Origin of the sequence: Escherichia sp. MOD1-EC7011 (assembly GCF_002965005.1) — a bacterium.
In the GTDB taxonomy this organism is placed as follows: Bacteria; Pseudomonadota; Gammaproteobacteria; order Enterobacterales; family Enterobacteriaceae; genus Escherichia; species Escherichia ruysiae.
Genome location: NZ_PTRD01000022.1, coordinates 1 through 57671 on the forward strand (window position 1 = coordinate 1; position 57671 = coordinate 57671).

A 57671-nucleotide genomic window follows, 5' to 3' on the forward strand; every position below is an offset into this window, starting at 1 on the left:
AAAAAAAACTAAAAAAAAATGCATACACAAAGAATAAAAACAAAGTTTCAGAAACTGAAGTTTTATGCTGGCATTAGTGGCTTCAGGTCATAAAAAATCCAAAATGAGCTCAACCCGCTACTAAAGCCGGATTGTCTACGCTTTACGGCGTTAACACCCCTTAACCGCCCCACCAGCACAGTTCACAATGACCACGTAATAATATGATTTTAAATAAAATTATTCATAAAGGCATTTAAAAATCCATAATGTATAAAAAATACGCCATTGCGGAACATTTTATCTACAAAAACAAAATAAATAAAAATTTTTCACTAATTGATTACTAACAACCAGCAATATACGCTATGCAAAAATGAAACAGGCAGTCTAAAGCACTGCTTCCATTTCCATTCATACCCGATTTCGCTTTTATTAAGGAGCATTAGCATGTTCTCACCGCAGTCACGCTTGCGTCATGCAGTTGCAGACACGTTCGCGATGGTTGTTTACTGTACTGTCGTGAACATGTGTATTGAAGTTTTCCTCTCCGGGATGAGCTTCGAACAGTCTTTTTATTCCAGGCTGGTGGCCGTCCCGGTGAATATCTTAATTGCATGGCCATATGGCATGTACCGCGATCTGTTTATGCGCGCGGCACGCAAAGTTAGCCACTCTGGTTGGACAAAAAATCTGGCTGATATTTTGGCTTATGTGACGTTCCAGTCACCAGTGTATATGGCGATCTTATTAGTGGTAGGCGCAGACTGGCACCAGATTATGGCAGCGGTCAGTTCAAACATCGTTGTTTCGATGCTGATGGGGGCGGTCTATGGCTACTTCCTTGATTACTGTCGCCGCTTGTTCAAAGTGAGCCGCTACCAGCAGGTAAAAGCCTGACCCTTCTTTTCGCGACTGGCATCGCCAGTCGCGTCTTTAACTGGCTTCGCCAAATAAGCCATGCAAATAACGTTCAAGCGCAACACGCGAACTAAAGCCATGCGGGATACCGTAATGCTCATGACGTTCACCCGCTAAATAGAGCGGAAATTGCTGGTAATGATCGCAAGTTTTAATATCGGAAGCAGGTTCAGCCAGTGTGGAACTACGTTCTTTTAATGTTGGATGAATTATCAGTGCGGTACGTCCCATTCTCGCTTCGCGGTTAACATAGACATAATGTTCCCCACGACGGTAACCGTATGCTTTCTGGGTTACTACATCGACAGTAAAACCGACTTTCTCAAGTACGCGCGCCACCTCGTCTGGTCGTAAATACATATTTTATCCTCGTTAATATCTACTGCGCGCCTACCTTACCTGATTGCGCATTCACAACGCTTTCAGAAAAGTCCATAAAGCCGCGATGAATCTCTGTTAAGAAAATTATGGTCTACACTGAAAATTACATCGAATTCTAATGGGGGATCATATGTTTAACAGACCGAACCGCAACGACGTCGATGATGGCGTGCAGGATATTCAGAATGACGTCAATCAATTAGCCGACAGTCTCGAATCTGTATTGAAGTCCTGGGGCAGCGACGCCAAAGGTGAAGCCGAAGCCGCACGCAGTAAAGCTCAGGCTCTACTGAAAGAAACCAGAGCGCGGATGCATGGTCGTACTCGCGTCCAGCAAGCCGCGCGCGATGCAGTTGGCTGCGCAGATTCTTTTGTTCGTGAAAGACCCTGGTGTAGCGTGGGTACAGCAGCTGCGGTAGGTATTTTTATCGGCGCGCTGTTAAGCATACGCAAATCGTAGTGAAACAATGATAATAAATACGCGTCTTTGACCCCGAAGCCTGACTTCGGGGTTTTTAACTTAAGGCTCTGCGTAATTGTTGTGCCACCTGCTGCGCCATACTCTCACTGATAATATTGGTAAACGAGAGAAGCAATCCTCCTTTCCCACTTGATCGGATACGCCAGTCGCTAAGTGCCTGCACCGCAAGGCCAGCAGTATTGGCTTTACGCGCGTGGAAAATATCGTCGCCCACCATGCTGATAACCATCTGGATGCCGCCTTTTTGTGGCATAACCAGGAATCCCTGTTGCGTAAGCGCCTGTTCAATCCACTGCCTACGCTGCGCATAGTGCTGACGCATTTTCTTCAGATGCCGCCAGAAATGCCCCTCGCGAAGAAAGTCAGCCAGTGTGTTCTGCCATAGAACTGGCACTGCACATGGCTTCAGTGACGCCTGTTGGCGGAATTGCGTAATCTGCTCCACCGGCACCACCAGCCACGCACAGCGCAATGCAGGAAATAGCGATTTGCTGAATGTTCCGGCATAAATCACCCGCTGTGGTGCGTCGAGGCTTTTCAGCGCCGGTAATGGCTTACCGTGATAACGGAATTCACTGTCGTAATCGTCTTCAATAATCCACGCCTGCGCACGCTCTGCCCACGCCAGCACCTGATGCCTGCGCGCCAGTGAGAGCGCAACACCGAGCGGGCTTTGGTGTGCCGGAGTTATCAGGGCAAAATGCGCATCAGGATAATTTTGCATTCCACTTGCGACATCCAGTCCGTTGTCATCAACAGGCACAGGTAAAATTTCCACACCGTGGCGAGTAACAATCGGGCGAATCAGCGGAAAGCCAGGATCTTCCATCCACATCCCGTCTCCCGGTTTCGCCAGCGCGTGCAGAATTAAGGCCATTGAGGCTGCATAACCGTGAGTGATAAAGACCTGTTCTGGCTGGCATTCAATCCCGCGTGAGACGCGTAAATAATCAACAATTGCCTCACGCAACGCCACCTCACCACAGACATCGCCTAACGCCAAATCAAAGCGCGTCTGGGTACGCAGACGGCGCCCCATCACCCGCGCCCACAGCTCTCGCGGAAAGAGATCGAGTGCGGGTAATCCCATCTGGAATGGTAGCGGTTGCTAGCTTTCACCGGCAAAGGCAAGCACATCCACAGCGGATTGTTGGGGATGTATTTGCTCGCTGACAAAGGTGCCCGCCTGCCCCCGCCGTACCAGCCATCCTTGTGCCACCAGCTCAGCATAAGCATTTTCGACGGTGGATCGAGACACACCCAGCTCCTGCGACCAGGTACGACTGGAAGGTAGCCTTGCGCCGGGTTTCAGTTCCCCTTGCTCAATAGCCGTTTTTAACTGACGGGCGATATCCTGATAGCGCGGCATATGGTCTGCTTTTTTAGGTAATTTATGGCTCTCTTTAGCAGTCCATTATAGTGCTACATTGCGGGCGTTAATAAGAGGAGAAACTGTATGACTACATTACGTCAGCCTTACTACGAACTTAGCCCGGCGGTGTATAACGCGCTGGTGCAGGCCAAAACGGCGCTGGAAAATAGTGCGCTGGATACCACACTGATGGAGTTAGTTTATTTGCGCGTCTCGCAAATAAACGGCTGCGCATTTTGTCTGGAGATGCACAGTAAAGCATTACGCAAATCCGGTGTGCCGCAGCACAAGCTGGACGCTCTGGCAGGCTGGCGGGTGAGCCATCATTTTGATGATCGCGAGCGGGCGGCGCTGGCCTGGGCGGAATCGGTGACCGATATTGCCCGAAGCCATGCAGAAGACGACGTTTATCAACCTTTGCTTGAATATTTCAGCGCAGCAGAGATCAGCGACCTGACTTTTGCCATCGGACTGATGAATTGCTTTAACCGCCTGGCCGTTTCCATGCGGATGTAATTTCCTGATGCCGGGTAATCACCCGGCTATAGAACACAAAACCCCCTACCCCGCTGAGCTGCTCGGCGGCGGTTAGATTTATCGAAATTTCCCATATCTTGTATGGTTGAATCTTTTTTCAACTACATCTAGTATCCCTGTATCAACAGAGAGACAACCCGACGCGTATCATCGCGCCGTATCTTCATTTTAAACGGAAATACGAATCATGCGCATTATTATTTACACTCGTAACGATTGCGTTCAGTGCCACGCCACCAAACGGGCGATGGAAAACCGGGGCTTTGATTTTGAAATGATTAATGTCGATCGCGTTCCTGAAGCGGCGGAAGCGTTGCGTGCTCAGGGCTTTCGTCAGTTGCCGGTAGTGATTGCAGGCGATCTTAGCTGGTCTGGTTTTCGTCCGGATATGATCAACCGTCTGCATCCAGCGCCACACGCGGCCAGTGCATGAGCCAGCTCGTCTACTTCTCCAGCAGCTCCGAAAATACGCAGCGTTTTATCGAACGTTTAGGGCTGCCCGCCGTGCGCATTCCACTCAATGAGCGGGAACGGATTCAGGTAGACGAGCCTTACATCCTGATCGTGCCCTCTTACGGCGGTGGCGGTACGGCTGGCGCTGTGCCACGACAGGTGATTCGCTTTTTAAACGACGAACATAACCGGGCGTTGCTTCGCGGCGTTATTGCTTCGGGTAATCGCAACTTTGGTGAGGCGTATGGTCGCGCCGGAGATGTGATTGCCCGGAAATGCGGCGTGCCGTGGCTGTACCGCTTTGAACTCATGGGTACGCAAAGCGATATCGAAAATGTTCGTAAAGGAGTAACCGAATTTTGGCAACGACAACCGCAGACCGCCTGACGCAGGAAACAATGGATTACCACGCCCTGAATGCGATGCTTAACCTTTACGATAGCGCAGGTCGCATTCAGTTCGATAAAGACAGCCAGGCCGTAGACGCCTTTATGGCGACGCATGTACGCCCGAACAGTGTGACCTTCAGTAGCCAGCAGCAGCGCCTGAACTGGCTGGTCAACGAAGGTTACTATGATGAAAGCGTTCTCAGCCGCTACTCTCGCGACTTTGTCATTACGCTATTTGCCCGCGCGCACGCCAGCGGTTTTCGTTTCCAGACGTTCCTCGGTGCATGGAAGTTTTACACCAGCTATACGTTGAAGACATTCGACGGTAAGCGTTATCTGGAGGATTTTGCCGATCGAGTCACTATGGTGGCGCTGACGCTGGCACAAGGCGATGAAACGCTGGCGTTGCAACTGACCGATGAAATGCTGTCAGGACGCTTTCAGCCTGCCACGCCAACATTCCTCAACTGTGGTAAACAGCAGCGCGGCGAACTGGTTTCCTGTTTTCTGCTGCGTATTGAAGACAATATGGAGTCGATTGGCCGGGCGGTAAATTCCGCACTGCAACTGTCGAAACGCGGCGGCGGCGTGGCATTTTTGCTGTCGAATCTGCGGGAAGCGGGCGCGCCAATTAAACGTATTGAAAATCAATCTTCTGGCGTAATTCCGGTGATGAAAATGCTGGAAGACGCATTTTCCTATGCCAATCAGCTTGGCGCTCGTCAGGGGGCGGGTGCAGTCTATTTACATGCCCATCATCCCGATATTCTGCGTTTTCTCGACACAAAGCGGGAAAATGCCGACGAGAAAATCCGCATTAAAACGCTGTCGTGGGCGTGGTGATCCCGGATATCACCTTCCATCTGGCGAAAAAGAATGCGCAGATGGCACTGTTTTCGCCCTATGACGTTGAGCGGGTTTACGGCAAGCCGTTTGCCGATATCGCCATCAGCGAACACTATGACGAACTGGTTGCCGATAAACGCATCCGCAAAAAATACATCAACGCGCGTGATTTCTTCCAGCGGCTGGCGGAGATCCAGTTTGAGTCCGGCTATCCGTACATCATGTATGAAGACACGGTAAACCGTGCTAACCCTATCGCCGGGCGCATAAATATGAGCAATCTTTGCTCAGAGATTTTGCAGGTAAACAGCGCCTCAGAGTATGACGAGAATCTCAACTATGCTCGCACAGGCCATGATATTTCCTGCAATTTAGGTTCGTTGAATATTGCCCACACCATGGATTCCCCCGACTTTGCTCGCACGGTAGAAACAGCCGTGCGCGGTCTGACGGCGGTGTCGGATATGAGTCATATCCGCAGCGTGCCCTCCATCGAGACCGGAAATACCGCCTCACACGCCATCGGGCTGGGGCAGATGAATTTACACGGTTATCTGGCGCGGGAAGGCATCGCCTATGGTTCGCCGGAGGCTCTGGATTTCACCAATCTCTATTTCTATACCATCACCTGGCACGCGCTGCGCACCTCGATGTTGCTGGCGCGCGAACGCGGTGAAACCTTCGCCGGGTTCAAACAGTCGCGCTATGCCAGCGGTGAATATTTTAGCCAATATCTGCAAGGTAACTGGCAGCCGAAAACGGCGAAAGTTGGCGAACTGTTTGCCCGTAGCGGTATTACGCTACCTACCCGTGAGATGTGGGCGCAGCTGCGCGACGACGTGATGTGCTACGGCATTTACAACCAGAATCTTCAGGCGGTGCCGCCAACCGGTTCTATCTCTTATATCAACCATGCTACGTCGAGTATTCATCCGATTGTGGCGAAAGTAGAGATCCGCAAAGAGGGTAAAACCGGGCGCGTTTACTACCCTGCCCCGTTTATGACTAATGAGAATCTGGCGCTGTATCAGGACGCTTACGAAATTGGCGCGGAAAAGATTATCGACACCTACGCCGAAGCCACACGCCATGTCGATCAGGGGCTGTCGCTGACGCTGTTTTTCCCAGATACCGCCACCACCCGCGATATCAACAAAGCGCAGATTTACGCCTGGCGTAAGGGTATCAAAACGCTCTATTACATTCGCCTGCGTCAGATGGCGCTGGAAGGTACTGAAATTGAAGGCTGCGTCTCCTGCGCACTTTAAGGAATATCTATGAAACTCTCACGTATCAGCGCCATCAACTGGAACAAGATTACTGACGATAAAGATCTGGAGGTGTGGAATCGCCTGACCAGTAATTTCTGGCTACCGGAAAAAGTGCCACTGTCGAACGATATCCCCGCCTGGCAGACATTAAGCGCCGTAGAGCAACAACTGACGATGCGTGTTTTTACTGGCCTGACGCTACTCGACACGCTACAAAATGTTATCGGCGCACCTTCGCTGATGCCCGATGCGATCACGCCCCATGAAGAGGCGGTATTATCAAATATCAGCTTTATGGAAGCGGTTCATGCCCGCTCTTACAGTTCGATTTTCTCGACGCTGTGCCAGACAAAAGATGTCGATGCCGCCTACGCCTGGAGTGAAGAAAACGCGCCGTTGCAGCGAAAAGCACAGATTATTCAGCAACATTATCGCGGCGATAATCCGCTGAAAAAGAAAATCGCCAGTGTCTTTCTGGAATCATTTTTGTTCTACTCTGGCTTCTGGCTGCCGATGTATTTTTCCAGTCGCGGTAAGCTGACTAATACCGCCGACCTGATCCGTCTGATTATCCGCGATGAAGCAGTGCACGGTTATTACATCGGTTATAAATATCAGAAAAACCTGGAAAAAATCTCCCAGGCACAACGCGAAGAGTTAAAGAATTTTGCCTTCGATTTGTTGCTGGAACTCTACGACAACGAACTGCAATACACCGATGAGCTGTACGCCGAAACCTCGTGGGCTGACGATGTAAAAGCGTTTCTCTGCTACAACGCCAATAAAGCGTTGATGAATCTGGGGTACGAACCGCTTTTCCCGGCAGAAATGGCGGAAGTGAATCCGGCAATCCTCGCCGCGCTTTCGCCGGATGCCGATGAAAATCACGATTTCTTTTCCGGTTCTGGCTCCTCTTATGTGATGGGAAAAGCGGTCGAAACAGAAGACGAAGACTGGAATTTCTGACACGGTTATTTAAAAAATATCACCAACCGCAGCAGGGAAATAATTTTCATTAAATGGCTTTTTATCACACAGATATTTTGTGGTGATCTACACTGATACTCTGTTGCATTATTCGCCTGAAACTACAATATTCAGGCGTTTTTTCCGCTATCTATAACAAAAAATATCAACTTTTCTCGATTTGCTCTCAGCCCTTATATCACGGGAAATTCCGGCAATTTGCTCACATCAATATTCATGCCACATTTGCCATCAGGGGTTGCCTCAGATTCTCAGTATGTTAGGGTAGAAAAAAGTGACTATTTCCATCGGGTAATATATCGACATAAACAAATAACAGGAATCTTTCTATTGCATGGCAATTAAATTAGAAATTAAAAATCTCTATAAAATATTTGGCGAGCATCCACAACGGGCTTTCAAATATATCGAAAAAGGACTTTCAAAAGAACAAATTCTGGAAAAAACAGGTCTATCGCTTGGCGTAAAAGACGCCAGTCTGGCCATTGAAGAAGGCGAGATATTTGTCATCATGGGATTATCCGGTTCGGGTAAATCCACAATGGTACGCCTTCTCAATCGCCTGATTGAACCCACCCGTGGACAAGTACTGATTGACGGTGTGGATATTGCCAAAATATCCGATGCCGAACTCCGTGAGGTGCGCAGAAAAAAGATTGCGATGGTCTTCCAGTCCTTTGCCTTAATGCCACATATGACCGTGCTGGACAATACTGCGTTTGGTATGGAATTGGCCGGAATTAATGCCGAAGAACGCCGGGAAAAAGCCATTGATGCACTGCGTCAGGTCGGGCTGGAAAATTATGCCCACAGTTATCCGGACGAACTTTCTGGCGGGATGCGCCAACGTGTCGGATTGGCTCGCGCATTAGCCATCAATCCGGATATTTTATTAATGGATGAAGCCTTCTCGGCGCTCGACCCACTAATTCGCACCGAGATGCAGGATGAGCTGGTAAAATTACAGGCGAAACATCAGCGCACCATTGTATTTATTTCCCACGATCTCGATGAAGCTATGCGTATTGGCGACAGAATTGCCATTATGCAAAATGGTGAAGTCGTTCAGGTCGGTACACCGGATGAAATTCTCAATAATCCGGCGAATGATTATGTCCGTACCTTCTTCCGTGGCGTCGATATTAGCCAGGTGTTCAGCGCAAAAGATATTGCCCGCCGCAGCCCTAATGGCTTAATTCGTAAAACACCCGGCTTCGGCCCGCGTTCGGCGCTGAAATTATTGCAGGATGAAGACCGCGAATATGGTTACGTCATCGAACGCGGTAATAAATTTGTCGGCGCAGTGTCTATCGATTCGTTAAAAGCAGCATTAACGCAGCAGCAAGGTCTTGATGCGGCGCTGATTGATGCGCCGTTAGCGGTCGATGCACAAACGCCTCTTAGCGAGTTGCTCTCTCATGTCGGACAGGCGCCCTGTGCGGTGCCGGTGGTCGACGAGGACCAACAGTATGTCGGCATCATTTCGAAAGGAATGCTGCTGCGCGCTTTAGATCGTGAGGGGGTAAACAATGGCTGATCAAAATAATCCGTGGGATACCACACCAGCGGCAGACAGCGCCGCACAATCCGCAGACGCCTGGGGTACACCGGCTGCTGCACCGACTGACGGCGGTGGCGCTGACTGGCTGTCCAGTACGCCTGCGCCAAACGTCGAGCATTTTAATATTCTCGATCCATTCCACAAGACGCTGATCCCACTCGACAGTTGGGTAACTGAAGGGATCGACTGGGTCGTTACCCATTTCCGTCCCGTCTTTCAGGGTGTGCGCGTTCCGGTGGATTATATTCTCAACGGTTTCCAGCAATTGCTGCTGGGTATGCCTGCACCTGTGGCGATTATCGTTTTCGCTCTCATCGCCTGGCAGATTTCCGGCGTCGGTATGGGCGTTGCGACATTGGTTTCACTGATTGCTATCGGCGCGATTGGCGCATGGTCGCAAGCAATGGTCACCCTGGCGCTGGTATTAACCGCCCTGCTGTTCTGTATCGTCATCGGTTTGCCGTTGGGGATCTGGCTGGCGAGAAGTCCGCGAGCGGCGAAAATTATTCGTCCACTGCTTGATGCCATGCAGACCACGCCAGCGTTTGTTTATCTGGTGCCAATCGTCATGCTGTTTGGTATCGGTAACGTGCCGGGCGTGGTGGTGACTATCATCTTTGCTCTGCCGCCGATTATCCGTCTGACCATTCTGGGGATTAACCAGGTTCCGGCGGATCTGATTGAAGCCTCGCGCTCATTCGGTGCCAGCCCGCGCCAGATGCTGTTCAAAGTTCAGTTACCGCTGGCGATGCCGACCATTATGGCGGGCGTTAACCAGACGCTGATGCTGGCCCTTTCTATGGTGGTCATTGCCTCGATGATTGCCGTCGGCGGGCTGGGTCAGATGGTACTTCGCGGTATCGGTCGTCTGGATATGGGGCTTGCCACCGTTGGCGGCGTCGGGATTGTGATCCTCGCCATTATCCTCGATCGCCTGACGCAGGCCGTTGGGCGCGACTCACGCAGTCGCGGCAACCGTCGCTGGTACACCACTGGCCCTGTTGGTCTGCTGACCCGCCCATTCATTAAGTAACTCTGCACTTGCCCGGTGACGCCGGGCATTATCACCCTGCCAAAAAAAGGAATAACAATGCGACATAGCGTACTTTTTGCGACAGCGTTTGCCACGCTTATCTCTACACAAACTTTTGCTGCCGATCTGCCGGGCAAAGGCATTACTGTTAATCCAGTTCAGAGCACCATCACTGAAGAAACCTTCCAGACGCTGCTGGTCAGTCGTGCGCTGGAGAAATTAGGTTATACCGTCAATAAACCCAGCGAAGTGGATTACAACGTTGGCTACACCTCGCTTGCTTCTGGCGATGCAACCTTCACCGCTGTGAACTGGACGCCGCTGCATGACAACATGTACGAAGCAGCCGGTGGCGATAAGAAATTTTATCGTGAAGGGGTATTCGTTAATGGCGCGGCGCAGGGTTACCTGATCGATAAGAAAACCGCCGACCAGTACAAAATCACCAACATCGCGCAACTGAAAGATCCGAAGATCGCCAAACTGTTTGATACCAACGGCGATGGCAAAGCGGATTTAACCGGCTGTAACCCCGGCTGGGGCTGCGAAGGTGCCATTAATCACCAGCTTGCTGCGTATGAACTGACCAACACCGTGACGCATAATCAGGGTAACTATGCGGCGATGATGGCCGACACCATCAGTCGTTACAAAGAGGGCAAGCCGGTGTTTTACTACACCTGGACGCCGTACTGGGTGAGTAACGAACTGAAGCCGGGCAAAGATGTCGTCTGGTTGCAGGTGCCGTTCTCCGCACTGCCGGGTGATAAAAACGCCGATACCAAACTACCGAATGGCGCAAATTACGGCTTCCCGGTCAGCACCATGCATATCGTTGCCAACAAAGCCTGGGCTGAGAAAAACCCGGCGGCAGCGAAACTGTTTGCCATTATGCAGTTGCCGGTGGCAGACATTAACGCCCAGAACGCCATTATGCATGACGGCAAAGCCTCAGAAGGCGATATTCAGGGTCACGTTGATGGCTGGATCAAAGCCCACCAGCAACAGTTCGATGGCTGGGTAAATGAGGCGCTGGCAGCGCAGAAGTAATTTTTATTCGGGCGGATAAGGCGTTTTTGCCGCATCCGCCATTCTGTACACAATGCCTGATGCGACGCTGACGCGTCTTATCATGCCTACACACCACACCGCACATTTCAACAATCTATCTTTCATCCCATATTCATCAACATCCGCTATTATTGATTTCCATCTTAATCATCACCTGATGAACAAAAATAATGACTAAACCTAATCATGAGCTTAGCCCGGCGCTGATCGTGCTAATGTCGATCGCCACCGGTCTGGCGGTTGCCAGCAACTATTACGCTCAGCCATTGCTCGACACTATTGCGCGTAACTTTTCCCTTTCTGCCAGTTCAGCGGGCTTTATTGTCACTGCCGCGCAGCTAGGTTATGCCGCCGGTCTGCTATTTCTTGTTCCCCTCGGTGATATGTTTGAACGCCGCCGCCTGATTGTCTCGATGACCTTACTGGCAGCGGGCGGTATGTTGATTACCGCCAGCAGTCAGTCACTGGCGATGATGATCCTCGGTACGGCATTAACGGGTTTATTCTCGGTCGTGGCACAAATTCTGGTTCCGCTGGCGGCAACACTGGCCTCGCCGGAAAAACGCGGCAAGGTGGTTGGCACAATTATGAGCGGCCTGCTACTGGGCATTTTGCTGGCGCGTACCGTTGCCGGGTTGCTGGCAAATCTCGGCGGATGGCGCACCGTTTTCTGGGTCGCAGCGGTATTAATGGCGCTAATGGCGCTGGCGTTGTGGCGTGGCCTGCCGCAGATGAAATCGGAGACGCACCTCAACTACCCACAGTTGTTAGGTTCCGTTTTCAGCATGTTTATCAGCGATAAGATCCTGCGCACCCGCGCGGTACTGGGCTGTCTGACCTTTGCCAACTTCAGCATTCTCTGGACCTCAATGGCCTTTTTGCTTTCAGCACCGCCTTTTAACTACAGCGATGGAACGATTGGTCTGTTTGGCCTTGCAGGAGCCGCTGGGGCGCTGGGCGCACGTCCGGCAGGTGGTTTTGCCGATAAGGGTCAATCGCACCTGACAACAACTTTCGGCCTACTGCTGCTGTTGCTTTCATGGCTGGCGATCTGGTTTGGTCACACTTCCGTGCTGGCGCTGATTATTGGCATCCTGGTGCTGGATCTCACCGTACAGGGCGTGCATATCACCAATCAAACCGTGATTTATCGTATTTATCCTGATGCACGTAATCGTCTGACCGCAGGCTATATGACCAGTTACTTTATTGGCGGTGCCGCCGGTTCACTGATTTCGGCCTCTGCCTGGCAACATGCCGGTTGGGCTGGCGTTTGTCTGGCTGGTGCGACGATTGCCCTGGTTAATCTGTTGGTCTGGTGGCGAGGTTTTCATCGTCAGGAAGCCGCTATTTAGACAATCAGCAACCGTTTTCGTGGCTTTACACTTATAAGGGTGTTAAGAAGCCCATCAGTCTGATAAGGTTAAGATATTCATTCAGTCCATTTATAATTTTAACAGTCGTTAAGCGTACACTCTATGGTAAGCCCTACTCCTCTGCCTGCTTCAGGTTCGGCGACCTTCATGGAAGGATGCAAAGACAGTTTACCGATTGTTATTAGTTATATTCCGGTGGCCTTTGCTTTCGGTCTGAATGCGACCCGTCTGGGATTTTCTCCTCTCGAAAGCGTTTTTTTCTCCTGCATCATTTATGCAGGCGCGAGTCAGTTCGTCATTACCACGATGCTGGCAGCCGGGAGTAGTTTGTGGGTCGCTGCGCTGACCGTCATGGCAATGGATGTTCGCCATATCCTGTATGGCCCATCGTTGCGTAGCCGCATTGTTCAGCGTTTGCAAAAATCGAAAACTGCATTATGGGCGTTTGGCCTGACGGATGAAGTTTTTGCCGCAGCAACGGCAAAGCTGGTACGCAATAATCGCCGCTGGAGCGAGAACTGGATGATTGGCATTGCCTTCAGTTCATGGTCATCGTGGGTATTTGGTACGGTTATAGGGGCATTCTCTGGCAGCGGATTGCTGCAAGGTTATCCAGCCGTTGAAGCAGCATTAGGCTTTATGCTACCGGCGCTCTTTATGAGTTTTCTGCTCGCCTCTTTCCAGCGCAAACAATCCCTTTGCGTTACCGCAGCGTTAATCGGCGCCCTTGCGGGCGTAACGCTATTTTCTATTCCCGTCGCCATTCTGGCAGGCATTGTCTGTGGCTGCCTCACTGCGCTAATTCAGGCATTCTGGCAAGGAGCGCCCGATGAGCTATGAGGTTCTGCTGCTTGGGTTGCTGGTTGGCGCGGTTAATTACTGCTTTCGCTATTTGCCGCTGCGCCTGCGTGTGGGTAATGCCCGCCCGACCAAACGTGGTGCGGTGGGTATTTTGCTCGACACCATTGGCATAGCCTCGATTTGTGCTCTGCTGGTTGTCTCTACCGCACCAGAAGTGATGCACGATACACGCCGTTTCGTGCCCACACTGGTTGGCTTCGCGGTACTGGGTGCCAGTTTCTATAAAACACGCAGCATTATCGTCCCTACACTGCTAAGTGCGCTGGCCTACGGGCTCGCCTGGAAAGTGATGGCGATTATATAACCCACAAGAATCAATTTTCTAAAACAATACATTTACTTTATTTGTCACTGTCGTTACTATATCGGCTGAAATTAATGAGGTCATACCCAAATGGATAGTTCGTTTACGCCCATTGAACAAATGCTAAAATTTCGCGCCAGCCGCCACGAAGATTTTCCTTACCAGGAAATCCTTCTGACCCGTCTTTGTATGCATATGCAGAGCAAGCTGCTGGAGAACCGCAATAAAATGCTGAAGGCTCAGGGGATTAACGAGACGTTGTTTATGGCGTTGATTACGCTGGAGTCTCAGGAAAACCACAGTATTCAGCCTTCTGAATTAAGTTGTGCTCTTGGATCATCCCGTACCAATGCGACGCGTATTGCCGATGAACTGGAAAAACGCGGTTGGATCGAGCGTCGTGAAAGCGACAACGATCGCCGCTGCCTGCATCTGCAATTAACGGAAAAAGGTCACGAGTTTTTGCGCGAGGTTTTACCGCCGCAGCATAACTGCCTGCATCAACTCTGGTCCGCACTCAGCACTAGCGAAAAAGATCAGCTTGAGCAAATCACCCGCAAGTTGCTCTCCCGTCTCGACCAGATGGAACAAGACGGCATGGTCCTCGAAGCGATGAGCTAACGCGTCATCTCGCTCAAAAATCCAGATTTATAAAAGAAAAACTGACCGGCCAGCATCGCAACGTGCTGGCCTTTTTGGCAAGCAGGTCGGCTCAGCCGATGAGTTAAGAAGATCGTGGAGAACAATATGAGCGCAAATGCGGAGACTCAAAACCCGCAGCAACCGGTAAAGAAGAGCGGCAAACGTAAGAGTCTGCTCCTCCTTCTCACCTTGCTCTTTATCATTATTGCCGTAGCGATAGGAATTTATTGGTTTTTGGTACTGCGTCATTTTGAAGAGACCGATGACGCATACGTGGCAGGGAATCAGATTCAAATTATGTCTCAGGTGTCTGGCAGCGTGACGAAAGTCTGGGCCGATAACACCGATTTTGTAAAAGAAGGCGATGTGCTGGTCACTCTCGACCCGACAGATGCTCGCCAGGCGTTTGAAAAAGCCAAAACTGCACTGGCTTCCAGCGTTCGCCAAACCCACCAGCTGATGATTAACAGCAAGCAGTTGCAGGCGAATATTGAGGTGCAAAAAATCGCCCTCGCTAAAGCACAGAGCGACTACAACCGCCGTGTGCCGCTGGGCAATGCCAACCTGATTGGTCGCGAAGAACTGCAACACGCCCGCGACGCCGTCACCAGCGCCCAGGCGCAACTGGATGTCGCCATTCAACAATACAATGCCAATCAGGCGATGATTCTGGGAACTAAACTGGAAGATCAGCCTGCCGTGCAACAGGCCGCTACTGAAGTACGTAACGCCTGGCTGGCGCTGGAACGTACCCGTATTGTCAGCCCAATGACCGGCTATGTCTCCCGCCGAGCCGTTCAGCCTGGTGCGCAAATTAGCCCAACGACGCCGCTGATGGCGGTCGTTCCGGCTACCAATATGTGGGTGGATGCCAACTTTAAAGAGACGCAGATTGCCAATATGCGTATCGGTCAGCCGGTCACCATCACCACTGATATTTACGGCGATGATGTGAAATACACCGGTAAAGTGGTCGGTCTGGATATGGGTACAGGTAGCGCGTTCTCGCTGCTTCCGGCGCAAAATGCCACCGGTAACTGGATCAAAGTCGTTCAGCGTCTGCCTGTTCGTATTGAACTGGACCAAAAACAGCTTGAGCAATACCCACTGCGTATCGGCTTGTCCACGCTGGTGAGCGTCAATACCACTAACCGTGACGGTCAGGTACTGGCAAACAAAGTACGTTCTACGCCGGTAGCGGTAAGCACCGCGCGTGAAATCAGCCTGGCACCTGTCAATAAACTGATCGACGACATCGTAAAAGCTAACGCTGGCTAATCCAGAGGTGCGTGTGATGCAACAGCAAAAACCGCTGGAAGGCGCGCAACTGGTCATTATGACGATTGCGCTGTCACTGGCGACATTCATGCAGGTGCTGGACTCCACCATTGCTAACGTGGCGATCCCCACTATCGCCGGGAATCTGGGCTCATCACTCAGCCAGGGAACGTGGGTGATCACCTCCTTCGGGGTGGCAAACGCCATCTCGATCCCCCTTACCGGCTGGCTGGCAAAACGCGTCGGGGAAGTGAAGCTGTTCCTCTGGTCAACCATTGCCTTCGCCATTGCGTCGTGGGCGTGTGGTGTTTCCAGTAGTCTGAATATGCTGATCTTCTTCCGCGTGATTCAGGGGATTGTCGCCGGGCCGTTGATCCCACTTTCGCAAAGTCTGTTACTGAATAACTACCCGCCAGCTAAACGCTCGATCGCGCTGGCGTTGTGGTCGATGACGGTGATTGTCGCGCCAATTTGCGGCCCAATCCTCGGCGGTTATATCAGTGATAATTACCACTGGGGCTGGATATTCTTCATCAACGTGCCAATTGGCGTGGCGGTGGTGTTGATGACACTGCAAACCCTGCGCGGACGCGAAACCCGTACAGAAAGGCGGCGGATTGATGCTGTGGGGCTGGCGCTGCTGGTGATTGGTATCGGTAGCCTGCAAATTATGCTCGACCGGGGTAAAGAGCTGGACTGGTTCTCATCGCAAGAAATTATCATCCTCACCGTGGTGGCGGTGGTGGCTATCAGCTTCCTGATTGTCTGGGAGTTGACCGACGATAACCCGATAGTCGACCTGTCACTGTTTAAATCGCGCAACTTCACAATTGGCTGCTTGTGTATCAGCCTCGCCTACATGCTCTACTTCGGCGCAATTGTTCTGTTGCCGCAATTATTGCAGGAAGTCTACGGCTACACGGCAACCTGGGCAGGGCTGGCATCTGCGCCGGTAGGGATTATTCCGGTGATCCTGTCGCCAATTATCGGCCGTTTTGCGCATAAACTGGATATGCGTCGGCTGGTAACCTTCAGCTTTATTATGTATGCCGTTTGCTTTTACTGGCGTGCTTATACCTTTGAACCAGGTATGGATTTTGGTGCATCGGCCTGGCCGCAGTTTATCCAGGGCTTCGCGGTGGCCTGCTTCTTTATGCCGCTGACCACCATTACGCTCTCTGGTTTGCCGCCGGAACGACTGGCGGCGGCGTCGAGTCTCTCCAACTTTACGCGAACGCTGGCGGGGTCTATAGGGACATCAATCACTACGACTATGTGGACTAACCGCGAGTCGCTGCACCATGCGCAGTTGACCGAATCAGTGAATCCGTATAACCCGAACGCCCAGGCGATGTACCATCAACTGGAAGGGCTGGGAATGACGCAACAGCAAGCTTCCGGCTGGATTGCCCAGCAGATCACTAATCAGGGGTTGATTATTTCCGCCAATGAGATCTTCTGGATGTCAGCCGGAATATTCCTCGTCCTGCTGGGGCTGGTGTGGTTTGCCAGGCCGCCATTTGGCGCAGGTGGCGGCGGAGGCGGTGCGCACTGATGTTGTCAAAGGGAGCTGCGGCTCCCTTTTTATTTGCTCATTCTGCAAACGGTTGTTTTATCCACTCAATCGGTGTATCTTCTCGCCGCCTCACACTCTTCCATTCACCATTAACCGGTTCTGAACATTCGTTCAGGTTGTTAATTCTCTTTTCCCTTCGCCCTCGCTTTCGCGGGTGATACTTACATTTTTCTTTTAACCCCAAAACTCGCACCCTCGCGGGCGTACATTTATTACACACCAAATAATGGATTATTATGAATACCCAACGTAAATACGGGAGAACCTGGCACTACCCTTTCTCCCCTGGCACCACCAGCGATGACCGCATTAACGCCAGTTACTGGCAAGATATGCAGGCAATTTCGCAACTGGTACATACTGAAAAACTCGACGGCGAAAATAACTGTCTTAATCGCTTCGGCGTGTTTGCCCGTTCCCATGCAGCCCCTACGGAATCGGCATGGAGCTATAAGATTCGCCAACGCTGGCAACTACTGAAAAACGATCTCGGCGATCTGGAGTTGTTTGGCGAAAATCTTTATGCCGTTCACTCCATTGAATACCGGGCACTGGAGCAGGATTTTTATCTGTTTGCCGTTCGCTGTCAGGACATGTGGTTAAGCTGGGAAGAAGTTCAGTTTTACGCCGCCTTGTTTGATTTTCCCTGCGTCCCGGAAATTTCCGGCCCGCAGCCGGGAAAAGATGAAAAAAGCTGGCAACATGATTTTCTGGCGCTGACCTGTGAGCGCGGCGCGTTCGATCCCTGGGATACGCAAACCGGGCAACCCTGTACGCTGGAAGGCATTGTCAGCCGAAATCGCGACGCATTTTCCGTTGCCGATTTTCCCCATAATGTATTCAAGTACGTGCGCAAAAATCATGTCAAAACCAGCGAACACTGGAAGCGCCACTGGCGTCGGGCGCGGATGGCACATGAGTTCGCTTATGGAGAACAGTCATGATTTGGCGACTTACCGACGATAAACGCTGGTCGACACTTCGCCAGCGTTTTAGCTGGGTTGAGGAGATGCATCACACGCCACAAGACCCGGAGCATCATGGCGAAGGTGACGTTGGCGTGCATACCGAAATGGTGCTTAACGCCCTCGTTACTCTGCCAGAATTCCAGCAACTCCCCGCTCAACAGCAGGAAGTTTTATGGGCGGCGGCGTTATTGCATGATGTTGAAAAGCGCAGCACTACCGTTCAGGAAAACGGACGTATTCAGTCGCCTGGTCATGCTCGTCGGGGCGAACTGACGGCCCGACAAATTTTATGGCGCGATATCCCCACACCATTTGTGCTGCGCGAGCAAATCGTTGCACTGGTGCGTCTGCATGGGTTACCGCTATGGTTACTGGAACGTCCGGAACCGGAGCGTTTACTGCTCACTGCTGCGATGCGCGTCGACACGCGTCTGCTCGCCCTGCTTGCCCGTGCCGATCTGCTTGGTCGTCATTGCCCTGATAAGCAGTCAATGCTGGAACGCATCGATCTGTTCGTGCTGTTTTGCCAGGAGCAACAATGCTGGGGAAAAGTGCGCCCATTCGTTTCTGATTCCGCACGCTGGCATTACCTGACCCATGAACAAAGTTCTCCCGATTTTGTTCCCTGGGAGGCTGAACATTTTGAAGTTACTTTGCTGTGTGGCTTACCGGGAATGGGCAAAGATCGCTATATCAGTGAACAGTGCCAGGGAATGGATGTTATCAGCCTTGATGACATGCGGCGGCGAATCAATGCCAGCCCTGACGATAAAACCGCGACTGGTCGTATTGTACAGCAGGCAAAAGAAGAAGCTCGCGTGCGACTTCGGCAAAAGAAGTCGTTTGTCTGGAATGCAACGAACATTACCCGCCAGCTGCGTAGCCAGCTTATCAGTCTGTTTACGGCTTACGGCGCACGAGTAAAAATCGTTTATCTGGAAGTGCCATGGGCGCAATGGAAGCAGCAAAATGCCAGACGCGAGTATGTCGTTCCTGAAGCGGTGGTGATGCGGATGGCCTCAAGGCTGGAAGTTCCACAACCTGATGAAGCGCATAGCGTGGAATGTCGGGTGACTGACAGGTAGAAAGCCGGAGAATTAAACACCTGCCCGATACGTTTATCGTATCGGGCAGATTTACATTGCCTGAGAAGAGAATACTTTTGCACTTTTCTTAATGAGGAAATATTTAATCTTATTATTTACGTGCATATAACCCATGTCTGGAAACCAGACTTACATTATTTTTTGATAATAATCCTGGTGTTTTTTATATCTAAAAAGATGTGCAAACAATAAACATGCAATTAATCAGTTACTGTTACTAACCCCGCAAAATTCCGAAAAAACATCTTATTGATTTCCTTTGCTTTTTCTTTGCTCATTTTTTATGCCTTAAGACATTTAAAAATTTCCGCTAAGTAAAATTATGCACCTTATTTTCACCCTAATGCCTAAACCATCAAAACAAATTAATATCAAATTAATCACAAATTAAACTGATTTATAATTATTGGCCTCACACACTACCCTTCATTTACAGAACAGCAACCTGATTCAGCGGCCTTAAAATCTAATTTTTTACGTAGTTACTGTGGATTCGCTATTTATCTTAAAATAAATCATAAGGATGAAAATTAACTTTATGAATATCAGACAGCATCCCTTGTCCACGCTGGCAATAGCTATTTCAACTGTGCTATCAATACCAATTTCTCAGGCATGGACACCACCAGCCACTATCAACAGCGATGTGACAATCAATAATAATGATGTCGTAACCTTATCTTCATCAGAAAATAACTCACCAGTATGGGACCAGTTTCGGTATCTTAATGTTGGAGCAACAAGTGCAGGAACGTTGAATATAGACGGGCGGGATCTGACTACTGCTAAAATCGTAATCGGTAATGCGACGTCAGGGACAATAAAATTAGAAAATAACACTCATCTGACGCTTAGTCATGCATCGCCTAATGAACGCGATATTTACCTGGGAACTAATGGCGGTTCAGGAACTTTAATGGTGCTTAGCGGCAGTACTATCACCGATTTAAATGAATTCAGAATTGGTGAATTTAATTACCAGGCACAGGGGCAAGTCGTTATTGACGGTGAGGGATCATCCGTTGCCGCACGGTATGTGATGGTAGGCGATCAGGGGACAGGTAAACTCGAAATCACTCATGGCGGTCGTCTTACAGCGTCAAAAGATATGATCATTGGCTTTAATGGAAATATGGAGAATTTTCAGGGAACGGGATACGGTGAAACGCTGGTTGATGGTGACAATTCTTCATTAGCCGTGAATGAGTTTATCTCCCTTGGGGGATTGGGCTCATTACTGAACGAGGCAAAGGGTATTCTTACCGTGAGTAATAATGCCACGGTCAGCGCGAATCAATTTATCTGGCTTGGAATGGACGAAACCAGCACCGGTATTCTAAACATTGGAGGAGCGCAGGGAGAAGCCGAGCAAAAAGCGGGGGCAATTAAGACGCCGATTATCCATATGGGAAGCGAGGTCGGGGACAGTACTGCCCAGATCAATTTCAACCATTCCAGCGAAGATTTTATCCTGGCAGCAGATATCGTTGGCAGAGGCGAGGTTAACCAGGTAGGTTCCGGAGTCACGACGTTGGCTGGCGCAAATACCTATTCTGGCCAAACGAATATTAGTAAAGGCACCCTGCGCGCCGGTATCAACGATACCTTTAGTCCAAACTCCAGTTATGTCGTCTCCAGTGGAGGGAATATTGATTTAGCTGGTTTTTCACAAACCTTAAATGCGCTGGATTTGGCGGGTACGGCAACACTGTCGTCCTCAAAAAATGGCGACAAATTCACGCCTGCCACACTCACCATCAATGGCAATTACACCGCTAATAACGGTTTGTTAGTTATGCGTACCGAACTCGGCGATGATAATTCCGCGACCGATAAATTAATTGTAAAAGGCAACACGTCTGGTCATACCCGTGTGAGTGTTCACAATGCCGGTGGTCAGGGTGCCGATACGCTTGAAGGTATCCGCATTGTTGAAATAACGGGGGCATCAGAGGGTACGTTTAGTAAAGAAGGCCGTATTGTTGCCGGAGCCTATGATTATAACGTGACGAAAAGTGACGATCAGAACTGGTACTTAACCAGTGAAACCCCACTTATACCACCTGTTGACCCTGTAATACCTGATTCACCAGAGCCACCTGATACACCGACACCGGCTTCTCCTTATACCCCCGTTTCACCAGAACCACTGCCAGAAAGAAAGCATCAGTATCGCCCGGAGATTAGTAGCTATCTGGCCAATATTCAGGCTGCAAATACGCTGTTTAATACCCGACTGCATGACCGTCTGGGGGAAACACAGTACACCGACCTGCTAACCGGCGAGCAGAAAGTGACCAGCTTGTGGATGCGTAACATTGGTGGACATAATCGTTTTAAAGATCGCTCGGATGAACTGAGCACTCAGAGCAACCGTTATGTTCTGCAACTTGGCGGCGATCTTGCGCAATGGAGCAGTAACGCACTCGATCGCTGGCATCTCGGCCTGATGGCTGGCTATGCCAACAGCAAGAGCCACACACATTCCAGCCTGACCGGCTACAACTCACGCGGGCAAATCGACGGCTACAGTGTGGGCATGTATGGCACCTGGTACGCTAACAAAGCAGATAAAACAGGAACTTATGTTGATAGCTGGTTGCTCTATAACTGGTTTGATAACACCGTCTCCGGCGAGTATCTGCCCAGTGAAAAATATCACTCTGACGGTATCACCGCCGCCATTGAAGCGGGTTATACCTTCCGTCTTGGTGAAAGCGCAAATGCCCGCACCAGCTACTGGTTGCAGCCTAAAATGCAACTGACGTGGATGGATGTGAAGGCAGATAATCATACTGAAGACAATGGCACTCTGGTTGAGGACAGCACCGAAGGCAACCTGCAAACGCGTCTGGGGGTGAAAGCGTACCTGCAGGGTCACAATGCTATTGATGATCATAAAGCGCGTTCCTTCCAGCCTTTCGTGGAAACCAACTGGATTTATAACTCCCGCAATTACAGCGTGAAGATGGATGGCATCAGCGATGAAATCATCGGCACGCGTAACATCGGCGAGCTAAAAGTTGGGGTGGAAGGTCAGCTTAATCCACGTCTGCAACTGTGGGGCAACGTCGCCCAGCAGTTGGGTGACAACGGTTACAGCGATACCCAGGGAATGCTGGGCATGAAATATCTCTTTTAATGCCACTTTGCCGCCCGTCACGTGCGGGTGGCGCGCTCCCCGCATCAACCTGATAAGCGTAGCACATCAGGCAAGCCGGACAGTGATATCACCGCCCGGCTTCTTCTTAAACGGACTAGATGTGCAGTTCCTGCAACTTCTCTTTCGGCAGCGCCAGTTCCTCATTGCTGTTGATACGCACGTCGCGCTCCAGAATGCTACGTGCAATATCCTGTGCTTCCTGCAACGAGTGCATCTGGAAAGTACCGCACTGGTAGACATTCAGTTCAGGGATCTGATTCTGATCCTTCACTTTCAGCACATCTTCCATTGCCGCCTTCCAGGCATCAGCAACACGCTGCTCATCTGGCGTACCAATCAGACTCATATAGAAACCGGTGCGGCAACCCATTGGCGAGATATCAATAATCTCAACGCCGTTACCGTTAAGATGGTTGCGCATAAAACCAGCAAACAGATGCTCCAGGGTATGGATACCTTTTTCTGGCATTACTTCTTTGTTCGGCACGCAGAAACGCAGATCGAACACGGTGATTGCGTCGCCATGCGGGGTGTTCATTGTTTTCGCCACCCGAACTGCAGGCGCTTCCATCCGGGTATGATCGACTGTGAAGCTATCTAACAACGGCATTTAGCCACCTCCGGTAATTTTTTTTAAAATATTCTGAACTCTTTCTTCCCAGGCGAGTCTGAGTATATGAAAGACGCGCATTTGTTATCATCATCCCTGAATTCAGAGATGAAATTTTGGCCACTCACGAGTGGCCTTTTTCTTTTCTATCAGCTGTGTTTTTCCAGCCACACCTTGAACGATTCGGTGTCTGCGGCTTCCATTTCCTGCTGACGGCGTTTAGACGCTTCGCGCTCGGCAATAAAATCGTCTTCACGCAGAATTTCCAGCGGCTCTTCACGCAACAAATTGCGATAAGCCTCACCAAACGCTTTCCCGGTTCCGCCAATACCAGTATCAATCATAGACCGTAAGATGCGGGCGGAGAAAGTCAGATCGGGATTATCAAAGCAGGCCACCAGTTCATCACACACTTTCTGGTATGCTTCGCCGCCGTTAATGCTGTCCAGCGTTTGCGCGACGCGTTTCAGATCCCGGAACAGATCTTTGCCCACCTGCGGCAACGGGAATTGCGCAGTTTCACAGCCAATTCCCAGTGTCAGCCCCGGCTTACGTCCTTCGAGAATCACCCGGTTCCAGTTGACGCGTGTACAGGCAAGTTCACTACTGCTCATTTCCGGTGCATCAGCCAGCGCACACCAGACCATAAACAGGTCGAGGAATCGCACCTGCTGCTCATCAACACCAATCGGCGAGAATGGGTTGATATCCAGCGAACGCACTTCGATATATTCAATGCCGCCGCGTAACAGCGCATCTGAAGGCGACTCGCCGCTGCGAGTAACGCGTTTCGGACGAATCGGCGCATACAGCTCGTTTTCAATCTGCAGCACGTTGCTGTTGATTTGCAGCCGCTTGCCGTCTTTCTCAAGACCAATCGTCGCGTACTCTTCCGACGGCGTTTTAATTGCCCGCTTCAGACCCGCTACATACTCGTAGAGATCATTAAAGGTAATACCAAGATTACTTTGCGATTTATTGGTATAGCCCAGATCGCTCAAACGTAGCGATGTTGCATACGGCAGGTAATACATGCCGCACTCGGTTTTCTCAAACGGCAGCGACGTCGGTTTACCTTGCAGGAAAGAAGAACAAATTGCCGGAGATGCGCCAAACAGGTACGGGATCACCCAACCGAAGCGATAGTAGTTACGAATAGCGCGGAAGTAGCCCGCAGAGATTTTCTCTTTGGCGTCAACGCCCGAGATATCACCACACTTCGCTTGCCAGAATGCCATTGGTAAAGAGAAGTTGTAGTGTACGCCGGAGATGGTTTGCATCAGCGCGCCATAGCGATTTTTCAGCCCTTCACGGTACAGCGTTTTAAAGCGCCCTGTATTGGACGTTCCATACTGCGCCAGTTCGATATCCTGACCTTCCGCGATGTAACATGGCATACTTAACGGCCACATCCGCTCATCGCCAATATTACGCGCGGTATAGCGATGCAAATCGCGCATAAAGGTCAACATATGCTCAATATCGCCATCGACCGGCGTAATGAACTCCAGCAACGCTTCGGCAAAATCGGTGGTGATCCATTTATGCGTCAGTGCGGAACCTAATGCTTCAGGATGACCGGTTGTTGCCAGAGTGCCATCTGGGTTAACACGCAAAGTTTCGCGCTCAAGACCACGCTGTATCCCCTTTAATGCCTGAGGATGTTTTTCCAGCCAGGCCAGCGCCTGTGATACGTCCGGGATCAAATTGACCTCCCGCCTGTCAAAATCGTTTTAATTAGCATAACTGTAATGGTGGCCATGTGTGCAGGCCTACAATTAGTGCCACCACATCATGCCCTGAACGGTGGCTGCTGCAACCGCAACATAGCGCAACGCTTTACCAAGGCACAAAAAAAAGATTACTGGTCCCCACGAGATGCGCATCCATCCCGCTAACAGACACAGTAAGTCGCCAATCACTGGCATCCAGCTTAATAAGAGTGTGACTGCGCCATAGCGTTTCAGCCAGCCAATGGCTTTTTCTTGCCAGCGCGATGTTTTGCGCAATGGAAAGAAACGCCCAAGGATAACGTTAGTTAACCCTCCAAGGCTATTACCCATTGTTGCTGTTAATACTAAAACCCAGGGATGACTCACCCCAGAAAGTAACATTGCGACCAGCACAACTTCCGAATTGCCGGGTAGTAGTGTAGCGCTGAGAAAACTACTGGCAAACAACGAGAAGAGCGACAGCGACTCACTCACAGCAAGCGAACATCCACGGCGTCCATGCCTGCGGCGCGAGCGGCCTGTATGCCAAAATCGGCATCTTCAAAGACAACGCACTGTGTTGGTTGCACGCCCATACGCTGCGCACACAGCAAAAACGTGTCTGGTGCAGGTTTATGGTGTTTGACGTGATCGGCAGCGACGACCGCGTCAAAATAACGACGTAATCCCAGATGCGTTAGCAGCGCCTCAGCGATGGCGCTTTCACTCCCCGTACCGACAGCCATTGGGCGACGACCGTGCCAGCTTTTCACCACTTCAACAAGAGGAAGCGGTTCGACGCTATCGAGCAACATGCTTCTTACGGCATCGGTTTTCTCGCGGGCTAATGCATGGGGATCGAGATCGACCTGATTCAGCTCAATAATCGCCTGGGCTATACGCCAGGTGGGCGAGCCATTAAGCGCAATCATGGCCTGTACATCGTACTGAAGACCGTAGCGTCCTAATACTTCACGCCACGCTTTACGGTGCGTGGGTTCTGTATCCAGGATTGTGCCATCCATATCAAAAATTAAACCTGCATAACGCTCGTACATTGTCTTCTCGCAAGTCGAAAAATATGACGCTACTTTAGCGTAATTGCTTGATTTTGTCGCCGATGCGAAGGGGAAGATTATTCAGGATATGGATAAAATAGTTATTTAGAAATGAGATGTTTTTGGAGGAAATTGTTGGAGAAGATGGTGCATCCGGGAGGATGACTCACTGGCGTTCGCCCTTCGGGCCGTTGCTGGCGCAACGTTATCCTCCCTGGTGCATACATCAATATTGCAGACCATGAGGATCATCAATCGCGGATAATACGGAGAAGATGGTGCATCCGGGAGGATTCGAACCTCCGACCGCTCGGTTCGTAGCCGAGTACTCTATCCAGCTGAGCTACGGATGCATCGGGAAAATTTATTTTACTGCTGATATTGATATCGCTACGAAAGCCATATCAAGTAATGATGGTGCATCCGGGAGGATTCGAACCTCCGACCGCTCGGTTCGTAGCCGAGTACTCTATCCAGCTGAGCTACGGATGCATCGGGAAAATTATTTTACTGCTGATATTGATACCGCTACGAAAGCTATATCAAGTAAGAGATGGTGCATCCGGGAGGATTCGAACCTCCGACCGCTCGGTTCGTAGCCGAGTACTCTATCCAGCTGAGCTACGGATGCATCGGAAAACTTACTTTACTGCAGATTTTTTGATACCGCTACTAAAGCCATATCAAGCAAGAGATGGTGCATCCGGGAGGATTCGAACCTCCGACCGCTCGGTTCGTAGCCGAGTACTCTATCCAGCTGAGCTACGGATGCAAATGGCGGTGAGGCGGGGATTCGAACCCCGGATGCAGCTTTTGACCGCATACTCCCTTAGCAGGGGAGCGCCTTCAGCCTCTCGGCCACCTCACCACACGCCTCTTACGAGTGCTTCGAAGAACTTGTTTATCGCTCATCGTCGCTGCGTGGCGCACATATTACTTTCTGAGACTTATAAGTCAAACAATTTTTCCCACACTTTTATCGTTTGCACACTTCACGCTCAATTAGACTGTAAAAACGTCAAAAAGAGTGTTTTATCAACAGAAAAAATGGCCTATGACAGGCAGGAATGATGTTGAAAAATGGATGTTAACGTTGAATGAACGGGAGTAACGCGAAAAGAAATTGAAGTGAAGGAGAGATTTTGAGGGTGCGTCTCACCGTTAAAGATGAGACGCGGAAAGATTAGTAACTGGACTGCTGGGATTTTTCAGCCTGGATACGCTGGTAGATCTCTTCACGGTGAACAGAAACTTCCTTCGGGGCATTTACGCCAATACGTACCTGGTTGCCCTTTACCCCTAAAACTGTCACGGTGACCTCATCCCCAATCATGAGGGTCTCACCAACTCGACGAGTCAGAATCAGCATTCTTTGCTCCTTGAAAGATTAAAAGAGTCGGGTCTCTCTGTATCCCGGCATTATCCATCATATAACGCCAAAAAGTAAGCAATGACAAACACATTACATGTAAGCAGTCATGGCATTACATTCTGTTAAACCTAAGTTTAGCCGATATACACAACTTCAACCTGACTTTATCGTTGTCGATAGCGTTGATGCGAATGCCGTGGAGCAAGTCCACGGCATTGCCTGACGCTAATATTATTGCAATTTCGCGCTGACCCAGCCTTTCACACTGGCTAACGCTGCAGGTAAGGCCGCAGCATCCGTACCACCGGCTTGCGCCATGTCAGGACGTCCACCACCCTTGCCGCCCACCTGCTGAGCGACCATACCAATCAGTTCCCCTGCTTTCACACGATCTGTGACGTCCTTAGATACGCCTGCAATCAGAGAAACCTTACCTTCGGCTACCGTTGCCAGCACGATAATTGTCGACCCCAGCTGATTTTTTAAATCGTCAACCATGGTACGCAACATCTTCGGCTCAACACCGTTAAGCTCGCTAACCAACAGCTTAACACCATTAACATCAATTGCCTTACTGGAAAGATTTGCACTCTCCTGCGCGGCAGCCTGTTCTTTAAGCTGTTGTAGCTCTTTTTCCAACTGACGCGTACGTTCCAGTACTGAACGAACTTTATCAGCCAGATTATTGCTATCGCCTTTCAGCAGATGCGCAACTTCGCTTAAACGATCGCTGTCTGCATGAACGGTGGCAATAGCACCTTCTCCGGTTACAGCTTCGATACGACGAACGCCCGCAGCAGTACCCGATTCAGAGATAATACGGAACAGACCGATATCACCGGTGCGGCTGGCGTGAGTACCGCCACACAGCTCTGTGGAGAAATCGCCCATGCTCAGTACACGTACACGTTCATCATACTTCTCGCCAAATAGCGCCATCGCGCCTTTCGCTTTCGCAGCCTCGAGATCCATGATGTTGGTTTCGATCGGCAAGTTACGACGAATCTGTGCGTTAACCAGATCCTCTACGGCACGAATTTCCTCTGGCTTCATCGCTTCATTATGTGAGAAGTCGAAACGCAGCACTTTGTCGTTAACCAGAGAACCTTTCTGCGATACATGAGTCCCCAGAATCTGGCGCAGCGCGGCGTGCATCAAGTGCGTTGCGGAGTGATTCAGACGAATACGAGCGCGACGAGCCTCATCAACATCAGCCTGCACCGCGTCGCCCACTGTCAGAGAACCCGCAGCAAGTTTACCGATGTGGCCAATCGCCTGGCCGTATTTCTGAGTATCTTCTACCGCAAAGGAGAAGTTTGCGCCTTTCAGTTCGCCTTTATCGCCAACCTGACCGCCAGATTCTGCATAGAATGGCGTTTGATCCAGCACAACTACCGCTTCCTGGCCTGCATTGATGGCATCAACCGCTTTACCATCAACAAACAGCGCGGTCACTTTACCGTTCAGTTCCAGATGGTCATAGCCTTTAAATTCAGATGCACTGTCAACACGGATCATTGCGTTGTAATCGGCACCAAAGCCGCTGGCTTCGCGCGCACGACGACGCTGCTCTTCCATTGCTGCTTCAAAACCAGCTTCGTCAACTTTGATGTTGCGCTCACGACAAACGTCAGCCGTCAGGTCAACCGGGAAGCCGTAGGTGTCGTACAGGCGGAAAGCTGTTTCACCATCCAGCGTATCACCAGAAAGTTTTGCCAGTTCTTCATCCAGCAACGCCAGACCGCGCTCCAGAGTACGGGCAAACTGCTCTTCTTCAGTCTTCAGCACCTGCTCAACCTGCGCCTGCTGGCGTTTCAGGTCTTCACCCGCAGAGCCCATAACGTCGATCAGCGGACCAACCAGTTTGTAGAAGAAGGTTTCTTTCGCGCCGAGCATATTGCCGTGACGCACTGCGCGACGAATGATACGACGCAGTACATAACCACGGTTTTCGTTGGACGGCATTACGCCGTCCGCGATCAGGAACGCACAAGAACGAATGTGGTCAGCGATTACGCGCAGCGATTTATTGCTCAGATCGGTCGCGCCAGTGACTTTCGCTACCGCCTGGATCAACGTGCGGAACAGGTCGATGTCATAGTTAGAGTTAACGTGTTGCAGCACCGCAGCAATACGCTCCAGACCCATACCGGTATCTACAGACGGCTTCGGCAGCGGTTCCATCGTGCCATCGGCCTGGCGGTTGAACTGCATGAAGACGATGTTCCAGATCTCAATGTAGCGGTCGCCGTCTTCTTCCGGGCTTCCCGGAGGGCCACCCCAAATGTGGTCGCCGTGATCGTAGAAGATTTCGGTGCACGGGCCGCACGGACCAGTGTCACCCATCTGCCAGAAGTTGTCAGATGCGTATGGCGCACCTTTGTTATCGCCGATGCGAATAATACGTTCGCGTGGGATCCCTACTTCTTTTTCCCAGATTTCGTAGGCTTCGTCGTCGCTTTCATAGACGGTAACCCACAGACGCTCTTTCGGCAGGGCAAACCATTTTTCGCTGGTCAGCAGTTCCCATGCAAACTGAATAGCATCGTGTTTGAAATAGTCGCCGAAGCTGAAGTTGCCCAGCATCTCGAAGAAGGTATGGTGACGCGCGGTGTAACCGACGTTTTCCAGGTCGTTGTGTTTACCACCCGCACGCACGCAGCGTTGGGAGGTGGTAGCGCGGGAATAATTACGCTTGTCGAGCCCAAGGAACACATCCTTGAACTGGTTCATCCCGGCGTTGGTAAACAACAAAGTTGGGTCGTTATGAGGGACCAGGGAACTGCTGGCAACTACCTGATGTCCCTTACTATGGAAAAAGTCGAGAAACGCCTGACGGATCTCAGCGGTGCTCTTGCTCATAATTATCCTGAAATCAAGCTAACGAAATATCGCCACCAGCAGCAGCAAGTTAATAACCGCTGGGCTGGTAACTGAAAAGTGGGAATAAGATAAGTTTTCTTGACTGGGAAGTAAAATACCGTATGCGTTCAGTCGGCAAAATTTCGCCAAATCTCCTGGATATCTTCCATCAGATAGCCACGATAGAGCAGAAAACGCTGGATCTTAACTTTTTCTGAAAAGACTGTTGGCAGCGGTTCGCCATATTTTCGCGTCGCCTGATCGCGCGCCAGTTCGCACCAGTCGATATCACATTCACGCATCGCTTTTTCTGTGGCCTCTCGGGAGATACCTTTCTGGTTCAGTTCCTGACGAATACGCGCTGGTCCATAACCTTTACGGCTACGGCTGGCGATAAAGCGCGCAACAAATCGGCTGTCATCGAGATAGCCATGTTCATGGCACCAGGCAATAACACGCTCGTAATCTTCCGCCGTGGCATCAATCTCTTCCGGGCCATTTTTGCCCATAATCGGTGCTGCGAGTTTACGTCGCAATTCTTGCTCACTGTGATCGCGCACCGCCAGAATGCGTACTGCACGATCCAACAGGCGAGCATATGCCGGGCGACGGGATGTTGATTCTGTCATGGCATATCCTTAAAACTTAAAAAGCAAAAGGGCCGCAGATGCGACCCAGAGATTGCTAACAAATTAGCTCACTTATAAATGTAGACACGATCTTCCTCCTCGCCCTTCCAGTTAGCGGGCCAGAGTGAGAATCACTCTTCACGCCAGTGCTGGCCTGTTCCCCTCACCCTCTCCCCAAAGGAGCGAGGGGACCGTCCGTGTTCACATTATCTTTTATCATCAATAACTAACGATTAAAAATCTTCGTTAGTTTCTGCTACGCCTTCGCTGTCATCTACAGAGAAATCCGGCGTTGAGTTCGGGTTGCTCAGCAGCAGCTCACGTACTTTCTTCTCGATCTCTTTCGCGGTTTCCGGGTTGTCTTTCAGCCAGGCAGTCGCATTCGCTTTACCCTGACCGATCTTCTCACCTTTGTAGCTGTACCACGCGCCTGCCTTCTCGATCAGCTTCTCTTTCACACCCAGGTCAACCAGCTCGCCGTAGAAGTTAATACCTTCGCCGTAGAGGATCTGGAATTCAGCCTGTTTAAACGGCGCAGCGATTTTGTTCTTCACCACTTTCACGCGGGTTTCACTACCCACCACGTTTTCGCCCTCTTTCACCGCGCCGATACGACGGATATCGAGACGAACAGAAGCGTAGAATTTCAGCGCATTACCACCGGTTGTGGTTTCCGGGTTACCGAACATCACACCAATTTTCATACGGATCTGGTTAATGAAGATCAGCAGCGTGTTGGACTGTTTCAGGTTACCCGCCAGCTTACGCATCGCCTGGCTCATCATACGTGCCGCAAGCCCCATATGAGAGTCGCCGATTTCGCCTTCGATTTCCGCTTTCGGCGTCAGTGCCGCAACGGAGTCAACAACGATAACGTCTACGGCGCCAGAACGTGCCAGCGCGTCACAGATTTCCAGTGCCTGCTCGCCGGTGTCCGGCTGAGAGCACAGCAGGTTATCGATATCGACACCCAGTTTACGTGCGTAGACCGGATCCAGCGCGTGTTCAGCATCGATAAACGCACAGGTTTTACCTTCGCGCTGCGCAGCGGCAATAACCTGCAACGTCAGCGTGGTTTTACCGGAAGATTCCGGTCCGTAGATTTCGACGATACGCCCCATCGGCAGACCACCTGCCCCAAGCGCGATATCCAGTGAAAGCGAACCGGTAGAGATGGTTTCCACATCCATAGAACGGTCTTCACCCAGGCGCATGATGGAGCCTTTACCAAATTGTTTCTCAATCTGGCCCAGTGCTGCCGCCAACGCTTTCTGTTTGTTTTCGTCGATAGCCATTTTTACTCCTGTCATGCCGGGTATTACCGGATAGTCAATATATTCTGTTGAAGCAATTATACTGTATGCTCATACAGTATCAAGTATTTTGTAGAAATTGTTGCCACAGCGTCTGCAAGGCATACGCCGTCGCCTGACGACGCACGGCTTCGCGGTCGCCACTGAAGCATTCCCGGCGGGTAATACCTTCGCCGCTGGCTGAGGCAAAAGCAAACCAGACGGTGCCAACAGGTTTCTCTTCGCTGCCGCCGTCTGGCCCAGCGATACCACTAATAGAAACGGCATAATCAGCACGAGCCGCTTTCAGGGCGCCAATTGCCATTTCCACCACGACGGGTTCACTCACCGCGCCATGCTGAGCCAGCGTCTCTTCTCGCACGCCGATCATTTGCGCTTTGGCTTCGTTACTGTAGGTGACAAATCCGCGTTCAAACCAGGCGGAACTACCGGCAATATCGGTAATCACTTTCGCTACCCAGCCGCCGGTACAAGACTCAGCGGTTGTTACGATTGCGCCACGGGCTTTCAGCGCCTGCCCTACCTGCTCGCTTAATTGCATCAGTTCACTGTCAGTCATCACAACCTCTGTCTGTCAGATATTTATGCCGGACAAGATAGCACTTTCCCGTAAAAGATGGGGACGAGCGATTCATTTTACGAGTCGCATTCCGAAATAAGACTGTTACGACCAACCAGTAAAGAAAAAAGCTACCATGCCGCGTTCGCATTGATATGTATTCACAGGGAGAGAAAGTAATGGCAACAAAGAAAACGGATAACACCCCACAAAACGTACTCAAACAGACCACGCAAATGCGTATGTGGGTCACCATTGGCGGCGTCAGCGCCCTGGTTGCAGTGGTATGTAAGATTTTATCTTCTGGCTATCTTGAACCTTTCGATTTTGGTCAGGCTGCGTTAGGCGTTGTCTGCCTGGGATATACAGTGTCGCTGTCTAAGAAAATCAAACAATTACGTCAGCAATCTCTTTCAAATAAACAGTAAGATGGCAGAGGGAGGTTTAACCCCCCTCTTGCAAAGAGTTACTGTACGCGCGCCAGCGCCACGGCCTGTCCTAACTGCCAGACCGCCATTGCGTAATGGGTGCTGTGGTTGTAACGGGTGATGGTGTAGAAGTTCGGCAAACCGTACCAGTACTGATACCCCGTCCCGACATCCAGACGCAGCAAGCTGGCCTGCTGATGATTGCCCAGTGGCTGCTGTGGCGTCAGCCCTGCCGCTGCAAGTTGTGAAATGCTGTACTTGGTTTTGAAGCCATTTGGCAAGCCCGGAGCCTGACCATTTGCCATTACAGCGACCTGATCGCCTTTCACCCAGCCATGCGCTTTGAAATAGTTCGCCACGCTGCCAATGGCATCAACCGGATCCCACAGGTTGATATGTCCGTCGCCGCTGAAATCCACGGCGTATTGTTTGTAAGACGACGGCATAAACTGACCGTAGCCCATTGCCCCGGCAAAGGAACCTTTCAGATTGAGCGGATCGTCCTGCTCATCGCGCGCCATCAGCAGGAAAGTTTCCAGCTCGCCAGAGAAATACTCCGCGCGGCGTGGGTAGTTAAATGACAGCGTCGCCAACGCATCGAGGATGCGGGTTTTACCCATCACGCGTCCCCAGCGGGTTTCGACGCCGATAATCCCGACAATAATTTCCGGCGGTACGCCATACACCTGCCACGCGCGATTCAGCGCCTCTTCATACTGGTTCCAGAAAACCACGCCGTTCTGCACGTTATCCGGCGTAATAAATTTTTTGCGATAACGCAACCATGCGCCATTCGGGCCTGATGGCGGCTTCACTGATGTGGTTGGTGCCTGGTTATCCATCAGCCGCAGTACCGAATCCAGACGTTTCGCCTGAGAGAGGATTTCCTGCAACTGCTGACGATTGAAGCCGTGTTTGTTCACCATTTTGTCGATGAACTGCTGCGCATTCGGGTTGTTAGCGAAGTCACCGCCCATCTGCATCACATTGTGCTGCGGCTCAAGCAGGAAGCCGCCGGACGGCGTTCCGGTGGTCGTTTCAGTCTCAGTAGGTTTTGGCTTGCTGCTACAGGCGGCAAGCAACACAAAAAGGGGAAGTAATGTTACATAACGACGCTTGACCATGAGGAGTCCATTTAACAGATTCAACCAGGGGCAAGTATGGTAAAGCATCCCGCCCCGCACAAGGAAGCGGTAGTCACTGCCCAATACGGACTTTACATAACACAAATCACCTTCATCGCCATTCTCTTAATTAAACTTTCAAATTAAAATATTTATCTTTCATTTTGCGATCAAAATAACACTTTTAAATCTTTCAATCTGATTAGATTGTGTTGCCATTTGGTAATAAAACAATAAATTTCAAAGGAGAGAACAATGATAGAAACCATTACTCATGGCGCAGAGTGGTTCATCGGGCTGTTCCAGAAAGGTGGAGAGGTGTTTACCGGGATGGTGACCGGCATTCTTCCGCTGTTGATAAGCCTGCTGGTAATCATGAACGCGCTGATTAATTTTATCGGGCAGCACCGCATTGAACGATTTGCTCAACGTTGCGCCGGCAATCCTGTTTCTCGTTACCTGCTATTACCGTGCATTGGCACGTTTGTCTTTTGTAACCCGATGACCTTAAGTCTGGGTCGTTTTATGCCGGAAAAGTTCAAACCCAGCTATTACGCGGCGGCCTCTTATAGCTGCCACTCAATGAACGGTCTCTTCCCTCATATCAACCCCGGCGAACTGTTTGTTTATCTGGGAATTGCCAGCGGTCTGACGACGCTGAATCTGCCACTTGGCCCACTGGCAGTGAGCTACCTGCTGGTTGGTCTGGTCACCAACTTCTTCCGTGGCTGGGTGACCGACCTGACCACCGCCATTTTTGAGAAAAAGATGGGCATTCAACTTGAACAGAAAGTTCACCTGGCAGGAGCGACATCATGACGCGTATTCGGATCGAAAAAGGCAATGGTGGCTGGGGTGGCCCGCTTGAACTGGAAGCCACGCCAGGTAAAAAAATCGTCTATATCACCGCCGGAACCCGGCCTGCAATTGTCGACAAACTGGCACAGCTTACTGGCTGGCAGGCTATCGACGGCTTTAAAGAAGGTGAACCTGCGGAAGCGGAAATCGGCGTTGCGGTAATCGACTGCGGCGGCACACTGCGCTGCGGCATCTATCCAAAACGGCATATTCCCACCATTAATATCCACTCGACGGGCAAGTCCGGTCCGCTGGCGCAGTACATAGTGGAAGATATTTATGTCTCTGGCGTGAAAGAAGAAAACATCACTGTAGTGGGTGATGCAACACCACAACCCTCTTCCGTGGGCCGTGACTATGATGCCAGCAAGAAAATCACCGAACAAAGCGATGGTTTACTGGCGAAGGTGGGAATGGGCATGGGGTCTGCCGTTGCCGTGTTGTTCCAGTCCGGGCGCGACACTATCGATACCGTATTAAAAACCATTCTGCCGTTTATGGCGTTCGTCTCGGCGCTCATCGGCATCATTATGGCTTCCGGCCTTGGTGACTGGATTGCTCACGGTCTTGCTCCGCTGGCGAGCCATCCACTGGGGCTGGTTATGCTGGCGCTCATCTGCTCCTTCCCGCTGCTTTCGCCTTTCCTTGGGCCTGGCGCCGTTATCGCGCAGGTTATCGGCGTATTGATTGGTGTGCAGATTGGTCTCGGCAATATTCCGCCGCATCTGGCTTTACCGGCGCTGTTTGCCATCAACGCGCAGGCGGCCTGCGACTTTATCCCGGTCGGTTTATCGCTGGCGGAAGCCCGTCAGGACACGGTTCGCGTCGGGGTTCCTTCTGTACTGGTGAGCCGCTTTTTGACCGGCGCACCGACTGTACTGATCGCCTGGTTTGTCTCCGGTTTTATCTATCAATAGAGGCTGAAACATGACCGTTATTTATCAGACCACCATCACCCGTATCGGCGCGAGCGCCACTGACGCCTTCAGCGACCAGATGCTCATCACCTTTCGTGAAGGCGCACCTGCGGATCTCGAAGAGTATTGCTTCATCCATTGCCACGGCGAATTGAAAGGTGAACTCCATCCCGGTTTGCAATTTTCTCTCGGCCAGCATCGTTATCCGGTGACCGCCGTTGGCAGCGTGGCGGAAGACAATCTTCGCGAACTGGGTCATGTCACCCTGCGCTTCGATGGTTTAAGCGAAGCGGAATTTCCGGGCACTGTACATGTGGCAGGCTCTGTACCCGACGATATCGTACCGGGATCGGTTTTGAAGTTTGAATCTGTTAAGGAGTAAAAAATGAATCAGGTTGCCGTTGTCATCGGTGGTGGGCAAACCCTGGGCGCGTTCCTGTGCCACGGTCTGGCTGGCGAAGGGTATCGCGTCGCGGTTGTCGATATTCAGAGCGACAAAGCCGCAAATGTGGCGCAAGAAATTAACGCCGAATATGGTGAAGGAACGGCGTATGGTTTTGGTGCTGACGCTACCAGCGAGCAGAGCGTTCTGGCGCTCTCTCATGGGGTAGATGAAATCTTTGGTCGCGTGGATTTGCTGGTCTACAGCGCCGGAATAGCAAAAGCAGCCTTTATCAGCGACTTCCAGCTCGGCGATTTTGACCGTTCGCTACAGGTGAATCTGGTGGGTTATTTCCTGTGCGCGCGTGAATTTTCGCGTTTGATGATCCGCGACGGGATTCAGGGACGCATTATTCAGATCAACTCGAAATCCGGCAAAGTGGGCAGCAAACACAACTCTGGCTATAGTGCAGCGAAATTTGGTGGCGTCGGGCTGACTCAATCACTGGCACTGGATCTGGCAGAGTACGGCATTACAGTGCATTCACTGATGCTCGGTAACCTGCTGAAATCGCCGATGTTCCAGTCACTGTTGCCACAATACGCGACCAAGCTGGGTATCAAACCGGATCAAGTCGAGCAGTATTACATCGATAAAGTACCGCTCAAACGCGGCTGCGATTATCAGGATGTGCTGAATATGCTGCTGTTCTACGCCAGTCCAAAGGCGTCGTACTGCACCGGACAGTCGATCAATGTCACCGGTGGTCAGGTGATGTTCTGATCAACAGCGGAGATCCCTTAAGGATCTCCGCGAGACTAATAGAATGCCTGATGCGCTACGCTTCTCAGGCCTACAGGACTTCCGCCACTACATTAAGGAGAAGTTATGGTATCAGCTCTCATCACCGTCGCCGTTATCGCCTGGTGTGCGCAACTGGCCTTAGGCGGCTGGCAAATTTCTCGTTTTAATCGAGCCTTCGACGCGCTCTGCCAGCAAGGGCGCGTCGGTGTAGGCCGTTCCAGTGGGCGCTTTAAGCCACGGGTCGTGGTCGCCATCGCCCTGGACGATCAGCAGCGCGTCACCGACACCTTGTTTATGAAAGGACTGACCGTTTTCGCCCGACCACAAAAAATTCCCGCAATTAAGGGTATGTATTCTGGTGATTTGAGGCCCGATGTGATCTTTCCCCGTGATCCACTATCACAGAATGCTCTATCATTGGCGCTTAAACTGAAACGTGGATAATTTCGTTGTGAATGTTACTTGCTTGCGAAGTTATCATTTTGAAACCTAAATCAGGTAATCACGCCCATGAAACCTCGTCAGCGTCAGGCCGCCATTCTGGAGTACCTGCAAAAGCAGGGGAAATGCTCGGTTGAAGAATTGGCGCAATACTTTGACACCACAGGCACCACCATTCGCAAAGATCTGGTTATTCTGGAACATGCAGGAACCGTCATCCGTACCTATGGCGGCGTGGTGTTAAATAAAGAGGAATCCGATCCGCCTATCGATCATAAAACGCTCATCAACACCCACAAGAAAGAGCTGATTGCGGAAGCCGCCGTCAGTTTTATTCATGATGGCGATTCGATCATTCTTGATGCTGGCAGTACCGTGTTGCAGATGGTCCCCATGCTCTCGCGCTTTAATAACATCACGGTGATGACCAACAGCCTGCATATCGTCAACGCGCTATCCGAACTGGATAATGAACAAACCATCCTGATGCCAGGCGGAACATTTCGCAAAAAATCGGCCTCATTTCACGGGCAACTGGCAGAGAATGCCTTCGAGCATTTCACCTTCGATAAATTATTTATGGGCACCGACGGCATCGATCTCAATGCGGGCGTAACCACGTTCAACGAGGTCTATACCGTCAGTAAGGCAATGTGCAATGCCGCGCGCGAAGTGATTTTGATGGCTGACTCATCGAAGTTTGGCCGTAAAAGCCCCAACGTAGTTTGCAGTCTTGAAAGCGTCGATAAGCTGATTACCGACGCAGGTATCGATCCGGCGTTTCGTCAGGCGCTGGAAGAGAAAGGGATCGACGTGATCATTACCGGAGAGAGCAATGAGTGAAGCACTACTAAACGCAGGGCGTCAGACGTTAACCATGGAGTTGCAGGAAGCAAGCCGTTTACCGGAACGTCTGGGCGATGATTTTGTTCGCGCCGCCAATATCATCCTGCACTGCGAAGGCAAAGTGGTGGTTTCGGGAATTGGCAAATCGGGTCACATTGGCAAAAAGATCGCCGCAACGCTTGCCAGTACCGGCACACCGGCTTTTTTTGTCCATCCGGCAGAAGCACTGCACGGCGATCTGGGAATGATTGAAAGCCGCGATGTGATGCTGTTTATCTCTTACTCCGGTGGCGCGAAGGAACTGGATCTGATCATTCCGCGTCTGGAAGATAAATCCATCGCGCTGCTGGCGATGACCGGCAAACCGACATCACCGCTGGGTCTGGCGGCGAAAGCAGTGCTGGATATTTCCGTCGAACGCGAAGCCTGCCCGATGCACCTTGCGCCGACCTCCAGCACTGTGAATACCCTGATGATGGGTGACGCACTGGCGATGGCAGTCATGCAGGCGCGCGGTTTTAATGAAGAAGATTTTGCCCGCTCCCACCCTGCCGGCGCACTGGGCGCTCGCTTGCTGAATAAAGTGCATCATCTGATGCGCCGTGATGACGCTATCCCACAGGTAGCATTAACCGCTAGCGTGATGGACGCGATGCTGGAACTCAGCCGCACCGGTTTAGGTCTGGTGGCAGTGTGCGATGATCAACGACTGGTGAAAGGCGTCTTTACTGACGGCGATTTACGTCGCTGGCTGGTTGGCGGCGGCGCACTCACCACGCCAGTTAATGAAGCGATGACGACAGGCGGCACCACACTACAGGCGCAAAGTCGCGCCATCGACGCTAAAGAGATCCTGATGAAGCGCAAAATCACTGCCGCACCGGTGGTGGATGAAAACGGCAAACTCACCGGCGCAATTAACCTGCAGGATTTCTATCAGGCCGGGATTATTTAATCCTTGAATCCCAGACGTTTCGCCAGCCGATGCAGGTTGGCGACGTCGGTTTCCAGCATCCGCGCGCAGGCGGCCCAGTTGTTATGATTTTGTGCCAGTGCCTGGCGAATAGTTTCACGCTGGAACGCTTCTGTCGCTTCACGCAGATTTTGCTTAATAACGGGCACCGCCGCCGCTTCTGGCGTCGGCAACGTCACCTCAGGAAAAGCAAAATGTTGCGCCTCAAGAATCACTTCATCGCCGCTGCGGGTGGCTCTCGACAGTACTACCGCCCGATGAATAGCATGTTCCAGTTCACGCACGTTTCCCGGAAAACTGTAGTGTTGCAGTAAATTTCGCGCACTGGCGCTTAATACCACGCGGGAAAGCCCCAGCCGCAGGCGGCACTGCTCGCAGAAATACCCCGCCAGCAGAATGACGTCATCGCCCCGCTCACGCAGCGGCGGCACCGAAAGTGGAAACACGCTCAGGCGATGAAACAAGTCGGCGCGGAATCGCCCTGCCAGCACCTCTTCACGCAAGTCGCGGTTAGTCGCCGCCAGCACGCGCACATCGACCCGCAAACTGCGGTCATCGCCAACGCGCTGAATATCGCCATACTGCAACACCCGCAGCAGCTTGGCCTGCAATGCCAACGACAACTCGCCGATCTCATCGAGAAACAGCGTGCCGTTATCCGCCATTTCAAACTTCCCGCTGCGGTTACTGATAGCGCCAGTAAACGCTCCTTTCACATGCCCGAACAATTCACTTTCCGCCACACTTTCCGGCAGTGCGGCACAGTTGAGATAGACCAGCGGATTCACCGCCCGTGGCGAGGCTTCATGAATCGCTTTCGCCACCAGCTCCTTACCGGTTCCCGTCTCACCGCTGATTAAGACGTTGAGATCGGACGCCGCCACAATCTCAATCTCTTTTTTTAATTGCGTCATACCTGGCGACAGACCGATCATCTGCGTCTGTTTCACCGCTTCAAACGGCGCGGCATCGCCCGGCAGCATATTCTGGCTTTCCAGTTGCTCAATCAGCAACGCATTGCTTAACGCTCCCGCCGCCAGCGCAGCAATCAGCCGTAACTCTTCGTCGCTGAAAACATCGAACTGATCGGGCTGCATCCCGTCGAGCGTCAATGCGCCGATCAGGTTTTGCCCGGCAAACAACGGCAGACCAACGCAGGCGTGAACCTTCAGACTCTCCTGCCCGGGAATCAAACCGTCATAGGGATCGGGCAATTCGCTGTCTGCGGGAAAGCGCACCACGTCCCCAGCGCGGGCAATCGCTTCCAGCCGAGGATGCCCTTCCAGCGCAAAGCGTCTACCGAGTACATCCTTCGCCAGCCCGTCGATGGCAAGCGGAATAAACTGCCGCGAGTCGTAACGTAGCAACGCAGACGCATCGCACTCCAGCACCTGACGCAGCGTGGTGATCAGGCGCTGAAAACGATCCTGATGGCCAATCCCACGCTGCAATTCGATGGCGATATTCGCCAGCACATCAACGGAAAAACTCATCTTTGCCTCACTGTCATTTTGACTATTGATATTGTCATATTGACCATTTTATTGATAGTCGTTTTGACTACTCACTAATGAGCATAAATTAATTTATACATTAAAAACAATCAGATAAAAAACTGGCACGCAATCTGCAATTAACAAGACATCTTTTTAGAACACGCTGAATAAATTGAGGTTGCTATGTCTATTGTGGTGAAAAATAACATTCATTGGGTGGGTCAACGTGACTGGGAAGTACGTGATTTTCACGGCACGGAATATAAAACGCTGCGCGGCAGCAGCTACAACAGCTACCTCATTCGCGAAGAAAAAAACGTGCTAATCGACACCGTCGACCATAAATTCAGCCGCGAATTTGTGCAGAACCTGCGTAATGAAATCGATCTGGCGGATATCGATTACATCGTGATTAACCATGCAGAAGAGGACCACGCCGGGGCGCTGACTGAACTGATGGCGCAAATTCCCGATACGCCGATCTACTGTACAGCCAACGCTATCGACTCGATAAATGGTCATCACCATCATCCGGAGTGGAATTTTAATGTGGTGAAAACTGGCGACACGCTGGATATCGGCAACGGCAAACAGCTCATTTTTGTCGAAACGCCAATGCTGCACTGGCCGGACAGCATGATGACTTACCTGACAGGCGACGCGGTGCTGTTCAGTAACGATGCTTTCGGTCAGCACTACTGCGACGAGCATCTGTTCAACGATGAAGTGGATCAGACCGAGCTTTTCGAGCAGTGCCAGCGTTACTACGCCAATATCCTGACGCCGTTCAGCCGCCTGGTAACGCCGAAAATTACCGAGATCCTGGGCTTTAACTTGCCAGTCGATATGATAGCGACCTCTCACGGCGTGGTATGGCGCGATAACCCGACGCAAATTGTCGAGCTGTACCTGAAATTGGCGGCGGATTATCAGGAAGACAGAATCACCATTTTCTACGACACCATGTCGAATAACACCCGCATGATGGCTGACGCTATCGCCCAGGGGATTGCGGAAACCGACCCGCGCGTAGCGGTGAAAATTTTCAACGTCGCCCGAAGCGATAAAAACGAAATCCTGACCAATGTCTTCCGCTCAAAAGGCGTGCTGGTCGGCACTTCTACGATGAATAATGTGATGATGCCGAAAATCGCCGGGCTGGTGGAGGAGATGACCGGATTGCGCTTTCGTAATAAACGCGCCAGTGCTTTCGGCTCTCACGGCTGGAGCGGCGGTGCGGTGGATCGTCTTTCCACTCGCCTGCAGGATGCAGGTTTCGAAATGTCGCTTAGCCTGAAAGCCAAATGGCGACCGGATCAGGACGCTCTGGAGTTATGCCGTGAACACGGTCGCGAAATCGCCCGTCAGTGGGCGCTTTCGCCGCTGCCGCAGAGCACGGTGAATACGGTGGTTAAAGAAGAAACCTGTGCCACCACGACGGCTGACCTCGGCCCACGGATGCAATGCAGCGTCTGCCAATGGATTTACGATCCGGCAAAAGGCGAGCCAATGCAGGACGTTGCGCCAGGAACGCCGTGGAGTGAAGTCCCGGATAACTTCCTGTGCCCGGAATGTTCACTCGGCAAAGACGTCTTTGACGAACTGGCATCGGAGGCAAAATGAGCAACGGCATTGTGATCATTGGTTCGGGCTTCGCCGCCCGCCAACTGGTGAAAAATATTCGCAAACAGGACGCCAGTACTCCGTTAACCCTGATTGCCGCCGACAGCATGGATGAGTACAACAAACCTGACCTCAGCCATGTTATCAGTCAGGGGCAACGTGCCGACGACCTTACCCGCCAGACGGCAGGTAAATTTGCCGAGCAGTTTAATCTGCGCCTGTTTCCGCACACCTGGGTGACGGATATCGATGCCGAAGCCCATGTGGTGAAAAGTCAGAATAATCAGTGGCAATACGACAAGTTAGTGCTGGCAACCGGTGCCAGCGCCTTTGTCCCGCCAGTGCCCGGGCGTGAGTTAATGCTGACGTTAAATAGTCAGCAAGAGTATCGCGCCTGTGAAACGCAACTGCGGGATGCCCGACGCGTGTTGATTGTCGGCGGTGGTTTGATTGGTAGCGAACTGGCGATGGATTTTTGTCGTGCAGGCAAAGCGGTCACGCTAATCGACAACGCTGCCAGTATTCTGGCATCGTTAATGCCACCGGAAGTAAGCAGCCGCTTGCAGCATCGGTTGACGGAGATGGGCGTTCATCTGCTGTTGAAATCTCAGTTGCAGGGGCTGGAAAAAACGGATTCTGGCATTCGGGCAACGCTGGATCGCCAACGCAGCATCGAAGTAGATGCAGTAATTGCCGCCACCGGACTGCGCCCGGAAACCGCCCTGGCACGACGCGCCGGACTGACGATTAATCGCGGCGTTTGCGTCGATAGTTATCTGCAAACCAGTAATGCCGATATTTATGCGCTGGGCGATTGCGCAGAAATTAACGGTCAGGTACTGCCGTTCCTCCAGCCGATTCAACTTAGCGCGATGGTGCTGGCAAAAAATCTTCTCGGCAATAACACGCCGCTGAAACTACCGGCGATGCTGGTGAAAATCAAAACGCCGGAATTACCGCTGCATCTGGCAGGGGAAACCCAGCGTCAGGATTTACGCTGGCAGATTAATACCGAACGCCAGGGAATGGTGGCGCGCGGCGTTGACGATGCCGACCAGCTTCGCGCCTTTGTGGTCAGTGAGGATCGGATGAAAGAGGCATTTGGATTGTTGAAAACGTTGCCGGTGTAGGGATAATTTTCTCCCTCGCCCAAAGGGGCGAGGGGACTGTTCGTGCTCCTTTTAAGGTTCAGTTACGCCACATCCGCCACTATGCAGCATGCATGATGCGAGCCGCAGCAATAACCCCCTGCCCCAGAGACAAACCGCCATCACCTGCCGGTAAACTCTGTGGAAAGAGCAATGTGAAATCAGCGAGATAATGCGCCAGGCGTGCGCGCAGCAAACGGTTATGAATAACGCCACCACTAAATACCAGCGTAGTGATACCCCGCATCGTAGCCTGCTCACGCATCAACGATGCAAAACCCTGCGCCAGCGCATCATGAAACGCCCACGCACGTTCATTAACCGGTGCCTGCCAGTTCAGCCACTGCTGCCAGAAGGTGGCGAGATCCAGTTGATTGTCCACCAGCGGCATCGTTACCTGATGCTTCACGCCGTGGCACGAAGCCGCCAGCGCCTCCAGCGCACAAGCCGCTTCGCCTTCATAACTTAATGTGGCTGGCGCACAGTCCAGCGCCGCCGCTACTGCATCGAACAAACGCCCACACGATGACGCCAGCGGCGCGTTAATTCCACGCTCAATGGCCCGCGCCAGCACGCTCCAGTTTTGCTGTTGCACACTTGCCGTTTCAGGGTAATTCTGCCACTGCGGCACAAAGCGCAGGCACTGCGCCAGCAGGTTACGCCACGGCTGCTTTGCAGCCAAATCGCCCCCCGGAAGCGCCACCGCAGGCAAGCCGCCCAGGTGCTCACATTCGCGATAGTTCACCCGCAGGCACTCGCCGCCCCACAAAGCGCCGTTCTCCCCCATACCGATACCGTCGAGCGTCAACGCAATGACATCACCGCCATCCAGCGGCCAGTGATGTTCTGCCAGACACGCCGCTGCGTGGGCATGATGATGAAGCACCGTTTGCGTCGGCAGATTCATTTCGCTCGCCCACTGGCTGGAGACATAGCCCGGATGCACGTCATGCACAACGTATTGCGGGGTAAAATCGTAGATGTTTTGCATCAGGCGTAACGCTTCGCGCCACTGCATCTGGATGCCATCGTCACTTAAATCGCCCAGATGCTGACTCAACACCGCTTGCTCACCGCGCACCAGGCAGAAGGTATTTTTCAGATCAGCGCCGAGACACAGCACAGGCGGAACATTTTTAAAGCCCGGAGGCAAAGCCAGCGCATCCGGCACATACCCCCGCGAACGGCGCAGCATTTCGCCGCTTTCGCGCACCACCGAATCATCCATCCGCTGCACGATGTCGCGGTTATGTATCAGGAATCCGTCGGCAATGCCCTGCAAATCCGTCAGCGCCTGTTCGTTGCTGATAGCCGGTGGTTTACCGCTCAGGTTGCCGGAGGTCATCACCAGCGGGCATTGCAGTTCCTGTAACAGCAAATGCTGGAGCGGGTTCGCAGGCAACATCACCCCAACTTCGTTAAGGCCAGGGGCGATATCATCACAAAGATCAGGAACATATTTTTTATCCACCAGCACAATCGGCGCGGCGGGTGTGGTAAGCAACTGACGGGCAGCGTCTGGTAAATCTTCTGCCACTGGCAACATAACCGCCAGCGGTTTCGCCGGGCGATGTTTGCGTGCCCGTAGTGTCGCCACCGCGTTACTGTTACGCGCATCGCAGGCGAGATGAAATCCGCCAATCCCTTTGATGGCGACAATGTTACCCGCTTTTAGCTGTGCGATAGCTGCCTGTAATGCCGCCTCTTGCTCGGCACGTTCGCCATGACTTACCCATTCAAGATGCGGGCCACACTCCGGGCAGGCCACCGGCTGGGCGTGGAAGCGACGATCGAGCGGATCGCGATATTCTTTGTCACAGGCCGGACACAGCGGAAACGCCGCCATCACGGTAAACGGGCGGTCGTAAGGCATCGCGCGAATAATGGTGAAACGCGGGCCACAGTGAGTACAGTTGATAAACGGATAACGATAACGCCGCTCGCCTGGGGTATTCATTTCGGCAAGACAGGCAGGGCAAGTAGCGGCATCGGGAACAATTTGCGTATTCATGGTGCCGCCTGTGCTCTGGCGGATGGTGAACTCGGTGGGCGGCTGTGGCCAGATAAACGGCTCACGCTCGACGCTATCAATACGCGCCAGCGGTGGGCAGTGCTGATGCAATTGAACAAGAAACGTTTCCGGGTCTTCCAGCAACCGGACTTCCACGCCATCGCCGTCATTACAGACATCGCCGTGAAGATTTAATTGCTGTGCCAGCTGCCAGACAAACGGACGAAAACCGACGCCCTGCACTTTGCCACGAATACGCAGTTGGACACCGCAAGATGTGTTTTTTGCCATTGAGTTATTCCCGCCATCATGAATTGCGTAACCCGCCCAGCCGGACACGAGCGCGTCGCATCCGGCAGTCACAGGTCAGCGAAACCGCCCGCTCCGTATTCTACGAATATTTCCGGGAATTCCTTTGATGCCAGAACAGTTCTGTAAGATTTTTAGAACATCAGCGCCGTGCGGCGACGTTTTTCTGCGCTCAGTTGTTCAAGTTTATTACGATCGACACAAATCAGCGCATGGGTCGGGCAAGCCGCCATACACGCCGGGCCGTCTTCACGATGGTTACACAGGTCGCATTTATTGGCTTCGGCTTTGTCAGCCCGTACATTCAGCCCTGCGCCGCTGTTGCGAATCACCGGACGCACCACCACTTCCATCGCACCATACGGGCAAGCCACAACGCAGGTTTTGCAACCAATACAACGTTCCTGCATGACATGAACAAACCCTTTATCACGGCTGATAGCACCATTCGGGCAGACGTTAGCGCACGGTGCATCTTCACACTGACGGCAGACTGTCGCCGTGGAAATGTTCACACCTTTAATGACATGGATACGCGGTAAAAATGTTTCCGGGGTCAGCGATGCACAGTCCTGATTCTCCTGATGAGAAACCACGCACGCCACTTCACAGGTACGGCAACCAATACATTTACTCGCGTCAGCAATGATGAAACGGTTCATCAAATTCTCCAGCAATGACAGTTAATGCGCCGATACATTCACAAATCATGCCAGTTTTTAATTTACTGTTATTTAAGGAAATTAAATTCTGTAATGCAGAAAAAACGATGTCATCGACACAAGTGACGATGACATGTGATGACAATGTTTATCGCGAAAGAGCAATGAGGGAGTCGCGGCGGATCAGTTTTCCGCTGAAGGTTTTCGGCGGTGAGAAATCCCCGCCATCGAGCATAAAAATCAGCCGTCCAATAACTTCCTGAATCATCTCAGTCACCGGAATTTTTACGCTGGAGAGCGCCGGGATCGTGTACGGCGCCATGGCGATATCATCAAATCCAATCACCGACACCTGCTCCGGCACCGCTACGCCGCGCTCGTGCAACGCTTTCATCGCCCCTATCGCCATATCGTCATTACTGGCAACCAACGCGCTAAATTTAGCCCCTCGTTCGAGCAACGTTTCTACTCCTTCGGCTCCGCTGGCGGGCGTCCATTTACCGTTAGCGATAAGTTTTTCATTGAGCGCAATACCATACTGCGCCAGCGCGTCTTTATACCCGGCAAGACGTTCAACGCTGGTGGGGGAATCCATCGAGCCGGTAAGGAAAGCAATCTCCTGATGTCCGGCGTTTATCAACTCTGCCACGGCGTTAAAGCTGGTCTGTTTATGATCGCACCAGACGCTATGACTGCTGTGTTTGCGCAGGCGGCGATTAAGCACCATTATCGGCTGACTGTGCGCGTCAATAATGTCATCGATCTCATCCACGCTTAAAAAACGCGGGTAAATCATAATGGCGTCGCAGCGCAGATCCAGCAGATACTGAATCGCCTGGCGCTCTTCTTCGGCGCTATGTTTACCATCAGCCAGCAACAGTTGGCGCCCTTTCTCTTCCGCCATTCGCGCGGCATGAAACAGTAATTCACTAAAATAAATGCCGTGGTAAAGCGTGTTGGTCACTACCAGCCCCAGCGTCTGAGTACTCTTCGCCGACAGATTGCGCGCCAGCAAATTTGGGCGGTAACCGCTCTCTTCTACCGCCTGAAACACGCGATCTTTCGTCTCCTGGCTGACGTAGCCATTACCTGAAAGCACGCGGGAAACGGTCGCTTTTGAAACCCCGGCGCGCTTCGCCACTTCCAGCATTGTCGTCATTGTTTTCATCCCTTTACACGCAGTCATCGCAGTTTACTGCACCGTTTGCTGATTGTCCTTGCGCAATCAGCGGGAAAAATATTCAGGTGACCGGTTTCACAAATATAAAAAATGAACAATTAACTCTCTTGCTTATTTAGTGACAACTATTCATGATTTTGTGAAACCGGTTTCTTACTTCCGTTTCAGCATCGGCTTTTTCCCGTCACGTCGACTGATAACAACTACCTCTACCCTACTGATAACAGGATAAAATCCGATGGCCAAAAATTATGCGGCGCTGGCGCGCTCGGTGATAGCGGCACTGGGCGGCGTTGATAACATCTCGGCGGTCACGCACTGTATGACGCGTTTGCGCTTTGTTATTAAAGATGATGCGCTTATCGACAGCCCGACGTTGAAAAACATCTCCGGCGTACTCGGCGTGGTACGTAGTGACAACCAGTGTCAGGTGATTATCGGCAATACCGTTTCACAAGCCTTTCAGGAAATCGTCAGCCTGCTGCCGGGAGATATGCAACCCGCCCTGCCCGTGGGTAAACTCAAGCTCACGCTACGTCGCATTGGTGCAGGGATCCTTGATGCGCTGATCGGCACTATGTCACCGCTGATCCCGGCGATTATCGGCGGATCGATGGTCAAACTGCTGGCGATGATCCTCGAGATGAGCGGTGTGCTGACAAAAGGATCGCCGACCTTAACCATTCTGAATGTGATTGGTGACGGTGCTTTCTTCTTCCTGCCGCTAATGGTCGCGGCATCTGCCGCCATCAAATTTAAAACCAATATGTCGCTGGCGATTGCCATCGCGGGTGTACTGGTACATCCGAGTTTCATTGAGCTGATGGCGAAAGCGGCTCAGGGTGAACATGTTGAATTTGCCCTGATTCCGGTCACGGCGGTGAAATACACCTACACGGTGATCCCGGCGCTGGTGATGACCTGGTGCCTGTCATATATCGAACGCTGGGTGGACAGCATTACACCGGCAGTGACGAAAAACTTCCTCAAGCCGATGCTGATTGTGTTGATTGCCGCACCGCTGGCAATCCTGCTGATTGGCCCGATTGGTATCTGGATCGGTAGCGCCATTTCGGCGCTGGTTTACACTATTCATGGTTATCTGGGCTGGCTTTCAGTCGCCATTATGGGCGCGCTGTGGCCGCTGCTGGTAATGACCGGGATGCACCGCGTCTTTACGCCAACCATCATTCAGACCATTGCCGAAACCGGCAAAGAAGGGATGGTCATGCCGTCAGAGATCGGCGCTAACCTGTCGCTGGGCGGTTCATCGCTGGCGGTGGCGTGGAAAACGAAAAACCCGGAACTGCGCCAGACGGCACTGGCTGCGGCGGCATCAGCCATTATGGCGGGGATTTCCGAACCGGCGTTATACGGCGTGGCGATCCGCCTGAAACGTCCGCTTATCGCCAGTCTTATCAGCGGTTTTATTTGCGGTGCGGTTGCCGGTATGGCGGGGCTTGCCAGCCACTCAATGGCAGCGCCGGGGCTATTTACCAGCGTGCAGTTCTTCGATCCGGCGAATCCAATGAGCATCGTCTGGGTGTTCGCGGTCATGGCGCTGGCGGTCGTGCTGTCGTTTATCCTCACACTGTTGCTCGGCTTTGAGGATATTCCTGTGGAGGAAGCGGCCGCCGAGGCACGAAAACATCAGAGCGCACAACCGGCCGTCGCCAAAGAAGTAAGTCTTAATTGAGGATGAAAATGTCAGTATTTCCGCAAGGTTTTTTATGGGGCGGCGCGCTTGCCGCCAACCAGTCTGAAGGTGCGTACCGTGAAGGTGGCAAAGGGCTGACCACGGTCGATATGATCCCACACGGCGAGCATCGAATGGCGGTGAAACTGGGGCTGGAAAAACGTTTTCAGTTGCGCGATGACGAGTTTTACCCCAGCCATGAGGCGACGGATTTTTATCATCGGTATAAAGAAGATATCGCCCTGATGGCAGAGATGGGATTCAAGGTTTTCCGTACCTCGATTGCCTGGAGCCGCCTCTTCCCGCAGGGCGATGAGCTGACGCCCAACCAGCAGGGCATTGCTTTTTATCGTTCTGTCTTTGAAGAGTGTAAAAAGTACGGTATCGAACCGCTGGTCACGTTGTGTCACTTCGATGTGCCGATGCATCTGGTGACGGAATATGGCTCCTGGCGTAACCGCAAGCTGGTGGAGTTTTTCACTCGCTACGCCCAAACCTGCTTTGAAGCATTTGATAGTCTGGTGAAATACTGGCTAACCTTCAATGAAATCAACATTATGTTGCATAGCCCGTTCTCCGGCGCGGGTCTGGTGTTTGAAGAAGGGGAAAATCAGGATCAGGTGAAATATCAGGCCGCACACCACCAGCTGATTGCCAGTGCATTAGCCACCAAAATCGCCCATGAGGTTAACCCGCAAAATCAGGTGGGCTGTATGCTGGCGGGCGGCAACTTCTACCCTTATAGCTGCAAGCCGGAAGATATCTGGGCGGCGCTGGAGAAAGATCGGGAAAACCTGTTTTTTATCGATGTGCAGGCGCGGGGCGCGTATCCGGCTTACTCTGCCCGCGTATTCCGCGAAAAAGGGGTAACCATCGACAAAGCGCCTGGCGATGATGAAATCCTGAAAAACACCGTCGATTTTGTCTCTTTCAGCTATTACGCCTCGCGCTGCGCCTCGGCGGAGATGAACGCCAACAACAGCAGTGCGGCGAACGTGGTGAAATCGCTGCGTAACCCGTATCTGCAAGTGAGCGACTGGGGCTGGGGTATTGATCCACTCGGTCTGCGTATCACCATGAACATGATGTACGACCGTTATCAGAAGCCACTGTTTCTGGTGGAAAACGGCCTCGGCGCAAAAGATGAATTTGCTGCCAATGGTGAGATTAACGATGACTATCGCATCAGCTATTTACGCGAACATATCCGAGCAATGGGCGAAGCGATTGCAGACGGCATTCCGCTGATGGGCTACACCACCTGGGGCTGTATTGATTTAGTTTCCGCCTCAACGGGTGAAATGAGCAAGCGCTACGGTTTTGTCTTTGTTGACCGTGACGACGCAGGCAACGGTACGCTGACGCGCACGCGTAAGAAATCGTTCTGGTGGTATAAAAAAGTGATTGCCAGTAATGGGGAAGATTTAGAGTAAGTAACCGTGCCGGATGCGGCGTGAACGCCTTATCCGGCCTACATGTCGCACGAACTTTGTAGGCTCGATAAGCGCAGCGCATCGGGCAATTTAGCGTTTGCCATCAGTTCTGATTCACCCCATCAAGCATATCCCCCGTTATCAAACAACGCTGCGTCAGCGCCAAATCTTCCGTTTGCGGGTCGCGTCCAGCGATGGGTTTGAGAACGAGTTTACGGTTGGGAGTATAAGTAAAACGCGTGAGTGCGGGATAGCTTAACTTGCCAAACCAGCCATGAACACGCTGCCATTTGGCCTCTTTTACCTGATACAAACTGGTTAGCCAGTAACCGGAATCAAACTGCATATCCAGCAGCTGCGTGTGACCATTGCCTTGCAAATCCAGCAAATCATCAACGCCAGTTTTGCTTACGGTGTAGAATCCCCAGGGTTCAAAGACACAGGGACGACCTTCGCGTGTGAACGTCAACAGGATTAAATGTGCATAAGGAGCCAGACCATTACCGGCACTGGGTAATCAGATAACCAGATCCTGAATGCCGTTACGATCAAGATCGGCGCGATAGAGTTGCCCTTTGCCCGCTATGTTTGCCAGCATACCCACAGGCACTGTCCAGGATTTACCGGCGCGGTCTTTTGCGGTTAATTGCCAGTCATCCTCTTCATTTGGCATCTTCTCAAGCGTTACGCCAGCAACGCCCACTTTTCTAAAATGCCAGTTTTGATCGGTAAAATAAGGCATGGTCAGGAGAGGTTTCAGCGCCCACTTTTGTGCGTATTCGCTGTCACTCATCGGCAGATATTCGGTAAAGCTGGTGGCCTGCGCAGGAAGCACTAAGCTCAATAAAAAAGCGCACATCCCTGTCCTGGTTTTCAATTCCCTGAATTCCTTAATGAAGAACTACTCTTCTTCCACCGCTAACTGCGCGAAGCCGCCATTCCCTTCCCAGCCTTCCAGTCGTTGATAAACGGTTTCTACCGCATCTTTAATCGGTTGGGTCATCGGATAGTAAAAGCCGACGATATCCGGCTGGATACCAAGGAAAATCACTTCGCCAATGTCTTCTTTTAACTGGTCGATAAGGTAATTCAACGGCATGTTATGGGTAGTCATCATAAACATCTCGGCGATGTCATCCGGGTCGATGATGCGGATCTCGCCGGGGTTTAGCCCCATATCCGTGGCGTCGACAATCAGTAACCGCGTAGGGCGCAGTTCACGGATGGCGACAATGTCGTTTTCCGGTGCGCTACCGCCGTCAATCACCACCCAATTACCTTTCGGCGCGGCGGCGCACTTTTCCGCCAGCAGCGGGCCTGCGCCATCATCGCCCATCATGCTATTGCCAACACAGAGTAAAACGTCAGTCACGCAATCTCCTCACCATCAAATAGATGGCGTTTTCCTGATGAATATCATGCAGCATACTTAACAGCATTGTACTCCATTCCTTCTGCTGCGAAGTTTGCGCTGCCCGGGCTTTATCGAATGCGTTGGCCAGCATCGGCACATGGTTAATGTCGATGACGATCTCACCATATTTCGGCACGCCTTCCATTTTGCGGCGGGCTTCGCTGCCCGCCTCCAGAGTGGCAATCCATGCCAGATATTCATCCCACGGGCAGGTGAGCGCCGCTTCCAGACAATCGATAACCCCAAGGTGGTGACCAATCGCCAGGCTGTAATAGACCACCTGCTGCGCCTCGGCGGGCGTGGCATCGTTCTCATCAATAAATTTACGGCTCAGTTGACTGAACACCACCTTTTCACTCATCGGATACGCGCCTCTTCAACAACATGATTCAGATGGCTGACAATCTCGTTCAGACGCGGATCGTTTTCCGCTTCCAGCCAGCGAGCAACCTGCTCTTCGCCCTGCCCTAATTGCGTAAGGAAGTCATCGGCAATCTGGCGACCGTAGCGGTAACCCGCCAGGCGACGCGCTTCGCGATCCACTTTCACGCGCAGCGGCTGCACCATATCCGGATGCAGAATCTCTGCCGGTTGCTCATCCAGTTCGCCTGGCTCACGGGCATGGATTTTCTGCTCCAGCAGGCCGAGCGCCATTGCAAAGCCGTACAGCGTGGCGGCAGGCGTTGGCGGGCAACCAGGGATGTAAACATCCACCGGGACGATTTTATCCGTACCGCCCCACACGCAGTAGAGATCGTGGAAAATGCCACCGCTGTTACCGCAGGCACCGTAAGAGATACAGATTTTAGGGTTCGGCGCGGACTGCCACGCACGTAGCGCAGGGGATCGCATTGCACGGGTGACCGCGCCGGTAAACAGTAAAATATCCGCATGACGCGGGGACGGAACAACTTTAATACCGAAGCGTTCTGCATCGAACAGCGGCGAAAGCGTGGCGAAAATTTCAATTTCGCAGCCGTTGCAGCCACCGCAGTCCACGCGGTAAACGTAGGCAGAACGTTTGATTTTTTTCAGTAACGACGCCTTCATGCTGGCGATGGATTCATCCACCGTCATCGGAACCGGAATGCCGTTGGCGTCACGGGGGCCTAATAAATTGCTCATCAGATGACCTCTTTCATATGGCGAGTCAGTTCAATACGGTCGGACGGCACCAGGCATTTCTGGCGCTTACATTCCGGGCAAGTCTCAAAGCTTTCGCGGTGGTTTTCCGCGCGGCTGTCACCATTGTGCTTAAGCAGCGCAATGGCGTAGTCGATCTCTTTCTGTACGGCGAAAGGACGATTGCAGACGCGGCAGTTGCACAGCGCGAAGCGGGACTGTTGCAGGAAGTCTTCTTTCTTCCACACCGCCAGTTCGTACTCTTGCGACAGTTTGATTGCCGCCGTCGGGCAGACTTCTTCGCAGCGTCCACAGAAGATGCAGCGCCCAAGATTGAACTGCCACGCCAGCTCACCGGTGGTGAGGTCGGTTTCAACCGTTAAGGCGTTTGACGGGCAGGCATTGACGCAGGCCGCGCAGCCGATGCACTGCTGCGGGTTCTGCTCTGGCTTACCACGGAAGTTTTTATCAACCGCAATCGGCTCCAGCGGATAAGACGAGGTCGCCGTGCCGGTTTTGATAACTTTTTTGATAAAGGTAAACATGGCGATTCCTTATTTCAGCGGCGAGTTTTTACGCTCAATGCTGTAACGCTCGAGTTCTTTGTACGGCACCACTTTGCTCTTCTTCTTACGCACATCGACCACGGTCATGCGGTCGGTACAGGAGTAGCAAGGGTCGAGGCTACCGATAATCAGCGGCGCATCAGAAACGGTGTTGCCGCGCAACATGTAGCGCAGGGTCGGCCAGTTCGCGTAGGTCGCGGCACGACAGCGCCAGCGGTACAGCTTCTGGTTATCGCCGGTCATGCTCCAGTGGATATCATCGCCACGTGGCGCTTCGGCAAAGCCCAGCGCAAAACGGTGTGGAATGTAGGTGAATCCTTCCACCGCCAGCGGGCCGCCTGGCAGATTGTCCAGGCCGTAGTCGATCATATTGAGCGAGGTAAAGACTTCGTTGATACGCACTTTCAGACGCGAAATAACGTCGCAGCCCTGCTCGCTGTGAACTTCCATCGGCAGCAGGCCATAACCGACAAACGGGTGATCAGCACGGGTATCACGAGCGTGGCCGCTGGCGCGCACCATCGGGCCAACGTTACTGAAATCGCGGGCGATTTCCGGATCCAGACGACCAATGCCGACGGTGCGCTGTTCCATATTTGGCGTACTCAGCAGCACATCCACCAGCTCCTGTACTTCACGACGCATTTGCTGCGCCAGTTGACGGGTCTGGATCATGTCATCTTTCAGCAGATCGCGACGAATCCCGCCGATCAGGTTCAGACCGTAAGTTTTACGCGCCCCGGTGAGGATCTCCGCCATTTTCATGGAAGATTCACGCACGCGGAAGAACTGCATAAAGCCGGAGTCAAAGCCGGTAAAGTGACAGGCGAGGCCGAGGTTGAGCAGATGCGAGTGCAGGCGTTCCACCTCCAGCAGAATGGCGCGGATCATCTGCGCGCGTTCTGGCACCTGAATACCCATCGCGTTTTCCACCGACGTGGTGTAGGCGGTGCTGTGAGCAAAGCCGCAGATCCCGCACACACGGTCAGAGAGGAAGGTCACTTCGTTGTAACCCATACGGGTTTCCGCCAGTTTTTCCATGCCGCGATGGACGTAGAACAGGCGGTAGTCGGCGTCGATAATATTTTCGCCATCGACGAACAGACGGAAGTGACCCGGTTCGTCAGAAGTGACATGCAGCGGACCAATCGGCACAACGTTGTTTTTCTTGTCGCCCAGTTCGTTGATGAACTCGTAGGTTTCAGCATCGGTGGTCGGTGCCGGACGCTGACGATAATCCATGCTGTCTTTACGCAGCGGATAAAGTTCATCCGGCCAGTCATCCGGCAGCACCAGACGACGTTCATCCGGCAGACCAACCGGAATCAAACCGTACATATCGCGCACTTCACGCTCGCCCCACACCGCCGCCGGAACGCGCGGCGTCACGGACGGATATTCCGGTTTGTTGGCGTCAACTTCGACGCGAACCGTGATCCAGCACTTCGTGCCCTTCTCCATCGACAGCACATAGTAAACGGCATAATGACCATTCAGTTTGCGTTCGTCGTTACCAAACAGTACCGACAGCCAGCCACCCTGTTTGTAGTAGAGGAACTCCACCACTTCCGGCAGATAGTTCACCTTTACGGTCACGGTCAGCTGATCTTTGGTCTGCCAGGCGTGATCCAGCACGACGCCCGGAAATGCCTCATTCAGCGCGGCGAGATAATGTTGACCTAATTTTTCTTCAGACATGCTCATACTCTCTTTAATCACGCCGCCAGCAAGGAGACGAACGCTAAAAATGCAAAGCCAAACCCAGCCCAGGTAATGCGCGGAGTAATATCAAGACGCAGACGGGCCATGCTGTTTTCGAACAGCGCGATAACCAGGACGCCGACCACCAGTTTGACGATGGCAATCACCAGCGCCAGCAGCAGCCCACCAGCGGTGAAGGTTTCCATTTGTCCCCACGGAATAAACACCCCGACGAACATCTGCAACACCACCAGCTGTTTCAGGCTGATACCCCATTTCATGACGCCAAAGCCGCTGCCGCTGTATTCAGAGAGTGGGCCTTCCTGCAACTCCTGCTCGGCTTCCGCCAGGTCGAATGGCAGTTTGCCCATTTCGATAAAAGTAGCGAACGCACAGGCACAAAGCGCCAGTACCAGCGGAATGCTCTGGCTCAGAGGCCAGTGGTAAACGGTGTCGGTGATGTTGCTGATGTTGGTGGAACCGGCAACCTGCGCCGCGACCCACAGGCCGAGCAACAACATCGGCTCGACCAGCACACCGAGCATCGCTTCACGGCTCGCGCCGATAGCGGTAAACGGGCTACCGGTATCCAGACCGGAAATGGCAAAGAAGAAACGCGCGATGGCGAAGAGATACAGTAAGGTGATCAAATCGCCCAGTTGCGGCAGCGGAGAACCGACGGTCACCACCGGCAGCGCGGTAGCGATAGTCAGCATGACGCCCACCATCACGTATGGCGTCAGGCGGAACACCCAGCCGGAGGCATCCGGGCCAACACTCTGACGCCCCAGCAGTTTGATAATGTCGCGATACTCCTGCAACACGCCCGGCCCGCGACGGTTATGCAAGCGGGCGCGCGCCACGCGGGTTATACCGGAGAGCAGCGGCGCAACGGCAAATAACACCAGCGCCTGAATTAACGGATATAAAACACTCATTCTCAGGCTCCTCGTGAAACAATAATCACCACCAGCACCGCCAGTTCAACCAGCGCCATCCGGCGGAACAGCAACGCACTCCCCTCGCTCTGCCAGCCCGGCACCAGCGACACTGGATTCAGCACTTTGCGCAGTTTCAGCACCGGCGCAAACGCCTGTTTCACCGGCATGGCAAAACCATGAGCAGTAATCACCATTGATTTTTCATGGTCGTAGCCGCACACCCATGCCGCGCCACGGGAACGCGACGGCAGACGGTCGCCTTTGCAAATCGCCATAATAATGAATGGCAGCAGCGGGCAGGCAATCAGCAGCAACGTGATCATTGGTTGAGAAACGGTGGTGTTAGCAGGCTCCAGCGGCAGAGGTACAGCTGCTGACAGCATCGGCAGCAGCCACGGCGCAGCAACACCGCCAATTACGCAGCAAATCGCCAGTGCCACTACGCTGACGCTCATCAGGAGCGGCGCACAGGTGGCGTTTTCGGCTTCTTTGGTACGTGGCGCACCGAGGAACGTGACGCCATAGACTTTCGCCATACACATCACCGCCAGCGCACCGGTAATTGCCAGACCCACTGCGAGCAGCGGCCCCAGCAGACGGGCAACGAACGTTCCGCTATTGCTCAGTTTGAAGAAGGATTGATAGATAACCCATTCACCGGCAAAACCGTTCAACGGCGGCAGCGCAGCCATTGCCATCAGCCCGACTAACATGGCGATGGAGATAACCGGCATTTTCTTGCCAATGCCGCCGAGTTTTTCGATATCGCGATGACCAGTACGGAACCAGACGCTACCCGCCCCAAGGAACAGTACGCTTTTGAACAGGCTATGATTAAGCAGATGGTACAGGCCACCGACCAGGCCAAGAGCAATCAGCGCCGGTTGTTCGAGCGCGATACCCGTTACGCCAGCCCCCAGCCCCA

The 57671-nt window shown here is 52.2% G+C and carries 52 protein-coding genes, 5 tRNA genes and 3 pseudogenes (1 of these 60 running past the window's edge); 31 read left to right on the forward strand and 29 right to left on the reverse strand.

The window, feature by feature from the left end; translation table 11 throughout:
• The first annotated feature begins 429 nt into the window (after positions 1–429).
• Positions 430–879, forward strand: coding sequence for an L-alanine exporter AlaE (alaE, locus tag A7098_RS10525; RefSeq protein WP_105280763.1), 450 nt, complete (start codon positions 430–432; stop codon positions 877–879).
• 36 nt (positions 880–915) lie between these two features.
• Here the strand turns inward: alaE and A7098_RS10530 are convergent, their stop codons facing one another.
• Positions 916–1260, reverse strand: coding sequence for a DUF2002 family protein (locus tag A7098_RS10530; RefSeq protein WP_000281310.1), 345 nt, complete (start codon positions 1258–1260; stop codon positions 916–918).
• 151 nt (positions 1261–1411) lie between these two features.
• Between A7098_RS10530 and A7098_RS10535 the strand changes: the two genes are divergently transcribed.
• Complete coding sequence (locus A7098_RS10535) at positions 1412–1741, forward strand: DUF883 domain-containing protein (RefSeq protein ID WP_010345700.1); 330 nt, start codon at positions 1412–1414, stop codon at positions 1739–1741.
• A 55-nt stretch (positions 1742–1796) separates the two neighbouring features.
• Here the strand turns inward: A7098_RS10535 and A7098_RS10540 are convergent.
• Positions 1797–3131, reverse strand: a pseudogene (locus tag A7098_RS10540) (PLP-dependent aminotransferase family protein).
• 87 nt (positions 3132–3218) lie between these two features.
• On the opposite strand from A7098_RS10540, the gene A7098_RS10545 reads away from it, so the two are divergent.
• From A7098_RS10545 to A7098_RS10630, 17 genes and pseudogenes are all read left to right on the forward strand, one after another.
• Entirely contained in the window at positions 3219–3650 is a 432-nt protein-coding gene (locus A7098_RS10545) for a carboxymuconolactone decarboxylase family protein (protein ID WP_000209790.1), read from the forward strand.
• Positions 3651–3858: 208 nt separating this feature from the next.
• A complete protein-coding gene (gene nrdH / locus A7098_RS10550; protein ID WP_001220162.1) occupies positions 3859–4104 on the forward strand; it encodes a glutaredoxin-like protein NrdH in 246 nt (81 codons plus the stop codon).
• Positions 4101–4511: a class Ib ribonucleoside-diphosphate reductase assembly flavoprotein NrdI gene (gene nrdI, locus A7098_RS10555; RefSeq protein WP_000080948.1), complete on the forward strand. Its 411-nt coding sequence runs from the start codon at positions 4101–4103 to the stop codon at positions 4509–4511. The genes nrdH and nrdI overlap by 4 nt, the downstream gene beginning before the upstream one ends.
• Positions 4484–6627: pseudogene (nrdE, locus tag A7098_RS10560) on the forward strand (class 1b ribonucleoside-diphosphate reductase subunit alpha). The gene nrdI and the pseudogene nrdE overlap by 28 nt, the downstream one beginning before the upstream one ends.
• A 9-nt stretch (positions 6628–6636) precedes the next feature.
• The gene (gene nrdF / locus A7098_RS10565; protein WP_105280764.1) at positions 6637–7596 is read left to right on the forward strand and encodes a class 1b ribonucleoside-diphosphate reductase subunit beta; all 960 of its coding nucleotides are present in this window, start codon (positions 6637–6639) and stop codon (positions 7594–7596) included.
• 355 nt (positions 7597–7951) lie between these two features.
• The gene (proV, locus tag A7098_RS10575; protein WP_000985478.1) at positions 7952–9154 is read left to right on the forward strand and encodes a glycine betaine/L-proline ABC transporter ATP-binding protein ProV; all 1203 of its coding nucleotides are present in this window, start codon (positions 7952–7954) and stop codon (positions 9152–9154) included.
• Positions 9147–10211, forward strand: a complete 1065-nt coding sequence (gene proW / locus A7098_RS10580) for a glycine betaine/L-proline ABC transporter permease ProW (protein WP_000774961.1) — start codon at positions 9147–9149, stop codon at positions 10209–10211. Before proV ends, proW begins: the two co-directional genes overlap by 8 nt.
• Before the next feature lie 57 nt (positions 10212–10268).
• The gene (proX, locus tag A7098_RS10585; protein WP_001216525.1) at positions 10269–11261 is read left to right on the forward strand and encodes a glycine betaine/L-proline ABC transporter substrate-binding protein ProX; all 993 of its coding nucleotides are present in this window, start codon (positions 10269–10271) and stop codon (positions 11259–11261) included.
• Positions 11262–11452: 191 nt separating this feature from the next.
• Entirely contained in the window at positions 11453–12637 is a 1185-nt protein-coding gene (locus A7098_RS10590) for an MFS transporter (RefSeq protein WP_105280765.1), read from the forward strand.
• Between the two features lie 123 nt (positions 12638–12760).
• Complete coding sequence (gene ygaZ / locus A7098_RS10595) at positions 12761–13498, forward strand: L-valine exporter subunit YgaZ (protein WP_000254578.1); 738 nt, start codon at positions 12761–12763, stop codon at positions 13496–13498.
• On the forward strand, positions 13488–13823 hold the full coding sequence (gene ygaH / locus A7098_RS10600) for an L-valine transporter subunit YgaH (RefSeq protein ID WP_000119757.1): 336 nt from the start codon (positions 13488–13490) through the stop codon (positions 13821–13823). The genes ygaZ and ygaH overlap by 11 nt, the downstream gene beginning before the upstream one ends.
• Positions 13824–13913: 90 nt before the next feature.
• Positions 13914–14444 carry a multidrug efflux transporter EmrAB transcriptional repressor EmrR gene (gene emrR, locus A7098_RS10605; protein WP_000378436.1) on the forward strand — a complete coding sequence of 177 codons (531 nt, stop codon included), beginning with the start codon at positions 13914–13916 and terminating at the stop codon, positions 14442–14444.
• A gap of 126 nt (positions 14445–14570) precedes the next feature.
• Complete coding sequence (gene emrA, locus A7098_RS10610; RefSeq protein WP_032226033.1) at positions 14571–15743, forward strand: multidrug efflux MFS transporter periplasmic adaptor subunit EmrA; 1173 nt, start codon at positions 14571–14573, stop codon at positions 15741–15743.
• Positions 15744–15759: 16 nt separating this feature from the next.
• Positions 15760–17298: a multidrug efflux MFS transporter permease subunit EmrB gene (emrB, locus tag A7098_RS10615; RefSeq protein WP_001516928.1), complete on the forward strand. Its 1539-nt coding sequence runs from the start codon at positions 15760–15762 to the stop codon at positions 17296–17298.
• 257 nt (positions 17299–17555) lie between these two features.
• The gene (locus A7098_RS10620; RefSeq protein ID WP_105280766.1) at positions 17556–18263 is read left to right on the forward strand and encodes an RNA ligase family protein; all 708 of its coding nucleotides are present in this window, start codon (positions 17556–17558) and stop codon (positions 18261–18263) included.
• Positions 18260–19372, forward strand: coding sequence for an AAA family ATPase (locus tag A7098_RS10625; RefSeq protein WP_105280767.1), 1113 nt, complete (start codon positions 18260–18262; stop codon positions 19370–19372). The genes A7098_RS10620 and A7098_RS10625 overlap by 4 nt, the downstream gene beginning before the upstream one ends.
• A gap of 559 nt (positions 19373–19931) precedes the next feature.
• Positions 19932–22535, forward strand: a complete 2604-nt coding sequence (locus A7098_RS10630) for an autotransporter outer membrane beta-barrel domain-containing protein (RefSeq protein ID WP_105280806.1) — start codon at positions 19932–19934, stop codon at positions 22533–22535.
• A gap of 115 nt (positions 22536–22650) precedes the next feature.
• Here A7098_RS10630 and luxS read toward each other — a convergent pair whose 3' ends face one another.
• The 14 genes from luxS to pncC form a co-directional block, all read right to left on the reverse strand.
• The gene (luxS, locus tag A7098_RS10635) at positions 22651–23166 is read right to left on the reverse strand and encodes an S-ribosylhomocysteine lyase (RefSeq protein ID WP_032226039.1); all 516 of its coding nucleotides are present in this window, start codon (positions 23164–23166) and stop codon (positions 22651–22653) included.
• A gap of 149 nt (positions 23167–23315) precedes the next feature.
• Positions 23316–24872 (reverse strand): glutamate--cysteine ligase, encoded by a 1557-nt coding sequence (gene gshA, locus A7098_RS10640; protein WP_000611834.1) that lies wholly within the window; start codon positions 24870–24872, stop codon positions 23316–23318.
• A gap of 72 nt (positions 24873–24944) precedes the next feature.
• Positions 24945–25373, reverse strand: coding sequence for a YqaA family protein (locus A7098_RS10645; RefSeq protein ID WP_000004484.1), 429 nt, complete (start codon positions 25371–25373; stop codon positions 24945–24947).
• Positions 25370–25936: a fructose-1-phosphate/6-phosphogluconate phosphatase gene (gene yqaB / locus A7098_RS10650; RefSeq protein WP_105280768.1), complete on the reverse strand. Its 567-nt coding sequence runs from the start codon at positions 25934–25936 to the stop codon at positions 25370–25372. Before yqaB ends, A7098_RS10645 begins: the two co-directional genes overlap by 4 nt.
• Before the next feature lie 276 nt (positions 25937–26212).
• Positions 26213–26289: transfer RNA gene (locus A7098_RS10655), tRNA-Arg, on the reverse strand.
• Positions 26290–26351: 62 nt separating this feature from the next.
• A tRNA-Arg gene (locus tag A7098_RS10660) sits at positions 26352–26428 on the reverse strand.
• 62 nt (positions 26429–26490) lie between these two features.
• A tRNA-Arg gene (locus tag A7098_RS10665) sits at positions 26491–26567 on the reverse strand.
• Between the two features lie 64 nt (positions 26568–26631).
• Positions 26632–26708: transfer RNA gene (locus A7098_RS10670), tRNA-Arg, on the reverse strand.
• 3 nt (positions 26709–26711) lie between these two features.
• Positions 26712–26804 (reverse strand) — tRNA-Ser (locus A7098_RS10675).
• A gap of 315 nt (positions 26805–27119) precedes the next feature.
• Positions 27120–27305 (reverse strand): carbon storage regulator CsrA, encoded by a 186-nt coding sequence (gene csrA / locus A7098_RS10680; RefSeq protein WP_000906486.1) that lies wholly within the window; start codon positions 27303–27305, stop codon positions 27120–27122.
• Positions 27306–27539: 234 nt separating this feature from the next.
• The gene (gene alaS / locus A7098_RS10685) at positions 27540–30170 is read right to left on the reverse strand and encodes an alanine--tRNA ligase (RefSeq protein ID WP_000047190.1); all 2631 of its coding nucleotides are present in this window, start codon (positions 30168–30170) and stop codon (positions 27540–27542) included.
• A 128-nt stretch (positions 30171–30298) separates the two neighbouring features.
• On the reverse strand, positions 30299–30799 hold the full coding sequence (gene recX, locus A7098_RS10690) for a recombination regulator RecX (protein WP_000140512.1): 501 nt from the start codon (positions 30797–30799) through the stop codon (positions 30299–30301).
• Positions 30800–31032: 233 nt separating this feature from the next.
• Entirely contained in the window at positions 31033–32094 is a 1062-nt protein-coding gene (gene recA, locus A7098_RS10695; RefSeq protein WP_000963153.1) for a recombinase RecA, read from the reverse strand.
• 79 nt (positions 32095–32173) lie between these two features.
• Positions 32174–32671: a nicotinamide-nucleotide amidase gene (gene pncC / locus A7098_RS10700; RefSeq protein ID WP_010348092.1), complete on the reverse strand. Its 498-nt coding sequence runs from the start codon at positions 32669–32671 to the stop codon at positions 32174–32176.
• Positions 32672–32850: 179 nt separating this feature from the next.
• Here pncC and A7098_RS10705 point away from each other — a divergent pair, with 179 nt between their 5' ends.
• A complete protein-coding gene (locus A7098_RS10705) occupies positions 32851–33099 on the forward strand; it encodes a hypothetical protein (RefSeq protein WP_000201681.1) in 249 nt (82 codons plus the stop codon).
• Positions 33100–33137: 38 nt separating this feature from the next.
• Here A7098_RS10705 and mltB read toward each other — a convergent pair whose 3' ends face one another.
• Positions 33138–34223: a lytic murein transglycosylase B gene (gene mltB, locus A7098_RS10710; protein WP_105280769.1), complete on the reverse strand. Its 1086-nt coding sequence runs from the start codon at positions 34221–34223 to the stop codon at positions 33138–33140.
• Positions 34224–34478: 255 nt separating this feature from the next.
• Between mltB and srlA the strand changes: the two genes are divergently transcribed.
• From srlA to gutQ, 7 genes are all read left to right on the forward strand, one after another.
• Positions 34479–35042: a PTS glucitol/sorbitol transporter subunit IIC gene (gene srlA, locus A7098_RS10715; protein ID WP_000573314.1), complete on the forward strand. Its 564-nt coding sequence runs from the start codon at positions 34479–34481 to the stop codon at positions 35040–35042.
• Positions 35039–35998, forward strand: coding sequence for a PTS glucitol/sorbitol transporter subunit IIB (srlE, locus tag A7098_RS10720; protein ID WP_000196924.1), 960 nt, complete (start codon positions 35039–35041; stop codon positions 35996–35998). Before srlA ends, srlE begins: the two co-directional genes overlap by 4 nt.
• A 10-nt stretch (positions 35999–36008) precedes the next feature.
• On the forward strand, positions 36009–36380 hold the full coding sequence (srlB, locus tag A7098_RS10725; RefSeq protein ID WP_105280770.1) for a PTS glucitol/sorbitol transporter subunit IIA: 372 nt from the start codon (positions 36009–36011) through the stop codon (positions 36378–36380).
• Positions 36381–36383: 3 nt separating this feature from the next.
• Positions 36384–37163: a sorbitol-6-phosphate dehydrogenase gene (srlD, locus tag A7098_RS10730; RefSeq protein WP_085461070.1), complete on the forward strand. Its 780-nt coding sequence runs from the start codon at positions 36384–36386 to the stop codon at positions 37161–37163.
• Between the two features lie 105 nt (positions 37164–37268).
• Entirely contained in the window at positions 37269–37628 is a 360-nt protein-coding gene (gene gutM / locus A7098_RS10735; protein WP_000252899.1) for a transcriptional regulator GutM, read from the forward strand.
• Positions 37629–37694: 66 nt separating this feature from the next.
• Positions 37695–38468, forward strand: a complete 774-nt coding sequence (srlR, locus tag A7098_RS10740; RefSeq protein ID WP_000804555.1) for a glucitol operon DNA-binding transcriptional repressor SrlR — start codon at positions 37695–37697, stop codon at positions 38466–38468.
• Complete coding sequence (gene gutQ, locus A7098_RS10745) at positions 38461–39426, forward strand: arabinose-5-phosphate isomerase GutQ (RefSeq protein ID WP_105280771.1); 966 nt, start codon at positions 38461–38463, stop codon at positions 39424–39426. Before srlR ends, gutQ begins: the two co-directional genes overlap by 8 nt.
• Here the strand turns inward: gutQ and norR are convergent.
• Positions 39423–40937, reverse strand: coding sequence for a nitric oxide reductase transcriptional regulator NorR (gene norR, locus A7098_RS10750; RefSeq protein ID WP_105280772.1), 1515 nt, complete (start codon positions 40935–40937; stop codon positions 39423–39425). The two genes, gutQ and norR, sit on opposite strands and share 4 nt — an antisense overlap.
• A gap of 186 nt (positions 40938–41123) precedes the next feature.
• Between norR and norV the strand changes: the two genes are divergently transcribed.
• Positions 41124–42563 (forward strand): anaerobic nitric oxide reductase flavorubredoxin, encoded by a 1440-nt coding sequence (gene norV / locus A7098_RS10755; RefSeq protein WP_105280773.1) that lies wholly within the window; start codon positions 41124–41126, stop codon positions 42561–42563.
• Positions 42560–43693: an NADH:flavorubredoxin reductase NorW gene (gene norW / locus A7098_RS10760; protein ID WP_105280774.1), complete on the forward strand. Its 1134-nt coding sequence runs from the start codon at positions 42560–42562 to the stop codon at positions 43691–43693. The genes norV and norW overlap by 4 nt, the downstream gene beginning before the upstream one ends.
• 79 nt (positions 43694–43772) lie before the next feature.
• On the opposite strand, the gene hypF is transcribed toward norW, so the two are convergent.
• From hypF to ascG, 3 genes are all read right to left on the reverse strand, one after another.
• Positions 43773–46013, reverse strand: a complete 2241-nt coding sequence (hypF, locus tag A7098_RS10765) for a carbamoyltransferase HypF (protein ID WP_105280807.1) — start codon at positions 46011–46013, stop codon at positions 43773–43775.
• 152 nt (positions 46014–46165) lie between these two features.
• Positions 46166–46693: an electron transport protein HydN gene (gene hydN / locus A7098_RS10770; protein ID WP_001078777.1), complete on the reverse strand. Its 528-nt coding sequence runs from the start codon at positions 46691–46693 to the stop codon at positions 46166–46168.
• Positions 46694–46841: 148 nt separating this feature from the next.
• Positions 46842–47852, reverse strand: a complete 1011-nt coding sequence (gene ascG / locus A7098_RS10775) for a DNA-binding transcriptional regulator AscG (RefSeq protein ID WP_105280775.1) — start codon at positions 47850–47852, stop codon at positions 46842–46844.
• Positions 47853–48111: 259 nt separating this feature from the next.
• On the opposite strand from ascG, the gene ascF reads away from it, so the two are divergent.
• Both ascF and ascB read left to right on the forward strand, forming a co-directional pair.
• The gene (gene ascF, locus A7098_RS10780) at positions 48112–49569 is read left to right on the forward strand and encodes a PTS cellobiose/arbutin/salicin transporter subunit IIBC (RefSeq protein WP_105280776.1); all 1458 of its coding nucleotides are present in this window, start codon (positions 48112–48114) and stop codon (positions 49567–49569) included.
• Between the two features lie 8 nt (positions 49570–49577).
• Positions 49578–51002, forward strand: a complete 1425-nt coding sequence (gene ascB, locus A7098_RS10785; protein WP_105280808.1) for a 6-phospho-beta-glucosidase AscB — start codon at positions 49578–49580, stop codon at positions 51000–51002.
• Between the two features lie 103 nt (positions 51003–51105).
• On the opposite strand, the pseudogene A7098_RS10790 reads toward ascB, so the two are convergent.
• The 8 genes and pseudogenes from A7098_RS10790 to hycC form a co-directional block, all read right to left on the reverse strand.
• A pseudogene (locus A7098_RS10790) lies at positions 51106–51861 on the reverse strand (hypothetical protein).
• A 42-nt stretch (positions 51862–51903) separates the two neighbouring features.
• Positions 51904–52374: a hydrogenase maturation peptidase HycI gene (gene hycI / locus A7098_RS10795; RefSeq protein ID WP_000132961.1), complete on the reverse strand. Its 471-nt coding sequence runs from the start codon at positions 52372–52374 to the stop codon at positions 51904–51906.
• Entirely contained in the window at positions 52367–52777 is a 411-nt protein-coding gene (gene hycH, locus A7098_RS10800) for a formate hydrogenlyase assembly protein HycH (RefSeq protein WP_001291918.1), read from the reverse strand. Before hycH ends, hycI begins: the two co-directional genes overlap by 8 nt.
• Positions 52774–53541 (reverse strand): formate hydrogenlyase subunit HycG, encoded by a 768-nt coding sequence (hycG, locus tag A7098_RS10805; protein ID WP_105280777.1) that lies wholly within the window; start codon positions 53539–53541, stop codon positions 52774–52776. Before hycG ends, hycH begins: the two co-directional genes overlap by 4 nt.
• Positions 53541–54083, reverse strand: coding sequence for a formate hydrogenlyase subunit HycF (gene hycF, locus A7098_RS10810; protein ID WP_105280778.1), 543 nt, complete (start codon positions 54081–54083; stop codon positions 53541–53543). The genes hycG and hycF overlap by 1 nt, the downstream gene beginning before the upstream one ends.
• 9 nt (positions 54084–54092) lie before the next feature.
• On the reverse strand, positions 54093–55802 hold the full coding sequence (gene hycE, locus A7098_RS10815) for a formate hydrogenlyase subunit HycE (RefSeq protein WP_001288118.1): 1710 nt from the start codon (positions 55800–55802) through the stop codon (positions 54093–54095).
• Between the two features lie 17 nt (positions 55803–55819).
• The gene (gene hycD / locus A7098_RS10820; RefSeq protein WP_000115224.1) at positions 55820–56743 is read right to left on the reverse strand and encodes a formate hydrogenlyase subunit HycD; all 924 of its coding nucleotides are present in this window, start codon (positions 56741–56743) and stop codon (positions 55820–55822) included.
• A gap of 2 nt (positions 56744–56745) precedes the next feature.
• Positions 56746–57671 carry the 3' portion of a formate hydrogenlyase subunit 3 gene (gene hycC, locus A7098_RS10825; protein ID WP_105280779.1) on the reverse strand. 901 nt of this gene lie beyond the right edge of the window, so 926 of the gene's 1827 nt are visible here — the last part of the coding sequence; its start codon lies off the right edge, out of view; it ends in the stop codon at positions 56746–56748.

Coding starts and splice junctions, on each gene's coding strand:
- alaE (WP_105280763.1), top strand. CDS start 430: ATGTTCTCACCGCAGTCACGCTTGCGTCATGCAGTTGCAGACACGTTC.
- A7098_RS10530 (WP_000281310.1), bottom strand. CDS start 1,260: ATGTATTTACGACCAGACGAGGTGGCGCGCGTACTTGAGAAAGTCGGT.
- A7098_RS10535 (WP_010345700.1), top strand. CDS start 1,412: ATGTTTAACAGACCGAACCGCAACGACGTCGATGATGGCGTGCAGGAT.
- A7098_RS10545 (WP_000209790.1), top strand. CDS start 3,219: ATGACTACATTACGTCAGCCTTACTACGAACTTAGCCCGGCGGTGTAT.
- nrdH (WP_001220162.1), top strand. CDS start 3,859: ATGCGCATTATTATTTACACTCGTAACGATTGCGTTCAGTGCCACGCC.
- nrdI (WP_000080948.1), top strand. CDS start 4,101: ATGAGCCAGCTCGTCTACTTCTCCAGCAGCTCCGAAAATACGCAGCGT.
- nrdF (WP_105280764.1), top strand. CDS start 6,637: ATGAAACTCTCACGTATCAGCGCCATCAACTGGAACAAGATTACTGAC.
- proV (WP_000985478.1), top strand. CDS start 7,952: ATGGCAATTAAATTAGAAATTAAAAATCTCTATAAAATATTTGGCGAG.
- proW (WP_000774961.1), top strand. CDS start 9,147: ATGGCTGATCAAAATAATCCGTGGGATACCACACCAGCGGCAGACAGC.
- proX (WP_001216525.1), top strand. CDS start 10,269: ATGCGACATAGCGTACTTTTTGCGACAGCGTTTGCCACGCTTATCTCT.
- A7098_RS10590 (WP_105280765.1), top strand. CDS start 11,453: ATGACTAAACCTAATCATGAGCTTAGCCCGGCGCTGATCGTGCTAATG.
- ygaZ (WP_000254578.1), top strand. CDS start 12,761: ATGGTAAGCCCTACTCCTCTGCCTGCTTCAGGTTCGGCGACCTTCATG.
- ygaH (WP_000119757.1), top strand. CDS start 13,488: ATGAGCTATGAGGTTCTGCTGCTTGGGTTGCTGGTTGGCGCGGTTAAT.
- emrR (WP_000378436.1), top strand. CDS start 13,914: ATGGATAGTTCGTTTACGCCCATTGAACAAATGCTAAAATTTCGCGCC.
- emrA (WP_032226033.1), top strand. CDS start 14,571: ATGAGCGCAAATGCGGAGACTCAAAACCCGCAGCAACCGGTAAAGAAG.
- emrB (WP_001516928.1), top strand. CDS start 15,760: ATGCAACAGCAAAAACCGCTGGAAGGCGCGCAACTGGTCATTATGACG.
- A7098_RS10620 (WP_105280766.1), top strand. CDS start 17,556: ATGAATACCCAACGTAAATACGGGAGAACCTGGCACTACCCTTTCTCC.
- A7098_RS10625 (WP_105280767.1), top strand. CDS start 18,260: ATGATTTGGCGACTTACCGACGATAAACGCTGGTCGACACTTCGCCAG.
- A7098_RS10630 (WP_105280806.1), top strand. CDS start 19,932: ATGAATATCAGACAGCATCCCTTGTCCACGCTGGCAATAGCTATTTCA.
- luxS (WP_032226039.1), bottom strand. CDS start 23,166: ATGCCGTTGTTAGATAGCTTCACAGTCGATCATACCCGGATGGAAGCG.
- yqaB (WP_105280768.1), bottom strand. CDS start 25,936: ATGTACGAGCGTTATGCAGGTTTAATTTTTGATATGGATGGCACAATC.
- csrA (WP_000906486.1), bottom strand. CDS start 27,305: ATGCTGATTCTGACTCGTCGAGTTGGTGAGACCCTCATGATTGGGGAT.
- alaS (WP_000047190.1), bottom strand. CDS start 30,170: ATGAGCAAGAGCACCGCTGAGATCCGTCAGGCGTTTCTCGACTTTTTC.
- recX (WP_000140512.1), bottom strand. CDS start 30,799: ATGACAGAATCAACATCCCGTCGCCCGGCATATGCTCGCCTGTTGGAT.
- recA (WP_000963153.1), bottom strand. CDS start 32,094: ATGGCTATCGACGAAAACAAACAGAAAGCGTTGGCGGCAGCACTGGGC.
- pncC (WP_010348092.1), bottom strand. CDS start 32,671: ATGACTGACAGTGAACTGATGCAATTAAGCGAGCAGGTAGGGCAGGCG.
- A7098_RS10705 (WP_000201681.1), top strand. CDS start 32,851: ATGGCAACAAAGAAAACGGATAACACCCCACAAAACGTACTCAAACAG.
- mltB (WP_105280769.1), bottom strand. CDS start 34,223: ATGGTCAAGCGTCGTTATGTAACATTACTTCCCCTTTTTGTGTTGCTT.
- srlA (WP_000573314.1), top strand. CDS start 34,479: ATGATAGAAACCATTACTCATGGCGCAGAGTGGTTCATCGGGCTGTTC.
- srlE (WP_000196924.1), top strand. CDS start 35,039: ATGACGCGTATTCGGATCGAAAAAGGCAATGGTGGCTGGGGTGGCCCG.
- srlB (WP_105280770.1), top strand. CDS start 36,009: ATGACCGTTATTTATCAGACCACCATCACCCGTATCGGCGCGAGCGCC.
- srlD (WP_085461070.1), top strand. CDS start 36,384: ATGAATCAGGTTGCCGTTGTCATCGGTGGTGGGCAAACCCTGGGCGCG.
- gutM (WP_000252899.1), top strand. CDS start 37,269: ATGGTATCAGCTCTCATCACCGTCGCCGTTATCGCCTGGTGTGCGCAA.
- srlR (WP_000804555.1), top strand. CDS start 37,695: ATGAAACCTCGTCAGCGTCAGGCCGCCATTCTGGAGTACCTGCAAAAG.
- gutQ (WP_105280771.1), top strand. CDS start 38,461: ATGAGTGAAGCACTACTAAACGCAGGGCGTCAGACGTTAACCATGGAG.
- norR (WP_105280772.1), bottom strand. CDS start 40,937: ATGAGTTTTTCCGTTGATGTGCTGGCGAATATCGCCATCGAATTGCAG.
- norV (WP_105280773.1), top strand. CDS start 41,124: ATGTCTATTGTGGTGAAAAATAACATTCATTGGGTGGGTCAACGTGAC.
- norW (WP_105280774.1), top strand. CDS start 42,560: ATGAGCAACGGCATTGTGATCATTGGTTCGGGCTTCGCCGCCCGCCAA.
- hypF (WP_105280807.1), bottom strand. CDS start 46,013: ATGGCAAAAAACACATCTTGCGGTGTCCAACTGCGTATTCGTGGCAAA.
- hydN (WP_001078777.1), bottom strand. CDS start 46,693: ATGAACCGTTTCATCATTGCTGACGCGAGTAAATGTATTGGTTGCCGT.
- ascG (WP_105280775.1), bottom strand. CDS start 47,852: ATGACGACAATGCTGGAAGTGGCGAAGCGCGCCGGGGTTTCAAAAGCG.
- ascF (WP_105280776.1), top strand. CDS start 48,112: ATGGCCAAAAATTATGCGGCGCTGGCGCGCTCGGTGATAGCGGCACTG.
- ascB (WP_105280808.1), top strand. CDS start 49,578: ATGTCAGTATTTCCGCAAGGTTTTTTATGGGGCGGCGCGCTTGCCGCC.
- hycH (WP_001291918.1), bottom strand. CDS start 52,777: ATGAGTGAAAAGGTGGTGTTCAGTCAACTGAGCCGTAAATTTATTGAT.
- hycG (WP_105280777.1), bottom strand. CDS start 53,541: ATGAGCAATTTATTAGGCCCCCGTGACGCCAACGGCATTCCGGTTCCG.
- hycF (WP_105280778.1), bottom strand. CDS start 54,083: ATGTTTACCTTTATCAAAAAAGTTATCAAAACCGGCACGGCGACCTCG.
- hycE (WP_001288118.1), bottom strand. CDS start 55,802: ATGTCTGAAGAAAAATTAGGTCAACATTATCTCGCCGCGCTGAATGAG.
- hycD (WP_000115224.1), bottom strand. CDS start 56,743: ATGAGTGTTTTATATCCGTTAATTCAGGCGCTGGTGTTATTTGCCGTT.